The organism is Salinimicrobium oceani, from assembly GCF_012037645.1.
Genome location: NZ_JAAVJR010000007.1, coordinates 1 through 57,671, shown reverse-complemented (window position 1 = coordinate 57,671; position 57,671 = coordinate 1). Strand labels below are relative to the sequence as shown.

Annotated in this window: 53 protein-coding genes (1 of these 53 running past the window's edge); 22 read left to right on the top strand and 31 right to left on the bottom strand. The window is 40.9% G+C overall.

Annotated elements, in window-relative coordinates; genetic code table 11:
• A protein-coding gene (locus HC175_RS12325; protein ID WP_168138807.1) for a TIGR01777 family oxidoreductase crosses the window boundary here: on the top strand, positions 1-474 show its 3' portion. It extends 447 nt beyond the left edge of the window; the window shows 474 of its 921 coding nt (coding positions 448-921); its start codon lies off the left edge, out of view; the stop codon is at positions 472-474.
• Positions 475-502: 28 nt separating this feature from the next.
• Here HC175_RS12325 and HC175_RS12320 read toward each other — a convergent pair whose 3' ends face one another.
• Positions 503-1,183 (bottom strand): YceI family protein, encoded by a 681-nt coding sequence (locus HC175_RS12320; protein WP_168138806.1) that lies wholly within the window; start codon positions 1,181-1,183, stop codon positions 503-505.
• A gap of 154 nt (positions 1,184-1,337) precedes the next feature.
• Here HC175_RS12320 and HC175_RS12315 point away from each other — a divergent pair, with 154 nt between their 5' ends.
• The 6 genes from HC175_RS12315 to HC175_RS12290 all read left to right on the top strand — a co-directional run bounded on the left by HC175_RS12315 (position 1,338) and on the right by HC175_RS12290 (position 7,652).
• A complete protein-coding gene (locus HC175_RS12315) occupies positions 1,338-1,934 on the top strand; it encodes a nucleotide exchange factor GrpE (RefSeq protein WP_168138805.1) in 597 nt (198 codons plus the stop codon).
• Positions 1,935-1,966: 32 nt separating this feature from the next.
• Entirely contained in the window at positions 1,967-3,094 is a 1,128-nt protein-coding gene (gene dnaJ / locus HC175_RS12310) for a molecular chaperone DnaJ (protein WP_168138804.1), read from the top strand.
• Positions 3,095-3,314: 220 nt separating this feature from the next.
• The gene (locus HC175_RS12305) at positions 3,315-4,244 is read left to right on the top strand and encodes an ABC transporter ATP-binding protein (RefSeq protein WP_168138803.1); all 930 of its coding nucleotides are present in this window, start codon (positions 3,315-3,317) and stop codon (positions 4,242-4,244) included.
• The gene (locus HC175_RS12300) at positions 4,237-5,529 is read left to right on the top strand and encodes an ABC transporter permease (RefSeq protein ID WP_168138802.1); all 1,293 of its coding nucleotides are present in this window, start codon (positions 4,237-4,239) and stop codon (positions 5,527-5,529) included. The genes HC175_RS12305 and HC175_RS12300 overlap by 8 nt, the downstream gene beginning before the upstream one ends.
• Before the next feature lie 58 nt (positions 5,530-5,587).
• Complete coding sequence (locus HC175_RS12295; protein WP_168138801.1) at positions 5,588-6,484, top strand: DUF6268 family outer membrane beta-barrel protein; 897 nt, start codon at positions 5,588-5,590, stop codon at positions 6,482-6,484.
• A 4-nt stretch (positions 6,485-6,488) separates the two neighbouring features.
• Positions 6,489-7,652: a sigma-54-dependent transcriptional regulator gene (locus HC175_RS12290; RefSeq protein WP_168138800.1), complete on the top strand. Its 1,164-nt coding sequence runs from the start codon at positions 6,489-6,491 to the stop codon at positions 7,650-7,652.
• Positions 7,653-7,712: 60 nt separating this feature from the next.
• On the opposite strand, the gene HC175_RS12285 is transcribed toward HC175_RS12290, so the two are convergent.
• On the bottom strand, positions 7,713-8,297 hold the full coding sequence (locus HC175_RS12285) for a hypothetical protein (RefSeq protein ID WP_168138799.1): 585 nt from the start codon (positions 8,295-8,297) through the stop codon (positions 7,713-7,715).
• 162 nt (positions 8,298-8,459) lie between these two features.
• On the opposite strand from HC175_RS12285, the gene HC175_RS12280 reads away from it, so the two are divergent.
• The 4 genes from HC175_RS12280 to HC175_RS12265 all read left to right on the top strand — a co-directional run bounded on the left by HC175_RS12280 (position 8,460) and on the right by HC175_RS12265 (position 12,127).
• Positions 8,460-9,875 (top strand): M20/M25/M40 family metallo-hydrolase, encoded by a 1,416-nt coding sequence (locus HC175_RS12280; protein ID WP_168138798.1) that lies wholly within the window; start codon positions 8,460-8,462, stop codon positions 9,873-9,875.
• A 67-nt stretch (positions 9,876-9,942) separates the two neighbouring features.
• On the top strand, positions 9,943-11,310 hold the full coding sequence (locus HC175_RS12275; protein ID WP_168138797.1) for an MATE family efflux transporter: 1,368 nt from the start codon (positions 9,943-9,945) through the stop codon (positions 11,308-11,310).
• A gap of 10 nt (positions 11,311-11,320) precedes the next feature.
• Positions 11,321-11,548: a hypothetical protein gene (locus tag HC175_RS12270; protein WP_168138796.1), complete on the top strand. Its 228-nt coding sequence runs from the start codon at positions 11,321-11,323 to the stop codon at positions 11,546-11,548.
• Positions 11,549-11,551: 3 nt separating this feature from the next.
• Positions 11,552-12,127, top strand: coding sequence for a phosphatase PAP2 family protein (locus HC175_RS12265; protein ID WP_168138795.1), 576 nt, complete (start codon positions 11,552-11,554; stop codon positions 12,125-12,127).
• A 26-nt stretch (positions 12,128-12,153) separates the two neighbouring features.
• Here HC175_RS12265 and meaB read toward each other — a convergent pair whose 3' ends face one another.
• On the bottom strand, positions 12,154-13,227 hold the full coding sequence (meaB, locus tag HC175_RS12260; RefSeq protein WP_168138794.1) for a methylmalonyl Co-A mutase-associated GTPase MeaB: 1,074 nt from the start codon (positions 13,225-13,227) through the stop codon (positions 12,154-12,156).
• A 69-nt stretch (positions 13,228-13,296) separates the two neighbouring features.
• On the opposite strand from meaB, the gene HC175_RS12255 reads away from it, so the two are divergent.
• The 5 genes from HC175_RS12255 to HC175_RS12235 all read left to right on the top strand — a co-directional run bounded on the left by HC175_RS12255 (position 13,297) and on the right by HC175_RS12235 (position 17,233).
• Complete coding sequence (locus HC175_RS12255; RefSeq protein ID WP_168138793.1) at positions 13,297-13,728, top strand: organic hydroperoxide resistance protein; 432 nt, start codon at positions 13,297-13,299, stop codon at positions 13,726-13,728.
• Between the two features lie 275 nt (positions 13,729-14,003).
• Positions 14,004-14,549, top strand: coding sequence for an RNA polymerase sigma factor (locus tag HC175_RS12250; RefSeq protein ID WP_235942619.1), 546 nt, complete (start codon positions 14,004-14,006; stop codon positions 14,547-14,549).
• Positions 14,533-15,150 (top strand): hypothetical protein, encoded by a 618-nt coding sequence (locus HC175_RS12245; protein ID WP_168138791.1) that lies wholly within the window; start codon positions 14,533-14,535, stop codon positions 15,148-15,150. Before HC175_RS12250 ends, HC175_RS12245 begins: the two co-directional genes overlap by 17 nt.
• Positions 15,131-16,528: a YggN family protein gene (locus HC175_RS12240; protein WP_168138790.1), complete on the top strand. Its 1,398-nt coding sequence runs from the start codon at positions 15,131-15,133 to the stop codon at positions 16,526-16,528. Before HC175_RS12245 ends, HC175_RS12240 begins: the two co-directional genes overlap by 20 nt.
• Positions 16,529-16,546: 18 nt before the next feature.
• Positions 16,547-17,233 (top strand): peptidoglycan DD-metalloendopeptidase family protein, encoded by a 687-nt coding sequence (locus HC175_RS12235; protein ID WP_168138789.1) that lies wholly within the window; start codon positions 16,547-16,549, stop codon positions 17,231-17,233.
• A gap of 191 nt (positions 17,234-17,424) precedes the next feature.
• Here HC175_RS12235 and HC175_RS12230 read toward each other — a convergent pair whose 3' ends face one another.
• The 12 genes from HC175_RS12230 to HC175_RS12180 all read right to left on the bottom strand — a co-directional run bounded on the left by HC175_RS12230 (position 17,425) and on the right by HC175_RS12180 (position 31,241).
• Positions 17,425-18,009 (bottom strand): DUF2911 domain-containing protein, encoded by a 585-nt coding sequence (locus HC175_RS12230; RefSeq protein ID WP_168138788.1) that lies wholly within the window; start codon positions 18,007-18,009, stop codon positions 17,425-17,427.
• A 112-nt stretch (positions 18,010-18,121) separates the two neighbouring features.
• Positions 18,122-18,619, bottom strand: a complete 498-nt coding sequence (locus tag HC175_RS12225; protein ID WP_168138787.1) for a DUF2383 domain-containing protein — start codon at positions 18,617-18,619, stop codon at positions 18,122-18,124.
• A gap of 158 nt (positions 18,620-18,777) precedes the next feature.
• The gene (locus tag HC175_RS12220) at positions 18,778-19,500 is read right to left on the bottom strand and encodes a VIT1/CCC1 transporter family protein (protein ID WP_168138786.1); all 723 of its coding nucleotides are present in this window, start codon (positions 19,498-19,500) and stop codon (positions 18,778-18,780) included.
• A 71-nt stretch (positions 19,501-19,571) separates the two neighbouring features.
• On the bottom strand, positions 19,572-20,090 hold the full coding sequence (locus HC175_RS12215; protein ID WP_168138785.1) for a DUF4199 domain-containing protein: 519 nt from the start codon (positions 20,088-20,090) through the stop codon (positions 19,572-19,574).
• Positions 20,091-20,762: 672 nt separating this feature from the next.
• Positions 20,763-24,122: a preprotein translocase subunit SecA gene (gene secA / locus HC175_RS12210; protein WP_168138784.1), complete on the bottom strand. Its 3,360-nt coding sequence runs from the start codon at positions 24,120-24,122 to the stop codon at positions 20,763-20,765.
• A gap of 88 nt (positions 24,123-24,210) precedes the next feature.
• Entirely contained in the window at positions 24,211-24,432 is a 222-nt protein-coding gene (locus HC175_RS12205; RefSeq protein ID WP_008272287.1) for a DUF2795 domain-containing protein, read from the bottom strand.
• 152 nt (positions 24,433-24,584) lie between these two features.
• Positions 24,585-25,160: a cob(I)yrinic acid a,c-diamide adenosyltransferase gene (locus HC175_RS12200; RefSeq protein WP_168138783.1), complete on the bottom strand. Its 576-nt coding sequence runs from the start codon at positions 25,158-25,160 to the stop codon at positions 24,585-24,587.
• 517 nt (positions 25,161-25,677) lie between these two features.
• Positions 25,678-25,872 carry a hypothetical protein gene (locus HC175_RS23875; protein WP_209309982.1) on the bottom strand — a complete coding sequence of 65 codons (195 nt, stop codon included), beginning with the start codon at positions 25,870-25,872 and terminating at the stop codon, positions 25,678-25,680.
• Between the two features lie 420 nt (positions 25,873-26,292).
• Complete coding sequence (locus HC175_RS12195; RefSeq protein WP_168138782.1) at positions 26,293-27,000, bottom strand: ABC transporter ATP-binding protein; 708 nt, start codon at positions 26,998-27,000, stop codon at positions 26,293-26,295.
• Between the two features lie 688 nt (positions 27,001-27,688).
• Complete coding sequence (locus HC175_RS12190; RefSeq protein ID WP_168138781.1) at positions 27,689-28,630, bottom strand: O-methyltransferase; 942 nt, start codon at positions 28,628-28,630, stop codon at positions 27,689-27,691.
• Positions 28,631-28,645: 15 nt separating this feature from the next.
• Positions 28,646-29,287: a hypothetical protein gene (locus HC175_RS12185; RefSeq protein ID WP_235942612.1), complete on the bottom strand. Its 642-nt coding sequence runs from the start codon at positions 29,285-29,287 to the stop codon at positions 28,646-28,648.
• Positions 29,288-29,375: 88 nt separating this feature from the next.
• Positions 29,376-31,241 (bottom strand): ABC-F family ATP-binding cassette domain-containing protein, encoded by a 1,866-nt coding sequence (locus HC175_RS12180; RefSeq protein ID WP_168138780.1) that lies wholly within the window; start codon positions 31,239-31,241, stop codon positions 29,376-29,378.
• A 1,424-nt stretch (positions 31,242-32,665) separates the two neighbouring features.
• On the opposite strand from HC175_RS12180, the gene HC175_RS12175 reads away from it, so the two are divergent.
• From HC175_RS12175 to HC175_RS12155, 5 genes are all read left to right on the top strand, one after another.
• Positions 32,666-33,454 carry a polysaccharide biosynthesis/export family protein gene (locus HC175_RS12175; protein ID WP_168138779.1) on the top strand — a complete coding sequence of 263 codons (789 nt, stop codon included), beginning with the start codon at positions 32,666-32,668 and terminating at the stop codon, positions 33,452-33,454.
• Between the two features lie 3 nt (positions 33,455-33,457).
• A complete protein-coding gene (locus HC175_RS12170; protein WP_168138778.1) occupies positions 33,458-35,926 on the top strand; it encodes an exopolysaccharide transport family protein in 2,469 nt (822 codons plus the stop codon).
• Positions 35,927-36,110: 184 nt separating this feature from the next.
• Positions 36,111-36,482, top strand: a complete 372-nt coding sequence (locus tag HC175_RS12165) for a four helix bundle protein (protein ID WP_168138777.1) — start codon at positions 36,111-36,113, stop codon at positions 36,480-36,482.
• An 80-nt stretch (positions 36,483-36,562) separates the two neighbouring features.
• Complete coding sequence (gene gmd / locus HC175_RS12160) at positions 36,563-37,696, top strand: GDP-mannose 4,6-dehydratase (RefSeq protein WP_168138885.1); 1,134 nt, start codon at positions 36,563-36,565, stop codon at positions 37,694-37,696.
• 144 nt (positions 37,697-37,840) lie between these two features.
• Positions 37,841-38,764: a GDP-L-fucose synthase family protein gene (locus tag HC175_RS12155; RefSeq protein WP_168138776.1), complete on the top strand. Its 924-nt coding sequence runs from the start codon at positions 37,841-37,843 to the stop codon at positions 38,762-38,764.
• Between the two features lie 72 nt (positions 38,765-38,836).
• Here HC175_RS12155 and asnB read toward each other — a convergent pair whose 3' ends face one another.
• Together asnB and HC175_RS12145 are read right to left on the bottom strand one after the other, a co-directional pair.
• Positions 38,837-40,540 carry an asparagine synthase (glutamine-hydrolyzing) gene (gene asnB / locus HC175_RS12150; protein ID WP_168138775.1) on the bottom strand — a complete coding sequence of 568 codons (1,704 nt, stop codon included), beginning with the start codon at positions 40,538-40,540 and terminating at the stop codon, positions 38,837-38,839.
• 1,117 nt (positions 40,541-41,657) lie between these two features.
• Complete coding sequence (locus HC175_RS12145) at positions 41,658-42,356, bottom strand: acylneuraminate cytidylyltransferase family protein (RefSeq protein ID WP_168138774.1); 699 nt, start codon at positions 42,354-42,356, stop codon at positions 41,658-41,660.
• Between the two features lie 111 nt (positions 42,357-42,467).
• Between HC175_RS12145 and HC175_RS12140 the strand changes: the two genes are divergently transcribed.
• A complete protein-coding gene (locus tag HC175_RS12140; RefSeq protein ID WP_438865937.1) occupies positions 42,468-43,367 on the top strand; it encodes an ABC transporter permease in 900 nt (299 codons plus the stop codon).
• 31 nt (positions 43,368-43,398) lie between these two features.
• On the opposite strand, the gene neuC is transcribed toward HC175_RS12140, so the two are convergent.
• The 14 genes from neuC to HC175_RS12070 form a co-directional block, all read right to left on the bottom strand.
• Positions 43,399-44,556: a UDP-N-acetylglucosamine 2-epimerase gene (neuC, locus tag HC175_RS12135; protein ID WP_168138773.1), complete on the bottom strand. Its 1,158-nt coding sequence runs from the start codon at positions 44,554-44,556 to the stop codon at positions 43,399-43,401.
• 76 nt (positions 44,557-44,632) lie between these two features.
• A complete protein-coding gene (locus HC175_RS12130) occupies positions 44,633-45,544 on the bottom strand; it encodes a glycosyltransferase family 10 domain-containing protein (RefSeq protein WP_168138772.1) in 912 nt (303 codons plus the stop codon).
• Between the two features lie 93 nt (positions 45,545-45,637).
• The gene (locus HC175_RS12125) at positions 45,638-46,639 is read right to left on the bottom strand and encodes an N-acetylneuraminate synthase family protein (RefSeq protein WP_168138771.1); all 1,002 of its coding nucleotides are present in this window, start codon (positions 46,637-46,639) and stop codon (positions 45,638-45,640) included.
• Positions 46,640-46,684: 45 nt separating this feature from the next.
• Entirely contained in the window at positions 46,685-47,575 is an 891-nt protein-coding gene (locus tag HC175_RS12120; protein WP_168138770.1) for a glycosyltransferase family 2 protein, read from the bottom strand.
• A complete protein-coding gene (locus tag HC175_RS12115; protein WP_168138769.1) occupies positions 47,572-48,819 on the bottom strand; it encodes a glycosyltransferase family 4 protein in 1,248 nt (415 codons plus the stop codon). The genes HC175_RS12120 and HC175_RS12115 overlap by 4 nt, the downstream gene beginning before the upstream one ends.
• Positions 48,820-48,905: 86 nt before the next feature.
• Positions 48,906-50,006, bottom strand: a complete 1,101-nt coding sequence (gene wecB, locus HC175_RS12110; protein ID WP_262887231.1) for a non-hydrolyzing UDP-N-acetylglucosamine 2-epimerase — start codon at positions 50,004-50,006, stop codon at positions 48,906-48,908.
• Positions 50,007-50,015: 9 nt separating this feature from the next.
• Positions 50,016-50,996: a glycosyltransferase family A protein gene (locus HC175_RS12105; RefSeq protein WP_168138768.1), complete on the bottom strand. Its 981-nt coding sequence runs from the start codon at positions 50,994-50,996 to the stop codon at positions 50,016-50,018.
• The gene (locus HC175_RS12100; protein ID WP_168138767.1) at positions 50,980-51,891 is read right to left on the bottom strand and encodes a glycosyltransferase family 2 protein; all 912 of its coding nucleotides are present in this window, start codon (positions 51,889-51,891) and stop codon (positions 50,980-50,982) included. The genes HC175_RS12105 and HC175_RS12100 overlap by 17 nt, the downstream gene beginning before the upstream one ends.
• 2 nt (positions 51,892-51,893) lie before the next feature.
• A complete protein-coding gene (locus tag HC175_RS12095) occupies positions 51,894-52,841 on the bottom strand; it encodes a glycosyltransferase family 2 protein (RefSeq protein WP_168138766.1) in 948 nt (315 codons plus the stop codon).
• 6 nt (positions 52,842-52,847) lie between these two features.
• Positions 52,848-53,957, bottom strand: coding sequence for a glycosyltransferase family 2 protein (locus tag HC175_RS12090; RefSeq protein ID WP_235942610.1), 1,110 nt, complete (start codon positions 53,955-53,957; stop codon positions 52,848-52,850).
• Complete coding sequence (locus HC175_RS12085) at positions 53,863-54,759, bottom strand: beta-1,6-N-acetylglucosaminyltransferase (RefSeq protein ID WP_168138764.1); 897 nt, start codon at positions 54,757-54,759, stop codon at positions 53,863-53,865. Before HC175_RS12085 ends, HC175_RS12090 begins: the two co-directional genes overlap by 95 nt.
• 8 nt (positions 54,760-54,767) lie before the next feature.
• Complete coding sequence (locus HC175_RS12080; protein WP_168138763.1) at positions 54,768-55,625, bottom strand: glycosyltransferase; 858 nt, start codon at positions 55,623-55,625, stop codon at positions 54,768-54,770.
• Positions 55,625-56,599, bottom strand: a complete 975-nt coding sequence (locus tag HC175_RS12075; RefSeq protein ID WP_168138762.1) for a glycosyltransferase family 2 protein — start codon at positions 56,597-56,599, stop codon at positions 55,625-55,627. The genes HC175_RS12080 and HC175_RS12075 overlap by 1 nt, the downstream gene beginning before the upstream one ends.
• 9 nt (positions 56,600-56,608) lie before the next feature.
• A partial coding sequence (locus HC175_RS12070) for a glycosyltransferase (RefSeq protein ID WP_168138761.1) occupies positions 56,609-57,671 on the bottom strand: 1,063 nt, incomplete at its 5' end.

Here is a 57,671-nt window from a genome sequence, read left to right as displayed (position 1 = left end):
GCAGCTGACGAACTGAAGAGGTTAGGCTTGCTGGTCTCCAAAGTGCGGATTGGAATAGTCCTTTCTGCCGATGGTGGGGCTTTACCGCAAATTATAAGACCTGTAAAAATGAATTTTGGAGCTCCCCTTGGTTCGGGGCAGCAATGGCAATCGTGGATACATATTCAGGACCTGGCTCGCATTTTTATGTTCATCATTACGAATGGTCTTAGCGGAGTATACAATGGTGTAGCGCCAAATCCTGCAACCAATGAAGATCTTACTAAAGAAATTGCCCTGGCTCTGAATAAGAAACTTTGGCTTCCTAAGGTGCCGGGTTTTGCTTTAAAGCTGGCAATGGGCGAAATGTCCGGTGTAGTACTGGGCAGCCAACTGGTGAGCAGCCAGAAGATACAGGATGAGGGTTTTTCTTTTTACCATGTCAACCTGCGGCAGGCGATCCAGGATATAATGCACAAAAAAACCGGCGCTTAGGCCGGTTTTCTTCTGGATCAACATTTTATTACTGAGCTCTGTTGGCTTTAACCTTAATGGTTAATTCCATTTCATCGCTAATGAAATTGTCTCCCAGGTTGTCAAAGACAGATTTTGAGCCGTAGTTTACACCCCAATCGGTTCTGTCAATAGTAAAGGTTTCACTTTCTAGAGTCAGTTCGTTTTCACCTATAGTAGTACGTACCGGAAACTGAATGTTCTTTGTCGAATCCTTTAAAGTAAGATTTCCCTGAAGCAACTTTTGCCCGTTTTCTTCAGAGACACCGGTGATCTCGAAAGTGGCTGTCGGATACTGCTTTACATTAAAGAAATCAGTTTCTTTTCCTTCTACGGTACCTTTAAGATGATTCTCCAGGCTCGTACGTTGTTTATCTTCCATCCCTTCATCGGTAACCTTAATAGAGTTCATGTCAATAGTGACGCGTCCACTGGAAACCTTTTCGGTGGTAGCCATGATACTACCATTCTGGATACTTATAGTTCCCTTATGCTCTCCTGTTGGTTTGGTTCCTCTCCATTCAATAGTTGAGGCTGTAGTATCGATCTCGTAGGTGCGAGCTTCGTCGGCAGCTACTGCTGCTTCCTCTGCTTCACCCGGTTCCACTCGGTTTGATTTATCATCTTTACAGGCAACACTTCCAAGGGTGATTCCTGCTACTAGTACAAAATTTAAAACTCTTTTTTTCATTGTATATACAAATATGGTTTAAGCGTGTAAAATTATCATATTAAGCTTCCCTTTTTCCTAAATGTATATTAAAAATTTCTGGTGACATTTTGACATTTGAGATTTCTTGGCAGTACTTTTGCCTATTGATGTCACGGAATAAAAATACTATCAGATGAGTAAAAAAGAAGAGAAACAGGAGAATATATCAGCAGAGGAGAATATCAAGGACCAGGTAGAGGAAATTCTTGATGATGCCATTGAGGAAGCAGATAAAAAGGAAACTGGAGCCGGAGATGGGAACCAGGAGGCGCCTGAAACTTCTGAAAAAGAGCAGCTAAGAGCCGATCTGGAAAAGGAGAAAGATAAGTTTTTACGCCTTTTTGCAGAATTTGAGAATTACAAGCGTCGCACCAGTAAGGAACGGGTAGAGCTTTTTAAAACTGCAGGGCAGGATGTCATATCTTCCATGTTACCTGTGCTTGACGATTTTGACCGTGCAATGACCGAGATCAATAAAGCCCAGGATAAAGAGCTGCTGAAGGGAGTTGAACTTATTCACAATAAATTCAAGGAAACGCTACGTGCAAAGGGTCTTGAACAAATGGAAGTGAAGGAAGGAGATGCTTTTGACGCAGAGATTCATGAAGCTATTACTCAGATCCCTGCACCGTCAGATAAATTAAAGGGCAAGGTTGTTGACGTAGTAGAAAAAGGTTATAAACTAGGGGACCGTATCATTCGCTATCCAAAAGTAGTGACCGGAAAATAGTTTAACCTCTCATACCCACATACCATACAGCAATGAAACAGGATTATTACGAAATATTAGGCATTAGCAAGAACGCAACTACAGCCGAGATCAAGAAGGCATATAGGAAAAAAGCGATCGAATTTCACCCCGATAAAAATCCGGGAGATGCCAAGGCAGAAGAAATGTTCAAGAAAGCGGCCGAAGCGTACGAAATATTGAGCAATGATGACAAGCGGGCAAGATATGACAGATTCGGTCACCAGGCCTTCGAAAATGGAGGTTTCGGCGGTGGCGGCGGAATGAACATGGATGATATCTTTAGCCAGTTTGGAGATATATTTGGAGGTGCCTTTGGTGGCGGAGGTGGTTTCTCTGGCTTTGGCGGCTTTGGTGGCGGTGGAGGTCAGCGAAGAGTGAAAGGTAGTAACCTGCGTATTCGTGTGGCGCTTACGCTTGAGGAAATTGCCAACGGGGTTGAGAAGAAGATAAAGGTAAAACGAAAGATCCAGGCCAAGGATACTACATACAAAACCTGCTCAACCTGTAATGGAACCGGTCAAATTACCAGGATCACCAATACGATCTTAGGTAGAATGCAAACGGCTTCTCCTTGTACCACTTGTGGAGGTAGCGGACAAATGATCGATCATAAACCTGCCGATGCCGATGCTCAAGGCTTGGTTATGAGAGAAGAAACTGTTTCTATAAAAATTCCGGCGGGGGTAGTGGAAGGCATGCAGTTAAAGGTTTCAAACAAAGGGAATGATGCTCCTGGAAATGGAGTGCCCGGAGACCTTCTAGTGGCAATTGAAGAAAAGGAACATGAATTTCTTCAAAGAGAAGGGGATAACCTGCATTATGATCTGTATATAAGCCTTTCGGAAGCAGTGCTTGGAACTTCTCGGGAAATAGAAACCGTATCGGGAAAAGTACGAATTAAGATCGATGAAGGGGTCCAGTCTGGCAAGATATTAAGATTGCGTGGCAAAGGGATACCCAATATCAATGGATATGGAAAAGGAGACCTTCTAGTACATGTAAATGTCTGGACTCCAAAAACTCTGAGTCGCGAGCAGAGGGAATTTTTTGAGCGAATGGCGACAGACGAACACTTTCAACCTAAGCCGGAAAAATCGGATAAATCGTTTTTTGAAAAAGTTAAAGATATGTTTACATAATTTGTTTTTGTTAAAAATTTTTGCATATATTTGAACATCACTAATTCAGGTTAGTGGTAAATTTTTCTTTTTCATAGCAATTTTTTTCCCATCCTTAAGCAATTAAGGGTGGGTTTTGCTTTTAGCCTCCTAACGTTTTTGACATTTCGAAGATTCTTAATTTCTTCCTAATAAGAAGAAGGCCGATCTTCAAATCTCTATATTTACACAAAGCTCATTTATGGATCATATTTTAGTAGCAGAGAATATTTCAAAGAAATTTGGAGAATTTACTGCACTGAACAATATCTCTCTGGAAATTCCTCGGGGCAGCATTTTCGGCCTGCTGGGACCTAATGGAGCAGGAAAGACCACCTTTATTAGGATCATTAACCAAATTACCATGCCCGATAGTGGGAGAATGTTGCTGGATGGGCATCCTCTCCAGCCAAAGGACATACAGCACATTGGTTATTTGCCCGAGGAACGCGGGCTGTATAAATCTATGAAGGTGGGAGAGCAGGCTCTTTATCTGGCACAGCTAAAAGGGCTTTCAAAGCAGGAAGCTAAAGCACGTCTCCAATACTGGTTCGAGAGATTACAGATTCAGGACTGGTGGGGAAAGAAGATACAGGAGCTTTCTAAAGGAATGGCTCAGAAAGTTCAGTTTGTAGTGACGGTGCTACATCAGCCTAAATTGCTCATTTTCGATGAACCCTTTAGCGGCTTTGATCCTGTAAATGCAAATCTTATCAAAGAAGAAATTCTTCAACTTCGCGCGGAAGGCGCAACCATCCTTTTTTCAACCCACCGCATGGAAAGCGTGGAAGAAATGTGTGACAGTATGGCTCTCATTCACAGGGGAAATAAGCTTTTGGATGGGAAAGTGAACGAGATCAAGCGCAACTACAAATCAAATACCTTTGAAGTAGGCCTCCTTTCAAATGATCCCCAAAACTTACGAAAGGAACTTGAAGAGAAATTTCTTATTTCCAGCACAGAATTCAAGAGTATTAACGAAGACCTGAAACTAAAGATCCAGATAGACGAGCAGGCTTCTCCTAATGACCTTTTGATCTACCTCACCTCACGGGCACAGGTAAATCATTTTGTGGAGGTGATCCCCTCTGTCAATGATATCTTTATTAAAACAGTTACATCCAATGCGTAATCTGAAACTCATTATCAAAAGGGAATATCTGGCGAGGGTAAAAAACAAGGCCTTTATTGTGATGACCTTTGTGAGTCCGCTCATCCTGGTTGGGATGATCGTGCTTATCGCCTACTTGGTTAATCTAAATTCAGAAGCTCAACGCGTCGTGGCCATTAATGATGAGAGCGGACAATTTATTTCAGAATTTAAGGATTCAAAAGAGATAAAATACATAGATCTTTCAGCTGTGGAACTTGATGCAGCCAAGACGATTGTGAAAGAAAAGGAATATTACGGCCTTTTGTATATTCCGCAGTTGAAGCAAAATACGGTGCCCGACATAGAATTTTTTGGAAAGGAAGCACCTGCTTTTGGGTTTCTCACACAAATGGAGAAAATAATAGGAGATAAACTAACAAACAGACAGTTACTTTCCCAGGGAATAGATGTAGAGCTTATCGAAGCATCCCAGGCCAAAATAGATATAGGTATTCAGAATTTTTCAGGGGAAAAAACTTCAAAAATGTCGACCTACGTAAAAATGTTTTTCGGCGGGGCGGCAGGTTATCTTTTAATGATGTTTATCATCATTTATGGAAACATGGTGATGAGAAGTGTCATTGAGGAAAAGACAAATCGCATTGTCGAGATCATTATATCTTCTGTTAAGCCTATTCATCTCATGCTTGGAAAGATCCTTGGAACTTCCTTTGCCGGTATTACGCAATTCCTTATATGGGTGATCCTTGGAGGAATAATGCTTACTGTAATTTCTACTATTGCGGGAGTAGACATGGCGACTGTGCACGGGCCTCAACAACAGGCAATGGAACAGATCTCAGATAATGAATTACAACAACTGGTGATCGATATTGCCAGGCTTCCTATGTTGTTGTTACTTGTGAGCTTCTTGATCTATTTTATTGGAGGATATTTCCTTTACAGTGCTATCTATGCCGCAATAGGAGCGGCAGTAGATAGTGAAACCGATACGCAGCAGTTCATGCTTCCTGTGATCCTTCCACTTATGTTAGGGATCTATGTCGGATTTTTTGCGGTTATTGAAAATCCCCATGGGGTAGTTTCTACTGTTTTTTCTATGATCCCTCTAACCTCACCTATTGTTATGCTTATGCGGATTCCCTTTGGGGTGACTTGGTGGGAACTAGCCATCTCAATTAGCATTCTTATTCTTAGCATTGCAGGTGTTGTGTGGATCGCCGCAAAGATATACAGGGTAGGAATTTTAATGTACGGTAAAAAACCAAGTTATAAGGAATTATACAAATGGCTTAAATATTAAGAGTTTTTTTGGAGGATTCGGGAAAGACTATCCGTTACTTTATACTAAAATCGGAAAAATGCGAATTTACCCCTGTTTTCTCTTTTTCGTAGTCTTCTTTTGTACTGCAGAAAATTCCATCGCCCAGTCCACAGATCTGGCTCGCCTGGAGTATACTTATTTTCCTCAAACAGATTCAGATAATTCCTTTCGCAGATTCAAGAGCTTTGTGAATTTTCCAATCGCCCTGGGAAGTGAGGGCAGTTATCTGGTACCGGGAATCGAATACGAAAATGTAAACTTTAAGTATGAAGATGCGAGTCCGTTTTCAGGTATGGACGAACTAGATCGATTTCAGTCCTTTTCTGCCAGTCTGGGTTATACCTTCCCAATGAATAATGACTGGCGTTTTGCAGCAACTTTAGGTGGAATGCTGGCTTCAAACTTTGAAGAAGGTAAGGTCATCAAAGACGATCTTTTATATACAGGGTCTGTGTTTTTCATTAAGGACAGAGCTGGGGAAGGTGAAGCAGATAAACCCTGGAGACTCATCCTGGGATTGCACTATTCCACAACCTCAGGTTTTCCTTTTCCGCTGCCGGTGATCAATTACTACAGAGAATTCTCACCACAGTGGTCCTTCTCAGCAGGAGTGCCAAAGTCAAATTTAAAATATTCTTTTAATGAAAAACATCATCTCCAGGCTTTTGCCACTTTAGATGGTTTTTTTGCCAATCTTCAGAAGAACAGGAGCATGCCCCTTAGCGGGGAAGTTGCCGAAAATATTTCCATGACTATTGTTCTGGGAGGTTTGGGATACGAATATAATTTTACTAAACATTTAGTATATTACCTCTACGCCGGCCATACTTTAATGAATGACATACGTCTTCGCGACCACAACAGGGATGATGTCTATGTGATCAATGAAGTGAACACCTTTTACTGCCGCAGTGGATTAAAATTCAAAATTTAAGAGCATGCCAAGAATACTCATCATAGAAGACGAAGCAGCGATAAGAAGAGTCCTGGTCAAAATTTTAAGCGAGGAGAACAATACTTATGAAGTGGAGGAAGCTGCCGACGGGCTGGAAGGAATAGAAAAAATTAGAGAACAGGAATACGATCTCATCTTATGTGATATTAAGATGCCAAAAATGGACGGGGTGGAAGTGCTGGAAGCTGTAAAAAAGCTTAATTCTGAAGTACCTATTGTCATGATCTCCGGCCATGGAGATCTGGATACTGCAGTGAATACTATGAGACTTGGAGCCTTTGATTATATTTCCAAACCTCCAGATCTAAACAGGCTGCTCAACACGGTCCGCAATGCCTTAGATCGAAAGGAGCTTGTGGTGGAGAATACACGCCTCAAGAAACAGGTGAGTAAAAATTTAGAAATGATCGGGGAGTCGCAGGAAATCTCCCGAATTAAGGAGATCATCGAAAAAGTAGCTCCTACAGATGCCAGAGTTCTTATTACCGGACCCAACGGAACCGGGAAGGAGCTGGTAGCACACTGGCTACATCAAAAGAGCGATCGTTCTTCGGGGCCTATGATCGAGGTGAACTGCGCAGCTATACCTTCAGAATTGATCGAAAGCGAACTTTTTGGTCATGTCAAAGGAGCTTTTACTTCAGCAAATAAAGACAGGGCAGGTAAATTTGAGGCTGCCAATGGTGGAACCATTTTCCTTGATGAGGTAGGAGACATGAGTTTGTCGGCACAGGCAAAGGTCTTACGTGCCTTACAGGAAAGCAAGATCTCGAGAGTGGGGAGCGACAAAGATATTAAAGTGAATGTAAGGGTAATTGCTGCCACTAATAAGGATCTTAAAAAAGAGATCGAGGAAAACAAATTTCGGGAAGACCTCTATCACAGGCTGGCGGTAATTCTTATTAAAGTTCCGGCGCTTAATGAAAGGCGGGATGATATTCCCCTGCTCGTAAATTTCTTTGCTGAAAAGATCTCGGCTGAACAGGGAGTGAATCAGAAAACTTTTTCAGACAAGGCTTTAGATCTTCTGAAGGAATACAACTGGACGGGAAATATTCGTGAACTTAGAAACGTGGTGGAACGCCTCATCATTTTAGGAGGGCAGGAAGTAAGTGAAGAGGACGTAAGACTATTCGCAAGTAAATAAAAAAGTTCCTTCCTTAACAAATATCAGAAGTAAGAGATTCGATTCGGTCGGTAGTATAATCTATTTCGGCGGCGGGAAATATCTTAGAAAATACATCTTGTCTCCGCTAGGGTGATCCCATTCGTTAAAGAGCTCAAACCCATATCTCTGGTAAGCAATAGCAATACGCCGAATTCTGGTTTCTGCGTAAATAGGTAATTGCAGATCTTTGGAAATGGCATAGAATTTATTTTTCATCTCATACGCCGTTTTTGCATCATCACTTCCCCTGGCATCAGAAATTATTCCCCAAAACCAGCAATAGAGGTAATCTCCCTCCTTAGGGCGCTGAGATTTTACATAGCCCTGAGTTTTCATTGCCTTCAAACCTTTTTTAATGCCGGTGACATTTAAGGCAAGCTTGAGATCCATAATGGTATCTTTCCAGAAGTTCTTGTCCTTACTATTGGTGCGAAATAAAATTGCGATCCCTTTGCCATCTGGCGACACGATCAAAGCATCTTTTTCTAGAGCTTTTTCCACCATATAAGTAGCCAGGTAGTTAAAACGCTTTTCCCGTTTTGAATCATCCTTAACGATTTCCATGGAGGTTGGGATCTCCTGGAGTAAGGTCGAAACATTGTTGATGATCTCCTGTTTGTTCAAGGCCTGAAATTTTGCCGAAAGATAAAAAAATGAGTTCAGTTAAACTTCGGCGGCTTCAGAAATAATTCTTTTGCGCACATAGCTGATGGAAATCCTGTCTTTTTTCGTCATTTTTGAGAGGTATTGGAATGGTTTTATACATTTGCTCTAGAATCATGACTTATGAAAAAATTAATCGCTCTTCTTATAATTTTGTCTGCCTGGGTTACTCAGGCTCAGAATCAGCAGCAGGAGGATTCCCTGACTATTAGAAAACTCTATGATCTTTCTCTGCTTCAGGGACAAAGCTATCCCTGGCTGGAGCATTTATCCAACAAAATTGGCGGCAGGTTATCTGGTTCCTTAGAAGCCCAGCGTGCGGTAGAATATACTAAAGCAGAACTGGAGCAATTAGGTCTGGACCGGGTTTGGCTCCAACCGGTAATGGTTCCCAAATGGACAAGAGGAAATCCGGAGTACGCCTATGTGCAAACTCAGGAGGGGCCCAGTACAGTAGTAAATATCTTAGCTTTGGGTGGATCTGTGGCTACTCCCGAAACAGGGCTTAGAGCTAAAGTGATAGAAGTACAGGGATTAGAAGATCTTGCGCGATACGGTCGGCCTCAAATTGAAGGAAAGATCGTCTTTTTTAACAGACCTATGAGAGCAGATCTTATACATACTTTTAGTGCGTATGGAGGATGTGTAGATCAAAGGTATTCTGGCGCAGCCGAAGCAGCGAAATATGGTGCAGCCGGGGTCATTGTGAGATCGCTCTCGCACAAGATCGATGACCATCCGCATACGGGTGCCATGAGCTATGGGGATCTTCCAAACAACAAAAGGATTCCTGCAGCTGCCATCAGCACAAAAGATGCCGACTATTTAAGCGGTATGCTTAAACTGAATAAAGACCTGGACTTTTATTACAAGATGAGCTGCCGGAACTTTGAAGATGTGGAATCTTACAATGTTATTGGAGAGATCAAAGGAACCGAGCGTCCCGATGAATATATTGTAGTTGGTGGCCATCTTGATTCCTGGGATGTTGGAGATGGGGCACATGACGATGGGGCAGGTGTTGTTCAATCCATGGAGGTGCTGCGGTTATTCAGGGAAGCGGGTATTCGACCAAAAAGAACCATTAGAGTAGTGCTGTTCATGAATGAGGAAAATGGATTAAGAGGAGGGAACAAATATGCAGAGGAGGCAAAAATGAGAAAAGAAAATCACATTTTTGCCTTAGAAAGTGATGCGGGAGGTTTCACTCCCCGCGGTTTTTCAATTGACGCGAGAGATTCTCAACATGAAAAAATTCAAAGCTGGAAACCTCTATTCAAACCTTACCTTATTCATTATTTTGAAAAAGGAGGAAGTGGTGCAGACATTTCCCCATTAAAAAACGGAAGTACAGTACTTGCCGGACTTCGCCCCGATTCTCAGCGATATTTCGATCACCACCATGCCGCGACAGATACTTTTGAGGCCGTAAATAAGCGTGAACTTGAATTGGGAGCTGCCACAATGGCTTCCTTCATTTACCTGGTCGATAAGTATGGCTTTGATGATATCCAGAACGAGGAAGAGATCCTTAAGTAAAAGTTTAAGGGGCATTTTCTACTGCCGGGCGGGAAACTTTTTATCTTTGCCCGCTTAAAACAACAGGGTGCGATTATCTGCCTATACCAAAGAATTCGGAAAGAACCTGAACATCGCATATCCAGTGATGCTGGGCCAGCTGGGCCATGTTATGGTTGCACTTGCCGATAATATTATGGTGGGACAGCTTGGAGCCGCACCTCTTGCTGCTGTCTCTTTAGGAAATAGTCTTGTCTTTATTGCGCTTTCGCTGGGAATTGGTTTTTCTTTTGCCATTACCCCCTTGATCGCCGAGGCAGATGGAGCGGGTGACATTGAAACGGGGAATAGCTATTTTCATCATGGTATCATTATGTGTGGTATCAACGGGATCATGCTCTTTATAATGCTGCTGCTGGCCAAACCCGTGTTATACCATCTCAATCAACCTCCCGAAGTTGTGGAACTGGCAATTCCCTATTTGGAGATCGTGGCCTTTTCCATGATTCCCCTAATGCTGTTCCAGGCATACAAGCAATTCGCCGACGGTCTTTCGCAGACGCGGTATGCAATGTATGCAACTTTGATAGCCAACGTCGTCAACGTAGTCTTCAATTATCTTTTGATCTATGGTATCTGGATCTTCCCACGGCTCGAGCTCGAAGGGGCAGCTTATGGAACGCTTATCTCGAGGTTTTTTATGTTATGGTTTCTATGGGAGATCTTAAGAAGGAAGAAAAAATTCAGGCAGTACTTTGTTTGGTCTAGAAAAGAACTGCTCAAAATTCCCATTTTTAAGAGGTTATTCTCATTGGGCTTCCCCACAGCATTACAAATGCTTTTTGAAGTAGCCATATTCACTGCCACGGTGTTTCTTGCAGGAACCCTTGGCACCAATCCACAGGCAGCAAACCAGATAGCCCTTAACCTGGCGTCCATGACCTTTATGGTTGCGGTAGGCCTTGGAGTTACTGCAACCATACGTGTTGGAAATCAAAAGGGAAGATCTAATTTCAGGGATCTTAGAAGAATTGCACTTTCTACCTTTCTCCTTGTTTTTCTTATCGAGGCAGTTTTTGCTGTAGGCTTTATTATTTTAAAAGACTGGTTGCCAACGCTTTACATCGATAACATGGAAGTGATCATACTTGCGGCACAGCTGCTTATTGTCGCAGCACTTTTTCAGCTTAGTGATGGCCTGCAGGTGGTAATACTCGGGGCTTTACGAGGGCTGCAGGATGTGAAATTTCCAACACTCATTTGCTTTATAGCCTACTGGATCATTGGATTCCCCGTTTCCTATTTCCTCGGAAAAGAGGAAGCGCTGGGCAGTATGGGAATCTGGTACGGCTTACTGGCCGGGCTCAGTGCATCTGCGCTAATGTTGTATATTCGATTTAATTATTTGAGTAAAAAGCTGCTGCTTTCTTCTGAAACTGCAGCGAAAATAACCTAACAAGATCATTATGGACTTTCCAAAATTCCTCCTGGGAGACAACACAGATTATCCAGACGCAATATTTATTATCCATACAGAATTTCCACGATTCATCTTAAATCTCGAAAATGACGAAGTAGAGTGGCTGGAAGATTTTGAAGCGGCAGATGAAAAAGAACTGGAATCGGAAGCTGAAGGGCTCATCCAGCAGGCGACAGATTTCTATGATCGGGAAATTTCACGGTACGAAGATTAAGATATGGAGCAATTCGTAGAGCTGGACAAGGAAATATTTCTTTTTTTGAACAATCTAGGGAATCCTGCGTGGGATGACTTCTGGAATTTTGTTACCAACAAGTTCGCGTCCATTCCATTTTACGCTTTGCTGCTCTTTTTTCTCTATAAAGCTCTAGGCTTAAAAAAGACATTTTTGGCCCTGGTCCTGGTTGCCGTACTTATCACCTGCACAGATCAGCTGGCCAATCTTTTTAAGCATTATTTCGAAAGACCGAGACCCTGCCGGCAGGAAGGGGTAATGGAATATGCCCGCTTTGTTGCAGTGCGATGCGGCCGTTTTGGTTATTTTTCGGCTCATGCCGCAAGTTCTGCAGCCCTCACAGTCTTTTTAGGATCAATTCTGAAGAACTACTGGAAACACATTTTTCCTGTGTTGATCTTTTGGGCCCTGCTGGTCTCTTACAGCCGTATTTATATAGGGGTTCACTATCCGGCAGATATATTTACGGGCTGGATTCTGGGGATATTGATCGGCTATCTGCTCTTTCTTTTTTTTCGATTTCTGCTGAAAAGATACTTCTCCAATCCCGCTTCTTAAAAAGGTCTGAAAATTCTGTAGTAAGCTTATTTCTCGTAGGCTTTTAAAAGCAAGGCTGCAGCTTCAAAGGCTGTGGTTTCATTCTTTTCTAATGCCGTTAATTGCAGCGGAAGAAGTTCCTTGATCTTCGGGTGCTGATAAAACCTCCTTTTTAAGTGCTCATTGATGGTCTGTAACAGCCAGAATTTATTCTGTTCCTGTCTCTTTGAGCTGAAGTGTCCTGACGCCTTTGTTTGCTCCTGAAATTCTGAAATAAGATTCCATACTTCTTCAATTCCTGTATTTTCGTAGGCACTGCACAAAAGGACCTTTGGTGTCCACCCGCTTGCTTTTGCAGGGTAGAGGTGAAGAGCCCTTCTAAATTCTGACCTCGCTTTTTCAGCAGGCTTGATATTATCACCATCTGCTTTGTTGATGACAATAGCATCTGCCATTTCCATAATGCCACGTTTTATTCCCTGCAGCTCATCACCTGCTCCAGCCAGTTTTAAAAGGAGAAAGAAATCTGTCATACTGTGCACTGTAGTCTCACTTTGTCCTACACCCACAGTTTCAATGAGCAAAGTATCAAATCCTGCAGCTTCGCATAAAATTATTGTCTCTCTTGTCTTTTTTGCCACCCCGCCCAGTGCATCTCCAGAAGGGCTGGGCCTGATAAAGGCATTTTTGTGATTTACAAGGGTCTCCATTCTTGTTTTATCACCAAGAATGCTGCCTCCAGACACAGAACTGGTGGGATCAACAGCGAGCACTCCTACTTTTTTTCCACTGTTGGCCAGATAACTTCCGAAGGCCTCAATAAAAGTGCTTTTCCCCACTCCCGGAACACCTGTGATCCCTATGCGCAGAGATTTATTAGCAAAAGGAAGGCTTTTTTCTATGATCCTTGCCGCCTTTTCCTGGTGTTTTGGTTGATTGCTTTCCACCAAAGTAATGGCCTGGCCCAGTGCGGTTTTACTACCTTTAAGAATGCCATTTACAAGTTCTTCCACCACAAGTTCTTTCCGCCTGGAATCTCTTATCCTTTTTGCAGCTCCAGGGTTGATTCCAGATTCAGGGCGGGTGCCTTCAGCTTCACTTAGTGCCGACTTTGTAGACAAATCAAAATTATTTTTAAGTGGGGATTATTTGTATATTGAAGTACTAAAATAGTCAAAAAAAACATCATTATGAAGACATTGTATACCGGCACAGCAACAACAACCGGAGGTAGAGAAGGACATGTAAGTTCAGATGACGGCATTCTGGACCTCGAGCTTAGTCAGCCAAAATCCATGGGTGGCAAGGGAGAGGACAAGACTAATCCCGAACAGCTGTTTGCAGCCGGATATTCTGCCTGTTATGGAAGTGCCCTGCAGGTAGTTGCCAAGAAGCATAAAGTAGATCTGGGAGATTTCAGCGTTACAGCTTCCGTAGAATTGGGAAAGACAGAAGAAGGCGAACTTCAACTTTCTGTAATTTTGGATTCATATATTCCCGGAGTGGATGTGGAAATGGGTGAAACCCTTGTCAATGAAGCGCACGAAATTTGTCCGTATTCAAGGGCTACCAGAGATAACATTGATGTGACCCTCAATCTAATGTTAGATGAGGATGAGTAAAAGGCATATTAAATATCTCGATTTAAAATTGTTCAAAAGAAAAAGGCTTCGAAAGAAGCCTTTTTTGATGGTTTATATTCAAGCCAGATCAGCTTATTACCTCACTATTTCTCATGATCTTCTGTGATCATAATGTCCAATTTCTCATCTATCAACTCCGAAATTCCTCTTCATAAATTTTCAGGTAAATTTATTTCAGAAAATAAATGTCTTTTTTGCAACGCAGCAAAAAAGCTGTCGTCTTTAAAGTGAAACCCAACCAAACTGAAGTTATTTTGATACAACATCAATTAATAGAGGCTTGCAAACATAATGACCGCCGGGCACAGCTCAAGCTTTACAACAAGTATTGCGATGGCATGTATTACGTAGCGCAGCGGTTCATTAGTGATCCATTTGAAGCTGAAGATGCCATGCAGGAAGCTTTTATCAAAGCCTTTGAAAAGCTGGCTCAATTCACCGGAGAAGTATCCTTTGGTGCATGGTTGAAGAGGATCGTGATCAACAAGTGCCTCGACAAATTAAAAGCGCGAAGATTAGAACTCGTCGCTATGAATGAACAGGTACTTGGAACTGTTGAAGAAGAAGAGGATTGGAATGTTGATGATGAAATTGGAATAGATGAAGTGAAGCAGAGCATGGAGCAGCTACCTGAGAAATACAGATACCCACTTATGCTTTACCTGCTGGAGGGATACGATCATGAAGAAATTTCAGAAATATTGAATATTAGTCAAGTAGCATCAAGAACTCTGGTGCATCGCGGAAAAAAGAAATTACAGGACGAACTAAAATTAAAAAGACATGGCACAGGATATTAGAAAGATGTTTCAGGAGGAAAAAAAGCTGCCGGCGAGACCTCCTCAGGGACATCAAAAACGTTTTGCAAAGCGCCTTGATGAGGCACTTCCGCAGGAAGACGGGGAGAAAAAAGCCAACAGGAAGTTCTTTTTTATGAGAATTGCCGCAGTGCTTGTAGTATTGTTCGGGATCTCCTTTTTCTTTTTAGACCAAAGAAGGGAGTTTGTCGGTAACGAACTTACTAACACTCCAGTAGAACAGGAGGGGAAAGGGCAGGAGGATATCCCGGTAACAAAGGAGTATCAGCTAAGTGATGTCTCTCCGGAATTCAAAAAGATCGAAAATTTTTACCTCGCCAGCCTTAACCTGGAACTTGCAAAGCTGGAGGTAAATGATTCTAACAAGGCATTAGTGGATTCCTTTATGCAGCAACTGGCAGGGCTGGATCAGGAATATAAGAAGCTCAATGCCGAAATTAATGAATCGGGACTTACAGAAAGCAGCGTAGAGGCGATGATCTCGAACCTGCAGCTAAGACTGGAGTTGCTTTATAAACTGAAGAATAAAATAAAAGATATCAATCAATCAAAAATAGAGAAAAATGAAAATTATCAGGCTTAAATATTTGATCCTGGCGTTGTTTTGCACGACCGCGAGTATCGCGCAGACCAAGAAACTGGATAAGACCTATAAAACTAACAAGGACGTCACTGTTAACATTGATGCCCGGCACACCTTGGTAAGCATTGAATACTGGGATCGAAATGAAGTGCAGGTTTCAGCCTATTTAGAGGGAGCTGAGGAGAATAAGAACAAGGCTCTTGAAAGCTGGAAGCTCGATGTAAATGCCACGGCTCAGGAAGTCAGGATCAACTCCTCTGGGCTGCCTGGAGGCCCGGGAGATTTCAACATGGCAGGGTTACAGGCTCCCCTGGCAAAATTACCCGAAATGATAGGACCACTCACAGAAATGATGGGGCCAATGCTGGAGGGATTATCTGGTCATCCACTTCCCCCGCAGTTCTACGCCAGCATGGGAGAGATCCATTTCGATTATGAAAAATACCAAAAGGATGGAGAGAAGTACATGGCCGAATTCGAAAAGAAGATTGAAAAGAATTTTGGAAAGGATTTCGAAAAAGCCATGGAAGAATGGGCTGCAAATTTTGAAAAAGACTCTGCCCTTTGGAAGAGCAGAGAGGTGAAAATGGAGGCCTGGAGTAAAGACTTTGAAAAAAAGATGGAAGCCTGGGGTGAAAGCTTTGGAAAAGATATGGAAAAATGGGGCGAGGAATTTGGAAAGGAAATGGAGGTCTGGGCTGCAGGGATTGAAAAAGAAGCTCGTGCTCAAGAAGGGAAGTCAAAATCAAAGGTGATCATCTTAAAAGATCTCAATTCTGCCAAAAAGGTTCTAAAAATAAAAATGCCTCATAATGGACAAGTCAGACTGAATGTGCGTCATGGAGAGGTGAAATTAGCTGGTACCACAAACAATTTAAGAGGAGAAATAAGTCATTCCCAGCTAAACGCCAATGTGATTGCAGGGAAGAACACAAATATCAAGGTTTCATATTCGCCTGTGCAGATCAAGACGTGGAATTATGGCGTACTTAATGCTGCCTACGTACAGGAGCTAAAAATTGAAAAGGCTCAGAGTCTAAAGCTCGATTCGAATTCCAGTAGTGTTTATCTAAAGGAGTTGGGAGAGACAGGTATTCTTACCGGTACTTTTGGGGAATTAAGGATAGATAAGCTTGCTTCTGGTTTTAAAAACCTGGATGTCACTCTCGAAAACAGCGACCTGGTACTCGACTTGCCCGAGACCGCTTTCAATTTTTCATATAACGGAACTAACAGTGAAGTAAAGTATCCTGCCAGCTTAAAGCTCACCTCCAGCAATTCCTATGATAACCAGAGATTAAAAGGATACCATGGAAATCAAAATGCTGCAGCAACTGTAAATATTCATGCAAAGTTTAGCGATGTTGTTCTAAAGTAAATTATTTTTGACCTAAAAATGTCAGAATATAAATTCTTAACCGGCCTCACTTCTGGGTTTACACCAGTAATTGATGCCGGTTTTTCTTTGGAAGATTATCGCCACATTGATCTTTCTGTGCAAAATGAAATTTTATCTCAGGCTCAACTAGATGCTCCGGAAGCTTTTCAGAAATACCTTGACAATTTTCTTCTAGCGCAGGGCGGACAAATACCCTGGGGTGGTTACAACGAGCATCGCGGACTCTACAGACGTAGCGGATTATTTTCTGCAGCCACCGAAGAGGATCTTATCCGGAATATTCATATAGGACTTGACGTTTGGGCACCTGTAGGCACAGGAGTTCTGGCTGTTCTGGACGGAAGGATCCACAGCTTTAAAGACAACAATAACTTTGGCGATTATGGACCAACGATAATTCTGGAGCATGAATTTGAAGCCGGAAAATTCTACACCTTATATGGGCACCTTCAACGGGAGTCATTAAAAGATCTACAAGCAGGTGAGAAGGTAAAGCAGGGTGAGAGAATCGCTGCACTCGGGGATGCATCAGAAAATGGGAATTACGCACCACATTTACATTTCCAGATCATACATGACCTACAGGGAAAGGAAGGGGATTACCCGGGAGTAGCCAACCGGAAAGAGCTGGAGTTTTATCTAAGCAACTGTCCCGATCCTAATTTGTTGCTGAAGATGAATTAGTTCTACTTCGAGGAGAATTTTTTGACAAAAGCCTATGGGAAGATATCTTCCTGTTCCACCAACTGAAAATGAGATGATTCACAATTGAAATGAATGGCCTCTTGCTTTAGCCGGAGGGTAAAAATGAATATAAAAGAAGGGCTTTAGCCCAATTCTGAGGCAGATAAATAAAGTAATGCAAAAAATTCTCTTTATGAAGCCCTCACCCTCTCGACCGATTGTGAATCTTTCATTGAAACCCGAATAAGCGTTTGATCCCACACCAGATTAAAATTGATCAGGCCCTGCTTTTCTTCGAAGTAAATTGTGAATTGTTCTACGGGATTTTTCAGCTTTCTCACCGGCAGCTCAATAGTTAAAACATCGTATTCCGGAATACGGGAAGGGAGCTTATCGGCGGTAATGCCCCAGGGATACATTTCAGAATTAAAGATCACCTTCCATGACTCAGGCCCCGGAATGGTCCATAATGTGTAGGTACCAGCAGGGAGTGGGGAACCATCTACTAAAATATCTTCGGATGTATAAAAGGTAGTTGCTTCGTTAGCACCAGTACGCCAGACTTCATTATACGGAACGAGGCCGCCAAAGATCTCTCTGCCTTTTTTGTAGGGACGGTTGTAAAATACTTCCAGCTCCAAATTTCCACTACTAAATTCTACAGTAGCTTCCGGGCTAAAAGATTTGGTGTTGTTCTTATAGATAATATAAGTGGTCATGATCACCACTCCTAAAATGACCAAACCGAAAAACGTTCTCTTTAGCGTACTCATCATCAACTAAAGTAAACAATTTCCGCGCCGAATCCTTACCTTCCAAAAAAAGCATTTTTGAGGCATTAATAAGAAAAGCCCCTTTTGGGGCTTTTAGTTGGTTAGTTTTTGAAGATTACATTGCCTTGAGTTTTCTAACTCTAGGCCTGTTCTGAGGATCTAATGCCTGTTCCCCAGATTCGAACTTCAGGCATTTTTCAACGGCCTGTGATATGGTTTCCTTTTGTTTTTTCAGAAGCTTGAGTACCTCTTTCGGTAAGGACTTTTGCTCTAGCAGTTCATTGTAAAGCTCAAGGTTTTCCTCATCTTTTTTTCTACATTTCTTAAGTAGCTTTAAAGGTTTGCTTCGCGTAAGAGCTTTTTTCTCTTCCCTCCAGTCGCGATCGAGGTTCCCTTTTTGGACCCATTCTTTAGCCGGTTCTATTCCGGCCTGTACAAGTTGTTCGGAAATTTCATAGCTAAACCGGTTGCGGTTCACAGTTTCATGGTTGAAAAACCGCTTCAACTCAACCTGCTGTACATCTTCGCCCGCATTATAATAAATACGCTCTGCTTCAAAACTTTCAGAAAGCAGCCAGTTCAACTTTTTAAATTTAGAGTAACGATCTTCCATAGACATGCGTTTTAGAGTATGATTCGAAGATACTCACAGAAGAGGATTTCTCTTTGCTAACCAATTGTTAAATCGTTGATTTTTAATAGAATATTCAGTAAAATTTAAGAATTGAAATCTAAACCTTAAGAGTTGAAGGCAATAGAAAATTCCTACTGCTACAGAAGAATTTTTTCAAGCACATCTCCCACAAAAAAAGCGAGGAACGCTGCCAACCCACCAAGAGTAAGAGTTTCTAAAATGCCAAAAAATAAGTTCTTTCCTGTGACCATACTTTTAAAGCTGCCAACAATACCTAGTGCTAGAGCCGTAAGAAGACAGGAGATAAGGAAGAGATCCTGCTGGATATAATTTGTGTTGGCAAATAAATAGGAGAGCAGGGGGACAGATCCTACAACGATAAAACTTAGAAAGGTCATTCCTGCTGTTTTATATGGAGTTTTGTCACTCCTCACCATCTCAAGCTCCTCTTTCATCATGGTATCTACCCAAACATCTTCATTAGAAGTAATGACCTCTACCACCTGCTCCAGGAGCGCGCCCTTAAAGCCTTTGGCAGCATAGATATCCCTGATCTCCTGAATTTCCTTTTCCCGTAGATGCTGTACCTCCCAGTACTCCACCTGCCGGTGTCGTTCAAAGGAATCCATTTCGGCCTTGGTAGAAAAAAAATTACCTACAGACATGGAAAAGCCGTCGGCTATAAGATTTGCCAGGCCCAGAATGATCACTATGGAAAGGTCCAGGCCGGCGCCTTCGGCCCCTGCAACCACGGCGAAGGTGGTTATTGCACCATCAATTCCGCCGTAAACAAATTCAGAAATATATTCTTTATTAAAGAAGAGGATTTTTTCGCGGGAATGAAGTCTTGTTTCCTGCATGAGCTTTATCTGAATCTATTCAGAAAGATTGTGATCCATTCTGAGTATTGGTTAGTAATAACCTGTTGCCTCTACCTGTATGGAGCGGTGCCTTTTACCTGATGTGGGTTGGGAACCTTTCTTCGCAGAATAAGTGCTGCAATGGCTGCTGTGATCAAACCTGTTATTGCGGCCCATACCATACTTTGAATTATATAATTCTTGACATTAAAATAGGCCTCTGCTTCCTCCTGGGTCATTTCTCCTGCCACTACGGAATAGGATCGGATATTGGCAAAATAATCTGGAGCAATAAACTCACTTATGATTAATTGCACTAAGGGAGAAAGTAAAACTATGACCGCAGTTAGAATAGCGCCAGACTTGAAGCCTTCTTTCCAGGTCATAAACCCGTTGTGGTAATTTTTTCTCTTATCGTAAAGTGCGAGCAGGTAAATTCCAATAGCTACAATTGCGAAGAAACTGGAGTAAAAAGCATGTTCTTCAATCAGGTCGTCATGAAGGCCTGCTAATTTTTCTCCCAGCATCCATAACAGCATGCTTACTGAAAAGATAAGCGCCCATTTGATCTCAATTCGATATTTGCTCATAAGAAGTCAGGGTTGGTTACTTAAAAATACGAAAAAAAGCACCTTTTAGAGCGGAAACAGCTGAAATAGGATGAATATTTCCAATATGGCCGAAAAAATAGATGCTGAAATGAATTCAGCATGACGAAAGATTCGAGGGTCATCTGTCCCAAGGCTTCGGAAGTTTGTGGTTCTATTTTTTTCAGGTCCGATTTAAAATAGATGCTGAAATGAATTCAGCATGACGAAAGATTCGAAGGTCATCTGTCCCAAGGCTTCGGAAGTTTGCACTTCTACTTTTTTCAGGTCCGATTTAAAATAGATGCTGAAATGAACTCAGCATGACGTAAGATTTGAAGGTCATTCTATCCCAAGGCTTCAGAAGTTTGCAGTTCTACTTTTTTCAGGTCCGATTTAAAATAGATGCTGAAATGAATTCAGCATGACGTAAGATTCGAAGGTCATTCTGTTCCAAGGCTTCGGAAGTTTGCGGATCTATTTTCTCCAGATTGGATTTAAGATTGATGCTGAAATGAATTCAACATGATGCTACTTCTATTAAATGAAAAAGCCTGAAAAACATTTTTGCTTTTCAGGCCTTTTTGGAGTTAAAAGTTAGTAGTTATTGGTGAATAGTAATAAAAGCGCAATCTAGTAGCTACTTACCATTAACTATTAACCATTAACTACGTCCTATTCATCAACAAGAACCCAATCTCCTTTGTCAAGAAGCGGAATGGCTTGTTTGAATTTCATGCTCTTGTTCTCACCCGTCATCACATTTTTAATGGTCACTTTATCATTTCGACCGATTTTTGGACGTTCCCGGGTTATGGTTTCAGTCACCTGAGGGCGACGCTGCTGTGACTGTCCCGCAGCCCTGCTTTGTGCAGCTCTTTCATCCATATTGGGTATTTCTTCTTTCGAAGTTTCTACCTGTTCTCTCTTGCTAGTTTGTCTTGCTTCCCTTATCTGATCTGGGTTTGGTGCCGGAAGTTCTCCTTTGAACAAGAAGGAGATCACATCCTTATTCACCTGGTCAAGCATTACTTTAAATAACTCAAAAGCCTCAAATTTATAGATCAAGAGAGGATCTTTTTGTTCGTGAACAGCTAGTTGCACACTTTGCTTTAATTCATCCATTTTTCGAAGATGCGTTTTCCATGCATCATCAATTATGGCTAAACTGATATTCTTTTCGAAATCTGTAATAAGCTGTTTCCCTTCGGTTTCATAAGCTTTCTGAAGGTTGGTAACCACCTGCAGGGATTTAACACCATCTGTGAACGGTACAGCAATTCTCTCAAAATTATTGCCTTTGTCTTCCCAAACCTTTTTAATTACCGGATAGGCAGCTTCGGCATTGTGCTTCATCTTTTCCCGATAGTGCTCGTAAGCGGCCTTGTAGATGACCTGCGCTATCTTTTGGAAATCCATTTTATCGAACTCTTCTTCAGTAATTGGAGAGCTCATAGAGAAATAGCGGATCAATTCAAACTCAAAGTTCTTAAAATCACTCGCCAGTTTATTGGTTTCAGCAATGTTTTCAGAAGTATCGTAGATCATATTTGCAATGTCTACACGCAATCTGTCCCCAAAAAGGGCATGATATCGACGCTTGTAAACCACCTCACGTTGAGCGTTCATCACATCATCATACTCCAACAGGCGCTTACGTACTCCAAAGTTATTCTCTTCTACTTTTTTCTGAGCTCGCTCAATGGATTTTGAGATCATGGAATGTTGAATCACTTCCCCTTCTTCAAGACCCATTCGGTCCATAAGTTTTGCAATCTTTTCTGAACCAAAAAGACGCATCAAATTATCTTCGAGAGATACGTAGAACTGCGAACTTCCGGGATCTCCCTGTCGTCCTGCACGACCTCTTAGCTGCCTGTCTACGCGACGGGAATCGTGCCGTTCTGTACCTACAATGGCAAGACCCCCGGCTTTCTTGACCTCGGAACTTAACTTGATATCTGTACCACGACCGGCCATATTGGTCGCGATGGTCACAACGCCTGAGTTACCAGCTTCAGCAACAATATCTGCCTCCTTCTTGTGAAGTTTTGCATTTAGTACGTTGTGAGGCACATTCCGCAGCTTGAGCATACGGCTTAAAAGTTCTGAAATTTCTACAGAAGTAGTACCAATCAGCACTGGCCTTCCAGCTCGCGAAAGTTCAGTTACATGATCAATAACGGCGTTATATTTTTCACGTTTGGTCTTGTAAACCAGGTCTTCTTTATCTTTTCTGGCGATTGGGCGGTTTGTTGGTATCTCTACCACATCCAGTTTATAGATCTCCCAGAATTCACCTGCTTCGGTTACAGCAGTACCAGTCATTCCCGATAGTTTGCTGTACATCCTAAAGTAATTCTGAAGCGTTACCGTAGCAAAGGTTTGTGTAGCATCTTCGATCTTTACATTTTCCTTTGCTTCTATCGCCTGGTGGAGTCCGTCACTGTAACGTCGGCCTTCCATGATACGGCCTGTTTGCTCGTCTACGATCTTCACCTTATTGTCCATTACCACATACTCTGTGTCTTTTTCGAACAGGGTGAAGGCTTTTAACAGCTGACGCATCGTATGGATTCGCTCGCTTTTTATACTATAATCGCGGAAAAGTTCTTCTTTCTTTTCGGCTTCTTCTTCTTTAGAAAGTCCTTCCTGTTCAATTTTTGCAATTTCCATCCCAATTTCGGGCATCACAAAAAAGTCAGGATCATCTTTTCCAGAAAGGAATTCAATTCCCTTATCGGTAAGGTCGATCTGGTTGTTCTTTTCCTCGATCACGAAGTACAATTCGGCATCAACTTTCGGCATTTCCCGGTTGTTGTCGGCCATGTACTTATTTTCGGTCTTTTGCAGTAAACTCTTTACGCCCTCTTCACTCAGAAATTTAATAAGGGCTTTGTTTTTTGGTAATCCGCGGTAAACGCGCAGCAACTGGAATCCGCCTTCTTCTGTATTTCCGGCCGCGATCAGTTTTTTTGCTTCCGCCAGTACGCCGGTAAGGTATTTTCTTTGTACGTCGACAATATTGGCAACAGCAGGTTTTAACTGGTCAAATTCGTGTACGTCTCCCTTTGGAATTGGTCCCGAAATGATAAGCGGCGTTCTCGCATCATCAATAAGTACAGAATCCACCTCATCCACAATTGCATAATTGTGCGGGCGCTGCACCAGGTCATCTGGCGAGTGAGACATATTGTCTCTTAGGTAATCAAAACCAAATTCATTATTTGTTCCGTAGGTGATATCGGCATTATAAGCTTTTCTTCTCGCTGCCGAATTTGGCCTGTGGTAATCAATACAGTCAATACTAAGACCATGAAACTGGAAAAGCGGGGCCATCCACGCGCTGTCACGCTTGGCCAGGTAATCATTCACGGTTACCAGGTGAACCCCATTCCCGGTAAGGGCGTTGAGGTACATAGGCAGGGTAGCAACGAGCGTTTTACCCTCACCGGTTTGCATCTCTGCGATCTTGCCCTGGTGCATGGCAACACCACCAATAAGCTGCACATCGTAATGAACCATGTCCCAGGTTATAGGCTTTCCTGCTGCATCCCATGAATTCTTCCAAATGGCGTGATCGCCATCAAGAGCTACATAATCTTTTTCGGCAGAAAGTTCTCTGTCGTAAGCAGAGGCAGTAACTTTTAACTCTGTATTATCTTTGAAACGCTTTGCAGTTTCCTTCACGGTGGCAAAGGCTTCGGGCAGGATGTCGTTAAGTACGGCTTCAGAAATCTCGTACGATTGTTCCTTTAAAGCATCAATTTCGGCATAGATGTCCTCCTTTCGGGTAATGTCTTCAGAGGCATCGGCTTCAGCATTAAGAGCGGTGATCTTTTCATTCACTTCTCTTAAGGCTTCGCGTATTTTTTCCTTGAAAGTAGTGGTCTTGGCGCGAAGCTCGTCGAGGGAAAGAGCCTCGAATTCCTTTTCTAAAGCAAGTATCTGGTTGACGATAGGCTGAATTTCCTTGATGTCTTTTTTAGACTTGTCGCCGACAAAAACTTTCAATACGGTATCTAAAAAACTCATATGTTTTTGTGGATTTTAATATGTCAAAGTTAAACAAAAAAAAAGCCTCAAATCTGAGACTTTTTTCTGCGGTTATTGTAGTATGCTATTAGTATTCATCTTCATTCCAGAGATAATCCTCGTCTGTAGGATAATCTGGCCAAATCTCCTCGATTGAATCATAGGAATCACCCTCATCTTCAATCGCCTGAAGGTTTTCAACAACCTCCAGCGGGGCACCCGTCCTGATGGCGTAATCAATTAACTCATCTTTTGTTGCGGGCCACGGCGCATCACTAAGGTAAGATGCTAATTCTAATGTCCAATACATTGGTTAATCGGTTTATAATTTGTGCAAAAATAATTTTTTTGACGAGATAGTCAAGAAAAAAATCACTTTTTTATCATTAATTTTAAGAACGTGTATTTTGCTTCAAAACCCTATTAAATAGAGGTGTTACGGCAAAATGCAGGGAGAGCTTTTTATGATTCCTTTTGCGGGATCCATTTCACCTCTTCAGCCTTGACATCATAAGTCAACTTTCGTGCCAGCACAAAAAGGTAGTCGCTTAAGCGATTAAGGTATTGAAGAATGAGCTCTTCAAAGGGTTCAATTTCGTATAAGGCAGTAGCCAGACGCTCCGATCGACGGCACACACAGCGGGCTACGTGACAAACTGACACGGTTTGATGGCCGCCCGGGAGTACGAAATGTGTCATGGGGGGTAGATGCTCATTCATCTTATCCATTTCCTGTTCCAGAAGTTCAATATCTTCTCTGCTTATCTTCGGAATATCCAGCCTTTGTTTTCCGCTTTTAAGCACCGCTTTTTCAGGATCTGTAGCCAGGGTGGAACCAATAGTAAATAACCGGTCCTGAATTCTTATGAGGATCTTCCTGCTGTGTTCATCAACCTGCTGATCTCTAAGCAGGCCGAGGTGAGAATTGAGCTCGTCTACAGTTCCATAACTCTCGATCCTTATGTGGTGTTTTGGAACTCGTGTTCCCCCAAAAAGTGCTGTAGTTCCTTTATCTCCGGTCTTCGTATAAATTTTCATGATCAATCTTTTAAGCTCCCGCTTCGGGAGGCTGCCTAAAGTAACAAATTTCAGAAGGCAATCAAAAACAGCATTTTTAGGAGAACTGGAGTTAGAAGTTGCGGAAAATAGTTATTTCAGTTTCGACTGTAAGATCTTAAGGATTCGAAGTTGGAGCTCGGAAAAACGCCTTGAATAACCTTTTGAAAACATTTTCTTTCTGAAGTTCAATGCTCCGCAGCATACTGGAGATGAATTTAAAAAATCTTTAAAAAAAGGAGACCAACTATGGCTTGTTCGGGAGGAATTTTTTGCGATGGGGATAACTTAAGTTGCAGAGTAAATGGGGTGTCAAAAATGTCATTTTTGAAAGGTTATTCCATGATAATTTCGATCTTTATCTTTTAGGTGTTTTATTCTACCACGATTTCAGCAACACGCGTAAAGTGTAAGAATAGAAGGGAAGTTGAAGCTTTATTCGCCACTCAAAAATGTCATTTTTAGAGTTGCTTCCGAAAAGAGTGCGTTGGGAATAGTGTTATTCGAAATTTACCTGCGGCGTGTTTTCTTTCCGGTTCCTTTTGAATTTTTTCCTGAATTTATCGCTTAAGGAACGACGCCATTCCAGCTCTTTTTTTCTTCTTTTAATACTGCGCAACCAATAAAAAAAGGAGACACCAACACAGAAGAGTGCCAGATATAAAAAGAGCTCATTGGTCAAAAACTCCATCATGACGTTGTCAATTTGATGTAGTTAAGTTACCAAAAATGCTGAAAAACTGAAAGTTGTGTTGTGTTAAAACGAGGCCAAAAATCTAAGCATCCCTTTTCTTTTTCTCTGTATATCGATGTTTGAAACTCCTTTTCCTGTGTGTATTCCGTTTCTTTTTCGACTGATTGCTGTTCCAGAGCAAAAATGCCAGGAAGACCACAATTAAGACAATGTAAAGGAGTGAATCCCTGTCGAAAAAAGACATTTGAATTTAGATTGTAGAAGTTAGAATTTAGAAGCTCCCGGTTGCAGGTTGCAGGTTCCCAGTTGCCGGTTGCCGGTTGCCGGTTGCCGGTTGCCAGTTGAAATTTTATCAGGTTCTAAAATATAACTTTTTGAAAAAATTAGAATTGGCGGTGAATTCCTTCTAACTTCGTATTTCTAACTTCGTACTTCCAGATTCACTTCCTTCCGTTCATCACTTTCGATCATTCCGTCGCGCAGCCTGATGATGCGATTTGCGTGGCGGGCAATTTCCTCTTCGTGGGTCACTAAGATCACAGTATTTCCTGAAGCATGGATCTCATCAAAAAGGTTCATGATCTCTACAGAAGTTTTAGAATCGAGATTTCCCGTGGGTTCATCGGCAAGAATAATGGAAGGATTGTTCACCAAAGCTCTTCCCACTGCAACCCTTTGTCGCTGCCCACCCGAGAGCTGATTGGGTTTATGATCCATTCTGTCAGAAAGGCCTACATCGAAAAGTACCTTCTCTGCACGTTCCTTGCGCTGAGCTTTTGATGCTCCGGCGTAGATCATGGGTAAAGCAACATTGTCAAGTGCAGTAGTACGGGGAAGCAGGTTGAACGTCTGAAAAACAAACCCGATCTCCTTATTCCTGATCTCCGCCAGCTCGTCGTCGGTCATTTTACTTACGTCCTTTCCATTGAGGACATATTGTCCCGAAGTAGGTGTGTCAAGACATCCCAGGAGATTCATCAAGGTGGATTTCCCAGATCCCGAAGGCCCCATAAAGGCAACATATTCTCCTTTTTCGATGTCGAGATCTATGCCTTTTAAAACTTTTACTACTTCCTGCCCCAGGTAGAAATCCCGGGTGATTTGCCTGATCTTTATTACGTTGCTCATATAAATTCTGAATTCACAAAGTTAGACGCAAGGTAGGGGAGTTTGTTACAATCTGTTCAATTAAGAATTAGCAATTATCAATTAACAATGAACATATCAAATTGAAGATTTGTTCGTGCTCATGCGATGTTCACACATTGTCAGGCTGAGCTATTTCTACAGCCGATAGGCTGCAGAAATATGGTCGAAGCCTTTGTCTATTCAGGCCTCTCTTGGAAAAGCTAAATTTTGCACCAAAACCCTTCGACCGCCGCTCCTTCGTCGCGAGCTCAGGGTGACATTCATGGATTTATAATTATATAGAAACGTATGAAAGGATTTTCCCATTGTCAGGCTGAGCTATTTCTACAGCCGATAGGCTGCAGAAATATGGTCGAAGCCTTTGTCCGTAAAGGTCTCTCTGTGGAAAACAGAATTTTTACACCAAAACCCTTCGACCGTCGCTCCATCGTCGCGAGCTCAGGGTGACATTCTTGGATTCATAATTATATAGAAACGTATGAAAAGATTTTCACATTGTCAGGCTGAGCTATTTCTACAGCCGATAGGCTGCAGAAATATGGTCGAAGCCTTTGTCTATTCAGGCCTCTCTTGGAAAAGCTAAATTTCGCACCAAAGCCCTTCAACCATGGCTCCTCCGTCGCGAGCTCAGGGTGACATTTGATGTTTTTTCAACCATCGCGCCGCTTTAGACCCGCATCACAAAATGCTCCTTCTCCTGTTCTCTTCGGAAAAAGACCAGCCCCCATTGAAAAGTGTCTATTGTTACCCTTACTTCGGGATGGGCTTTTATCTCTTCCCAGGCTTCCTCCATTCCTGCCGACCAGTGGATGTCATCGAAGATCATCACAGAATCATTATGAACAGTAGGCAGAAGCTTTTCGAAATAGGAAAGAGTAGCTTCCTTTTGGTGGTTGCCGTCGATATATAGTAGTGAGTATTTAGTATTGAGTATTGAGAGGTTGCCGGTTGCCGGTTGCCCGTTGCCAGTTGTCGGTTGTGAGTTGTCAGTTGTCAGTTGCTTGCCCTCCGGAGCTTTAGCGGAGGCGGACCGGTTGTCGGTTTGGGTAAAATTGGAATTTGGAATTTGGGATTTGGAATTTGTGCTTTCCACTTTCCACTTTCCTCCCTCCTCTAAAAAATCTTCAAATTTCCCAACCTTCAGCCGAATATTTTTAAAAGCAAATTCCTGAAATTTCTCCCCTGCTACCGCAGCTGTTTCCGGGCATCCTTCAACGGTGGTGATCTTCACTTCATTTCCTGCTGCCATGGCTGCAGTTCCCTGTCCGAGGTGGGTACCGAGTTCTAAAGCCTGGTCCACTTTCAGGTAGCGCACCAGCCGATTCAGAAGTCGGGCGCGCTTTGGAGAAATACCAGCAGTTTTTGCCATTTTTGACACCTCTCTTGCATCCGATTTAAAGACTCTGCTGCCGACACCGAAATCCTTTACCTCAATTTCCCGATTATCTTTCAGCAGGGATCTCCGGTAATTCTTTAAAGTATCGTAGGAGGCATATTGCTTCCGATCATAAAAGCACCTGGTCACCATGTTATATATAAATGGCGAATGCACTCCATGTTGATTGGTGGAGCGGAGGAGGAACTTTATGTAAGCCAGGAGTATGTGCATCTTTCTTCAACCCTTTCAGGGTTCCAAATCCTGAAAGGGTTCGATTGTATGTTCTTTTTGATGATAATGTTTAAAGTTTTCCAGGTCGTCAAATAATTCAAGAACCTCTTTCTTCTTAACTATATTCTCTTCTTGTCTTAAAAATTCATGATAGGATGTCCATGGATAAGAGGAAATATTTTTAGCAATTGAATGATGAACAGGATTATTATGGATGTAGGAAATTAGCTTTTTGAGGTAATCTTCAGAGGTGATTCTTTTTCGCTCAAACGGTTTTTCTAACAAACTTCCTGTACGGGAATATTTTTTATTAATGGCTTGGGTATAAGCGTTGAAAAAATGACTGAATTGACGTGAAGGATCAACACTGGAAACTTCAGATCGTGTAGAATATTTAAAGTCCGTTCGATTTATTTCAGACTCTTCTTTTAAATAAACCAAAAAATGAAAATGATTCCGCATGAGGCACCAGGCGAGAGTATTGGCGACAGGTGAAATATATTTTTGATAAAGCCGGAGAAAATAAGCATAATTTTCCTCCTCGAAAAAGATATTTGAGCCATTGTTTCCACGGTTGTAGATGTGGTAGTAATTGCCAAGTTCTAAAGTTTCGATTTTCATGTTCTTTTTCTTCTTTGAAGAGATCAACCCTTTCATTCGTCTCCGATTAACCCTTTCAGGGTTCCAAACCCTGAAAGGGTTCTCAACTACGCGAGAGAGTTCTCCAAACCCTGAAAGGGTTGTACTACTCCATCTTAGCCCCCAACTCAAACCACCGCTCTGTCTTTTGCTCTATCTCGTCTTCGATCTTGCTCAACTCCTTAGAAGCTTTTTCAATCTCCTCCGGCTTTAGATCCTGGAGGAATTTTTTCTGCACTTCTTCCTTTTTCTTTTCAAGGTTGTGGATTTCCTTTTCCAGTTTATTGTATTCCTTCTGCTCGTTATAGGTGAGTCCGGCAGAGGTGTTGCTTTCTTTCTTCCAGGACTTCTTATCGGTTGGAGTTTCGGTTTTTTCAGCAGGTTCAGAAACAGCACTGGCTTCATACTCACGGTAGTCGGTGTAATTTCCGGGGAAATCTTCGATCTCTGCCCCGCCTTTGAAGACGAACAGATGATCCACGATCTTATCCATGAAGTACCTGTCGTGAGAAACAACAACTAAACATCCGGGGAAATCAAGCAGGAAGTTCTCTAAAACATTTAGGGTGACAATATCCAGATCGTTTGTCGGCTCATCCAGAATAAGGAAATTTGGATTCTGGATCAAAACTGTACACAGGTAAAGTCGTTTTTTCTCGCCTCCGCTTAACTTCTCCACAAAATCATATTGCTTCTTACGGTCGAAGAGGAATCGTTCCAGGAGCTGTTGAGCGGAGATCTGCCGACCTTTCTTCAGCGGAATATAATCCCCGAACTCTCTAATAACATCGATTACCTTCTGACCTTCCTTAACTTCAATTCCACGCTGAGTGTAATAGCCGAATTTGATAGTTTCACCAATGGTGATCTTTCCGGAATCTGGCTCTAGTCCGCCAGTAAGAATGTTCAAAAATGTGGATTTCCCGGTTCCGTTTCTTCCAATGATCCCAATGCGATCTCCCGGCTGAAAATTATAGTTGAACTTCTCGAGCAGGGTAAGATCTCCGAAGCTCTTGGAGACATTATGGAACTCCACAATTTTATTTCCCAGGCGCTCCATATTGATCTCCAGCTGCACCTGGTGATCGTTACGGCGTTTGGAGGCACGATCTTTTATCTCGAAAAAATCATCAATGCGGGATTTGGATTTGGTGGTACGGGCCTTTGGCTGCCGGCGCATCCAGTCCAGTTCCTTTTTAAAAAGCTGTTTTGCTTTGTCGGTATTTGTTTGTTCCAAAGCAATGCGTTCATCTTTTTTGCTGAGGTAGTAGGAGTAATTTCCTTTATAGGTGTAGAGATTTCCATCTTCTAATTCCACAATCTCGTTACATACTCGTTCCAGAAAATAACGGTCGTGAGTAACCATGAAAATGGTGAAATTCTCTTTGCGGAAGAATTCCTCCAGCCATTCGATCATATCAAGGTCGAGGTGGTTGGTAGGTTCGTCCATGATGATGAGATCGGGCTTATTGAGGATCATGGAAGCAAGGGCCAGACGTTTCTTTTGTCCTCCACTCAGGCTACCGACCATTGCGTGCAGGTCTTCAAGTTTCAGCTTAAAGAGGATCTGCTTATAAGTAGTTTCGAAATCCCAGGCTTGATGCGCGTCCATCTGTTCGAATGCTTTTTGGTAGGCATCGGCATCCTCAGGATTTTCCAGGGCTTTCTCGTAGCGTTCGATCACTTTCAGGATCTCGTTATCTGAAGCGAAAATTGTTTGCTCAACAGTGAGCTTCGGATCCAAATTCGGTTCCTGCGGAAGAAAGGCAACAGTGATATCCTTGCGATACACTACATTTCCCGCATCGGGTTTATCGGCGCCGGAAAGGATGTTCAGCAGGGAGGTTTTTCCAGTTCCGTTCTTTGCTACAAAACCGACCTTATCACCTTCATTGATCCCAAAGGAAAGATTTGAGAACAACTCCCGTTCGCCATAGGCTTTGGCTACATTTTCAACAGATAAATAATTCACGCAGTTATTTTTGGCAAAAGTAGGTATTTCAATGATCAATTAACAATTCACAATTAGCAACCGTGATTTGATGATTTGAGAATGTTATGATTTGAAGATGTAAGGCTTTTAGCTCCTGAGTTTTGATCCGGAGTTTTATTGTCAGGCTGAGCTATTTCTACAGCCGGTAGGATGTAGAAACTTGGTCGAAGCCTTTGTCTTATGTAGAAAAACAAAATTTTTAGGCCAAAGCCCTTCGACCATCGCTCCTTCGTCGAGAGCTCAGGGTAACATTTTTGAAAGAGAATCTTGGTAAGAAGAAGCCCCTTCTTCGGAGGGAGCCTGTCCCGAACTTGTTGCGGGATAGCCTTCTGAATCCCAAGGGTCGGGGGAAATCGTCGCTACTCATCCCACACCCCCGCCTCTCCCTGAGGGAGAGGAGCTATAAATGTTTTGCTCCCTCTCCTTTGGAGAGGGTTGGGGAGAGGATGCGCACAAAATTAGCTCCGGAGGAGCGCAATATTTATAGGTCTGTTATTCCGTTGACCCAGGAGCTCCGGAGGAGCGGTATACTATCGGTTCAGGATTTTAAATTTTCAATTCATCCCACACCCCCGCCTCTCCCTAAGGGTGAGGAGCTATGAATGTTTTGCTCCCTCTCCTTTGGAGAGGGTTGGGGAGAGGATGAGGTGTAAAGCTTAGCTCCGGAGGAGCGCAATATTTATAGGTCTGTTATTCCGTTGACCCAGGAGCTCCGGAGGAGCGGTATACTATCGGTTCAGGATTTTAAATTTTCAATTCCATCCCACACCCCCGCCTCTCCCTGAGGGAGAGGAGCTATGAATGTTTTGCTCCCTCTCCTTTGGATAGGGTTGGGGAGAGGATGAGGTGTAAAGCTTAGCTCCGGAGGAGCGCAATATTTATAGGTCTGTTATTCCGTTGACCCAGGAGCTACGGAGGAGCGGTATACTATCTGTTCAGGATTTTAAATTTCGACGCATCCCACACCCCCGCCTCTCCCTGAGGGAGATGAGCTATGAATGTTTTGCTCCCTCTCCTTTGGAGAGGGTTGGGGAGAGGATGAGCGCAATCTTAGCTCCGGAGGAGCGCAATATTTATAGATCGATTATTCCGTTGACCCAGGAGCTCCGGAGGAGCGGTATATTATCGGTTCATGATTTTTGGTTTTTGACTCATCCCACACCCCCGCCTCTCCCTGAGGGAGAGAAGCTTTGAATTGTTTTGCTCCCTCTCCTTTGGAGAGGGTTGGGGAGAGGATGAGCACAATCTTAGCTCCGGGATAGCGGCGGCATATTTACATGTACGATCACATGACTCCGCTTCTAAGCTCGTACTCCAATTTAACTGCCTTTATCAAAGTAGTACTGCATTTATTTTATTATTAACATTCAAAACCTATATTTGTCTTTACCTATAAGTCCCAAATGAGTATCAGGCAATTAATTGTTGTTGTTAGTATTTTGCTTTTCGTTTCTTCCTGTGTCCCCACAAAGAGGTTAATGTACCTGCAGGAAGACGGTACGGCAGCAGATAGCATCATTTCTGTGGAGCGAATTCAGAAGCCTTATCGAGTACAGGTGAATGACCTTTTAAGCATTAGAGTAAAAGCCATAGATCAGGATGCCGTAGGTATGTTTAATCCAATTGGAGAGGAAAATCCTAATGCCACTGGCGAGGAACGTATGTATTATGACGGATTTCTCGTTGATGCTCATGGGAATATACGTGTACCTACATTGGGAGAAGTGAACGTCCTGGGGTTTACAGTTGATGAGATTAGAGAGAAGATCGAAAAAGCCCTTTTAGAGACCTATTTTCGAGAGCAGGCAAATATTTTTGTTACAGTCAAATTAGCCGGGATAAGGTATACGACCATTGGAGAAATAGGGTCGGGAAGTCAGGTGATCTATAAGGAGCAGGTGACGATCATGGAAGCCATTGCTAATGCCGGCGACATTTCAGAATTTGGAGACAGGACAGATGTGGTAATTGTTCGGCAGTATCCGGGAGGAGAAAAGCGACATCACATAGATCTTACTAAGATCGATGCCATGCGTTCGCCTTATTACTACATACAGCCCAATGATCTCATTATAGTAAACCCGCTTCCGCAGAAAGCCTGGGGATTAGGAACGACAGGACTATCAAATTTTCAAACTGCAACATCAGTATTAGCCCTTGTAATAAGTAGTATTTTAATATTTACCCGTTGATGTATGGCACATGAAGATGATCATATTAGCGATGTAGGTTCCACCTTTGATTTTAAGGGTTTTGTACTTAAAGTTTTTAGTTACTGGCAGCTTATCTTGCTTTCTATTGCTATTAGCGTGGGGGTGGCTTATTATAACAATGTTAGAAAACTTCCGGTTTACAGACTTGGCAATTCCATTTCCATAAAGGACGATCAAAATCCCTTTTTTACCAGTAATACCAGTCTCACCTTTAACTGGGGTGGCACTTCCGACAAGGTGAATACCGCTATGACCATTCTCAATTCGCGGTCTCATAACGAGGAAGTGGTGGAGCGCCTGCAATATTATATAGGTTATCAGCAGGATGGGGAGTATCAGCGAGTGAATGCCTATGGTTTTACTCCTTTCAAATTGATTGCCGATACTGCAGCATTTCAGGCACAGGGGAAAACCTTTACCGTGCGGTTTAAAGATCCGGAGACTTTTACCTTAACTACCAGCTTTTCAGGAGGCAGTGCATCTGTTTTTAATTATAAAACTAAGGAGTATGCTTCAGTAGTAGTGGAGGACGGAGAATTCAGTCGGGAATATCGCTTTAATGAACCTATTGATCTGCCATTCTTTAGTGGCCGATTCGTTCCCACTAATATGCCTGCGCAAATTGACAAGCCTTTTTACATACAGTTCAGGCATTTCGACGGAACAGTAGGTCGGTTCCGCGGAGTTTCGGTGAGTCCCCAGTCCCAGGGCGCTTCAGTTTTAAATCTTTCACTTACAGGAGATAATAAAGCTGAAATTGTCGATTATCTTAATGGTACAGTACAGGTGCTGAGCCAAAACATGCTGGAGCGTAAGAACCTTTTTGCTACCAAGACCATCAGGTTTATTGATAGCTCTCTCAATGTAAAGGCTATGGAGCTGAAGGTGGTGGAAGACGAGTTGAATAATTTCAGGAATACAAATTCGATATTGGATATTTCCGCGGAAAGCAGTCAACTCAACTCAAAACTTACCGCTCTTGATGTTCGGAAGGAAAATATTGACAGGCAGCTGGCCTATTATGAAACTTTAGAAGATTATTTAAAAACGCGCAGCGACTATTCTGATGTTCCGGCACCTTCAGTCGCTGGGATAGCCGAAGGAAGTATTGTAAGTGGGGTAGGAAGAATTCTGGCTTTGGCCGAAGAACGTCGAAAATATGAGTATTCCCTGCAAGAGAATTCCCCGGTTTTCAACGATATCGATCGACAGATCAATGCGGTGAAAGATGTATTGCTTGAGAATATGAGCTCCTCGCAGCGCCTTTTGCGAACCGAATTAAAGGATATCAACCGCGATATCGCTTTAGCTGAAAGTGAAATTAGAAAACTTCCGCAGGAAGAACAGGATCTACTCAAGATCCAGCGGAAATATTCGATTAGCGAACGTACTTACAACCTGTTCCTGGAAAAGCGCAGCGAAGCCGGATTAATAAAGGCTGCCAATGTGAGTGATGTGATGGTAATAGACACGGCAAAAGATACCGGCGGCGGACAAATAGGCCCAAATACTCAGCTAAATTATGTGATGGCCTTAATGGTGGGCGGCATGATCCCGCTTACTTTCGTATTCCTGCTCGTTTTTCTTAACACAAATGTGCACAACGCCCAGGAGGTGACCCGGCTTTCTCCTATTCCCATTTTAGGTATGATTGGCAAAAGCAGGATGGATACGAATCTTGCTGTTTTCAATAAGCCGAAATCGGCCATTGCTGAAGGTTTCCGGGGCTTGAGATCGAGTTTGCAATTTATGTATAAGAAACAAGGGGTCACCGGCTCTAAAACGGTGCTTATTACCTCCTCAGTTTCCGGGGAAGGAAAGACCTTTTGCGCTATGAACCTGGCCACCGTTTTTGCATTGAGTGAAAAGAAAACTGTGCTAGTCGGTGCCGACTTACGGAAGCCCAAGATCTTTGATGATTTTAAGATCAACAATGACGTGGGGGTAGTGAATTATCTAATTGGTCAGGAGTCACTCGAAAATATCATTCAGCCAAGTATGGTGCCGCATCTGGATGTGATCACCGCGGGGCCTATTCCTCCTAACCCTTCCGAGCTGCTTATGAATGAGCAGATGGAGATCCTCATGAACGAACTCAAGGAGCGCTATGACTACATTATTATGGATACTCCGCCGGTTGGAGTAGTTGCCGATGCACTCAACCTCATCAAATACGCCGATGCTACGCTCTACCTTATCCGCCAGGATTACACCAAGCGCGGTATGCTGGAAGTGATCAATGAGAAATACAACAAAGGGGAAGTAAAGAACATTTCTTTTGTCCTGAACCACTTTGTCCATCGCGCGAAATATGGGTATGGCTATGGCTACGGTTATGGTTACGGTTATGGTTATGGTTACGGCCAATACGGGAAAGGCTACGGGCAGCAGGAAACGAGAAAGAGTAAACTGAAGAAGAAGTGGAGGGAGGTTATGCGTAATTTTGAGTAGTTCTCGCTTTGCTTACATAGGGGAGAGAGGGGAGAGGAGAGTGGAAAGTCCATACTCAGAGGAATTATTCTCGCGTTGCTCAAAAAGTGTAGAGAGGACAGAGGAGAGAGGAAAGTCTATACTCTAAAAATTAATCTCGTTGTGGTTTGGATTTATTGAAAAAGGAAGTGTAAAAAAAGATCTAATGGAAGAAGTTAAATTTAATTTTGAAGATCTTAAGGTATATCAAAAAGCTCTGGACTTTATTGACTTTACGTATAGCCTCACTGCAAAATTTCCGAAGGAGGAGTTGTATGGTTTAACTTCACAATTTAACCGTGCTGCTGTCTCTATAGCTTTGAATACTTCCGAAGGTTCTGGAGATACAGATGCCCAATTTCACCGTTTTGTTCAGACAGCAGCTGATTCAATAAGGGAATGTGTCACCTGTTCCACTATTGCATCCAGGAGATGCTTTATTACCGCTGAGGAAAATAATAAGGCCAGACTCATGCTTTTGGAGTTATTGAAGATGGTAAGTAGTTTACAGCGTTACCTTAAATCTAAGAAGAAGTGAATGTATTCAAAGACTATCCTCTTCCCTCTCTCCACTTTCAACCGTACTTGGTAAAAATTCAATCATAAAAACAGGCTATCATCAGAAACGATAAACTACAAAAAACAGCCCTCATCACCGGCATCACCGGCCAGGATGGAGCTTATCTTGCAGAACTTTTGCTTGAGAAAGGCTATATCGTGCATGGCATCAAGAGGAGGTCCAGTCTTTTCAATACTGAAAGAGTGGATCATCTTTACCAGGATCCACATGAGGAGGATATCAGGTTTAAGTTGCATTACGGGGATCTGAGTGATTCCATGAATCTTACGAGAATTATCCAGGAAGTGCAACCCGATGAGATCTATAATTTAGGAGCCATGTCTCATGTCAAAGTGAGTTTTGATACTCCTGAATACACAGCCAATGTGGACGGCTTAGGAACCTTGCGTATTCTGGAGGCGGTTAGATTATTAGGACTTACTAAAAAGACCAGGATCTATCAGGCATCAACTTCAGAACTTTACGGATTGGTGCAGCAGGTCCCGCAGACAGAGAAAACACCATTTTATCCCCGAAGCCCTTATGGCGTGGCCAAATTATATGCTTATTGGATCACCGTGAATTACAGAGAAGCATATGATATGTTCGCCTGTAACGGAATTTTGTTTAACCATGAATCGCCCTTGCGTGGAGAGACCTTCGTTACCCGCAAGATCACTCGGGCCGTTGCGCGAATAGCTCTTGGAATGCAGGTGAATTTTTTCCTGGGAAATCTTGATGCACAGAGGGACTGGGGGCATGCAAAAGATTATGTGGAAGCCATGTGGCTTATGTTGCAGCAGGAAAAGGCGGAAGACTACGTAATAGCTACAGGAAAGACTACCTCTGTTAGAGACCTGGTGAAAATGGCTTTTGCCTGTGTGGGTATTAGTGTCGAGTTTTCAGGAAATGGTATTGACGAGATTGCCAGGGTGGTGAATTGTGCTGACGATGACTTCCAGGTGGAGACCGGAAAAATTGTTCTGAAAGTGGACCCGAAGTACCACCGGCCTACCGAGGTAGACCTACTTATTGGAGATGCGTCAAAATGCAAAGAAAAACTGAGCTGGGAGCCAAAGCATAGTCTGCAGGACCTGGTAGAGGAAATGGTGGCAGCAGATGTGGACCTGTTTCGCAAAGAGAAATACCTGAGAGAGGGCGGACACAGGACGTTGGACTACAGGGGAGAGTAAAAAGAAGTGATCAGTGTTCGGTGTTCCGTGATCCCATGTTTAGGATCGAAATCAGCGGCTCCTTAACGCCAACGGCTAAAGGCTAAAGGCCAAAGGCTAACAGCTTTATTTTAAATTTAATAATTATAGGAAGCAGTATCAACAGTGAATAACGATTCAAAGATATATATCGGGGGACATACCGGCATGGTAGGTTCAGCCTTAGTGCGCAAGTTGAAAAATGAGGGTTTTAAAAATGTTATTTTTCGCACCTCTTCTGAACTGGACCTAACGAAACAACAGGCTGTAAAAGCCTTTTTTGAAACGGAAAAACCTGATTACGTTTTTCTTGCCGCTGCAAAAGTGGGAGGGATACTTGCCAACAATACTTATAGAGGTCAATTTCTATACGAGAACCTCATGATCCAGAACAATGTGATTCACCAGAGCTACGTGCATGGGGTTAAAAAGTTACTTTTCCTGGCTTCTTCCTGTATTTATCCCAAAATGGCTCCACAGCCCATAAGAGAAGAATACCTGCTCACCGGGAAGTTGGAACATACGAATGAGCCTTATGCCATAGCCAAGATCGCCGGACTCAAAATGTGCGAAAATTACAATTTGCAGTATGGCTGTGACTTTATATCGGTGATGCCTACAAATCTTTATGGTCCCAACGATAATTACGACCCCGAAACCTCCCACGTTTTACCGGCACTGCTGCGGAAATTCCACGACGCAAAGAACGATCAAACAGAAACAGTAGAGGTCTGGGGCACAGGAGCTCCAAAAAGGGAGTTTTTACATGTTGATGATTTGGCTGAAGCCTGTCTGCATCTGATGAAGACCTACAGCGGAAATGTCAGCGTGAATATTGGGACAGGAGAGGATATCTCAATTAGAGATCTTGCCGAATCGATCAAGACCATTACCGGTTACAAAGGAAAGATCACCTGGGACACCTCGAAACCTGATGGTACACCCCGAAAGCTGCTGGATGTTTCTCTAATTCATAGCCTTGGCTGGAAACATTCTATCTCTTTGGAAAAAGGAATCAGGAAAGTTTATGAGGAGAAATTTCTAAGGTAGAGGAGAGAGGAAAGAGAAAAGTGGAGAGTGGAGAATGATGCGTTAGCTGAACTTCCCTCTTTCCTTTTTCCGCTAGCTGAGCAAAAGCGAAGCATTCACCCACTGCCAGATATGAAAACTACTGCTGGCATCTCCCGCTAAATACCGTTTCCATTCCGTTTCCAGTTCCTCATGATCGAACCAATCGGCGGCAGGAGAGGTTTTAAGTTGCTGAAGCTGCTCTTCTACAAATGATCTCAGTTCGTTTCCTAACCACTCCCGCTGCGGTGTCTGCAGGGGGCGTTTGGGAGCGCAGGATAACTCCTTTGGCACTATTTCAGACAGCAGTTCCCGGAGCAGGTATTTACCTTGTCCGTTGCAGATCTTATAAGCCTCAGGTGGTGCGAATGCAAATTCTACGAGTCGGTGGTCGAGGAAAGGCTCCCGCAATTCGGTACTGTAAGCCATCGAGATCCTGTCGTTAAACCTGAGTGCCCGGGGAATTTTTGTATAGAAGAGATCCCGGTACTGCAAATTTTGCAGCTTGTTGTCAAAGGGTTCTGGATATATCGGTTTTTTAGCCAGGGACTTTTTATTCTTCTGTAAAACATTCGGGCGGAAAGGAGACCTGTCTCCTGTTCCCTGGATGGTGCTTCCGGAGTTTTGGTAATAATCATACCCCGCCCATTGCTCATCCATGCCCTGTCCGTCCAGTAATACCTTCACTCCGTCAGCTTGAGCTTGTTTAAAAATGGCGGAGTAGGCGAGGGTAGGAATACCGCCGAAGGGTTCATCCTGTAAGCTACGAATATGTCGCGTTGTTTCCTCCACTTCAGAAGCTGAAAAAAATATTTTTTGCAATGGGTTTCGGGTGGTGGCGATCATCTGTTCCACCCATGGCAATTCGTCGTAGCGCTCGTCTCCTGTGTAAAAAGTGTAGGCATTGATCTGTTTCTTATCTTCAAACATATTCACCAGGGCAAGCAATAGCGAACTGTCGACTCCGCCGCTAATGTTAAAAGCCACCGGCACATCGGCCCGAAAGCGAAGCTTGATGCTGTCCTTTAAAAGTTCAAGATATTGCGCCTTTACCTCTTCAAAAGGTAAATTTTCAGCTACTTTTTTAACTGCAGATTCAAAGTCATACCATTTGCTGATCTTCAAATTTCCTTCGGAAAATTCCATGCAATGTCCGGCGGGCAGTTGGTATATTTCTTCGTAAAAGGTTTCATTTGGCATTCCATATGAGCCGTAACTGAAATAATTCGCCCAAACCTTGAGATTGGGAGAGGTGTCAAAAATGACATTTTTGAGTGCCTTTATTTCGCTGCTGAAATAGAGGTTGTTATTAGCTTCAGAATAATAAAAAGGCTTTACCCCAAATCTGTCCCGGGCTGCAAAAAGTTTCTTTTCCTGTGTGTCCCAAATGGAAAAGGCAAACATCCCATTGAACCTTTGCAGGCATTCTTTTCCCCAGCGAAGGAATGCGGCCAACAGCACTTCGGTATCGGAAAAGGTCTTGAAACTGTAAAAAAATTTCAGCTCCTCTTTCAGCTCTTCATAATTATAAATCTCCCCGTTAAAGCTGAGGTAATACCTACCGGAATTATCTACAAAAGGCTCATTAGCCTGGGGAGAAAGATCTATTATAGAAAGCCGGTTATGACCGAGAGCTGCATATCCAGGATCTATGTAAGAACCGGTATGATCGGGACCACGATGTTTCTGTGCCCGGAGCATTTTGTCGAGCTCTTCTTCAGATGGATTTGGACCGATGATACCTGCTATACCACACATTTCTTATTGTATAATGTATATTGAAAGTTGTATAATGTAATTTTCAAATCTATTGAAAATTTTGAACTAACGGGTGAAAACACTATGCCTGTCAGATGAGCCTCCTTTTAGGCCCGGGGAGGGCAGAGAAGGAGAGGTCGAAGACAGGAGTTACTATAACCGTTTTTGGTTTTGCCCCTGACCCTAAAGGGAGCCCAAAAACGGTAGCAGAAATCAAAAACAACATACAATAAACCAGAAACTACAAACCACTACCGACTACTGTCTAAAGACTTTTCCTAAAACGGTAAACAGTAAACGGATAAAAAAGCACCAATCCACAAGTCCATAATTTTGCCCGCCGAAACTTTCAACGTAGGTGGGCCAATAAAAAACAAGGAACTATGAACAACAATCTAAAAATCACTACCGACTCCCGTCATAACTTTCCCGAAAACGGTAAACTGTAAACAAAAAACGTCCTAACTTCCCTCTCTCCACTTTCCACTTTCCACTAAAAAAAAAGCACCAATTTCCAAGCACCAAATTCCATTTTTTTACCAAAAACTTACCGACTTCCGGCTACCGTCTAAAGACTGTTTAAAAAAACCGTTTTTGGTTTTACCCCTCCCCCTAAAGGGAGCCCAAAAACGGGAGCAGAAACGTTAAAAACAACAAACTATCTTTCCTCTCTCCACTTCCCACTCTCCACTTCAAAAAAGCACCAATTTCCAAGCACCAAATTCCATTTTTTTACAACTCTTTTTTAATCTATTTCGATTCCAAAGAAAGAAAAGCCAAAGGCCAAGAGTCAATGGCTAATAGCTCTGAAACAACAACAAATAGCTTCCCTATTTCCACTCATACTCAGGTTCAGCTCCGGAGGAGCGCAATATTTATAGCTGAATATGTATTTTTTGAAGAGGAGCTCCAGCGGAGCGGCATACGATAAAAAAGCAACAATGAACAAGGGCCAAATTTCAGTTTAGTGTTGTACTTAGGATAACCACAAGAAATAAACACAACCGTTTTTGGTTTTGCCCCTGACCCTAAAGGGAGTCCAAAAACGGGATTAGAAAAGTAAAAACAACAAACGAATAGTAAACAGCAAACAGTAAACAAAAAACCTGATAATTGTTTATTGTTCCCTGATCATTGCCAAAAGCCTTTCGGCTTCTTCCCAATCCTCCGGCGTATCAATATTCACATAAGGATCTCCCGTAGTGTCAATAAATCCAATATTTTTTCCGTAGAGCGAATTCTGCTCCAGTAGCACTTCTGTTTTGGTAAGGTAGATAGCACCATCGCGATGAAAGGCTTTTGGCAGTTCCTGTCTTCTGGTAATGATATCCTTTTCCCCTGTAGCGATCTTGAGGTTTCCGTTTACTTCCTCGAAAACCCAGTGCGGATTATACTCTGCAGGGACCTCCCGTACCGACACCAGAGAATCAAAATTGCCGCTGCTAAATTTCTCTATGGCTTCGTCGATTAACCCTTTTCTCCTAAATGGAGTAGTGGGTTGCAGCAGACAAAACGCATCAAATTTTTCCCCTTTTTGAGCAAAGAAGTTCAGTGCATGTTTTATGACTTCCAGGGAAGAAGTATCATCGGCTGCCATGGCTGCAGGTCTTACAAACGGCACTTCCAGACCCATTCTTTCGGCCACTTTTATGATTTCCGGATCTTCTGAACTCAGCAAAAGCTTTGAAAGTAAAATTGCATCTTTAGCTGCTTCAAAAGTATATTGAAATAAAGGTTTTCCTTGAAGCGGTTTGATGTTCTTTTTAGGTATGCCTTTGCTGCCGCCACGGGCGGGGATGAGTCCGAGGATTTTCATAACACATGCTTGTCACCTCGAGCGGAGTCGAGAGGTTGCCTGCTTCAAATATAGTTTTTTTGAGGAAGTTTCAATTCGAAGTCTATCCTCTTTCGGTTTAATGAACTTCTTTTGTATTTTCACCCACAGAATTATACCTCCATCTTTAAGTTGAGCGAGAATAACGAAACTTGGTTATACGAAATTACGCCGAAGCGCAAACTGATCGATCTTAATTTTAAGGAGATCTGGCGCTATAGGGATCTGCTTATTCTTTTTGTAAAGAGAAATATTGTAACAGTATATAAACAGACCATCCTCGGCCCACTATGGTATTTCATACAGCCGATGTTCACAGCTATTACCTTCACCCTAGTCTTCAATAACATAGCTAATATCCCCACAGGTGAGGTGCCTTCATTTTTATTCAATCTTACCGGGATAACTGCCTGGAACTATTTTGCGCAATGCCTCACTGGTACCTCAGATACTTTTAGGAGCAATGCCGGATTATTTGGGAAGGTATATTTTCCAAGGGTTATTATGCCGCTGTCCAATGTTATTACTAACCTTTTCAAGTTTGGTATTCAAATTGGAGTCCTGCTGGTGGCTTATCTTTGGGTGGTTTTTAGTGGTATAGACTTAAGTCCTAATTCGAACCTACTACTTTTTCCCGTGTACATCTTAATGATGGCTTTAATGGGACTCGGGCTGGGAATGATCATTTCTGCCTTTACAACAAAGTACCGGGACCTTACGGTCCTTGTAGGATTTGCCACCTCTCTTTTATTATACATTTCCGCAGTGCCTTATCCTTTGGCTGAAGTGGAAAAGGAGATGCCAGAATATGCCTGGGTAGTACAGTACAATCCATTAACGCATATCATCGAAGGTTTTAGATATATGATCCTGGACTCCGGAACCTTTAGCTGGTTTGGCTTTTCTTATACCCTTGCAATATCACTTTTTCTCTTCCTTATAGGCCTGATCGTTTTCAACAGGACAGAGAAAAATTTTATTGATACCGTGTAGAAAATCACCTCAATTTTTTGGGAAGTTGAGATTAATACATGATGGTTTTGCTGTATGTCAAATCGACTACAGCCAGAATATCCGCCATTCTTTTACCAGCATCACCTTTCCCATAGAGATCTGAAGAAGGTAAATGCTCTCTGGCAATTGCATTCTTTGTTGCTTGCAAGATCTCTTGTTGGTTATAACCGACATCAGATACATTCTCCGCACGACTCCTTCTGTGCTGCCTGTTTCCGATATTAACTACCGGAACTCCCAAGTATGAACATTCCCGTAATCCGGCACTTGAATTTCCAATTAGTGCCTTCGAATACTTCAGGAGTTTTAGGAAATCCATGGGATTCATGTTCTTGAAAAAATGTATGTTCTGAGGCTTTTCCATTTCCCGGAAAGAGCGGATTCCATTAGAGGTTCCATCGGAACCGGCATCCACATTCGGCCAGAACCAAAAGGTTGGATAATCCAGCTCTTTAATGGCTTGAAGTGTTTCCAGAACATGAGCTTTGGATTGTTTGTATTCTGTGGTTACGGGATGCTGCATGACAACGATGTAGCCATCTTTCCAGCTTATTGGTAATCCTACTCCACCATACTTTTCTATAGGGTTAAAATCTAATCTGCCATTCAATTTAATCTCCTTTGCAAGGTCGATAGAAGGACAGCCGGTGTTGATCACTTTCTCAGGATCCTCACCCAGCTTGATGACCCGTTCCCTGGCATCATCAGTGCACACCAGGTGCAGATCGGCCAGTTTAGTGTTTGCATGCCTTACTTTTTCATCAATGCTGCCGGTTACCTCTCCGCCCTGTATGTGTACCAGCGGAATATTTTGATAGGAAGCCGCAATAGAAGTAGCTATCGTTTCAAACCGGTCTGCTATGGTGATCACTGCATCAGGTTGCAGGTTGTAAAAAACATTTGTGAGTTCCATTACTCCAAGTCCTGTGGTCTTTGCCATAGTAGTAGGATTCTCTCCCTCCAGTACCATAAAGACCTTTGCAGCGATCGGGAAGCCATCTTTTTCAATAAAATCAACTGCGTTCCCGTACCGGTCCAACAAAGCTGAACCTGCTATTACCAGTTGTAATTCCAGGTCAGGGTGACTTTGAATAGCAGTTAGTGCAGTTTTGATCCTACTGTAAGAGGGGCGTGCCGTTACAACAACACAGATTTTTCGCGTGTTCATAAATAATAAATCTAAAATTTTAATTAGTGTTTTATGTAATCGACTAACTAAGCTTGCTTTAAAATTAAATGTTTTTTCAGACCTTTAACTTTACCCTCAAATTCCTCTTAAACTTTTCAAATTCTTTTTCTAGCTTAACTTTTATAGGATAGTTGTCGAAATAAGAATCACCTCCTTTGAACTGGTGTAGCTTTGGTTCTTTTCCATTGACACCTTTTGCCGCCTGCATAGACGAAATTTGATCGTATAAAAATGGAAAGAGCTGATATTTAAAAAGAACTCGTTCTCTCGCTTCACGAATTGCTTCTATACTTTTTTCCCACTTGTTTGACTCCAGTAATTCTTTGAAAAATAAATCGATATGCTTATCCTTTGGGTCTATTTGAATGTAGGAGTTTTCCGGGAAGTAATTGGATATTTCTGTACATCCGAAATAAAGAGGTAAAGTGTAACTCAGGAAACAATCTGATATTTTTTCGGTCCAGTAATATTGGTTGTTAAAGTTCTCATAGGCAATTCCATATTTAGAATTGCTTAGAACCTCCCACTTATCATTAATAGGGTTTATTCCTCTTCCGTACAGGCTGATATTAGGTAATTCTCTAATAGTATCTAAAAATTTCATCCTTGAATGATGTCCTTTAGATGATCTTTGATCACTAGTTATCCAAACAACCTGATTCTTTTTTTTCAATGAACCGGGCTGTAGCGTATTAAGAAAATCAAAATCCTGATCGATATGCCATGGAAGGGCACCATGGGACAAAATGGTATTTTTTCCGGTTGGTATTTGTGCGCAAATAAGGCTAGCCTGCTTATTGGCGTACTGTCGGTATTTCGAAACCTCATTAGGTGGTTCCAAACATAGGTGAATAATATTATCAGGACTAACCTTTATTTCGAAGTCTTTTTTAGGATAGTCTAGAATCACCAGGTAATCACATTCCTCTACATCATCTTCGGTAAAGGTAAAATCGTTCCATACCAAATTCTGGCCCGGCGTCTGCCTCTTTATATCAGGATAAGAATAGTATCGGACTATTTTTATTAACATTGAGCATCAAAAAATTTTATTTCACTACTATTCATCGTAAAGATCAGAGTTCTTTAAAAAATCCCATTTCTTTTGATTTTGTTTGGTTCTTTTACCAATTACATTTCTGAAATTAGAAGCTTCGATTCCAAAGCCTTTTGGTTTTTTAGATTCGAGATCTTGAAAAGAGATGATATGTCCAGCAGGCAAGTCCTTATTTACTGCGAGTGACTTTTCAAAAATGTTTTTTAGCTCTTTAAAGTCAGAGTTGTTTTGCTTATCGACTGGATGTGCTTGTGCGGTTGCGATATTTTTTACGGCAGAAACCAGTTGCTTTATTTCCTGAATTTCCAAAGAAGAAGTTGCATCGGGGCCGAACATCTTGCGATCAAAAACAGCATGAAATTCTAAAATCTTAGCTCCTAATGCAGTGGCGGCGATGCAGGTTTCAATTCTTGCAGAATGATCAGAATAACCCACTGTAACTCCATACCGCTCTTTCAATTCCTGGATCACATTCAGCCCATAATTTTCAGGATGTGTAGGATAGGAGGTGGTGCATTGCAGAATGGAAAAATAAGTGTTGTGTTTCTTTAGGAATGAAACAGTTTCATCCAGCTCTGCAAAAGAGCTCATTCCTGAGGACAGGATCACCGGTTTTCCGGTTTGGGCTATTTTTTCAAGTAACAGCAAATTGTTCACCTCGCCCGATCCAATTTTATACCGTTTTACACTTAATTGCTCCAGCAGATCTACGGCCGCATTGCTAAACGGAGAAGCCATAAATTCCACTCCTGCTTCTTCGCAATGAAATTTCAGTTCCTGCCATTGTTCTGGACTAAATTCCATACGTTTCCAGTAGTCATACCTTGTTTCATCCTGAGTCGAGAATTTCACACGGAAAGGCTCATGTACACTACTCTCTGCCTCAGCTATATGCACCTGGAATTTTACTGCGTCCACGCCTGTTTCTGCCAGCGCATCAATATAGGAATGGGCGATACCAATACTTCCTTCATGGGCCTGAGCTACTTCTGCAATTAAAAACATTAGGGTGAAATTTGAATTTGAAGCAAGTTAGGTTATTCTAATCTTTTAATAGTCTGGATTAGGAAGTTGGGAAAACTTCTTTAATTCTTTTTCATTAATTGGCTTTCTATACCTCAGAATATCTTTTATGCCTAATGCCGAAATAACAGTGGCAGAAAGAAAAGATCTGAAATAAGCGGGATTCCTTACTGCATATTTTGTGAAGTTGTGAAGGTATAATTTCAGTAACTTTTTAAACATTAAGGGTAAAGGATAATATACAAGATAAAAGAAAAAAGTGTTTTTTAGTTGTTTCTCAAACCTGAATAAATTTGCTCCTGAGTCTTTTCTTGATTGCATATCCTTTCGATGATGCACCATTACTTCATGAGTGAACATTATATCATATCCCGCGCTAAGTGCTTCTAAGGCAAGGCAGATTTCTTCGCCGTAAATATCAATCCACTCGGGAAAACCTCTTGTACTGTCATAAACAGACTTTTTTATTGCAAAACCGCAACCTAGAAAATCTTTTACCAGTAAATTTTGCTTTTTAGCAGTAACATTTTCTTTCGAAAATGACCTGCTTTGTAGTTGCCCCTTTATTTCCTTATAACCTATGATTCCTACTCCGGGATTTTGATTAAAAAGTTCTTCCGTAATTTCTATAAAATTTTCCTGCAGTGGATGTGCATCATCATCAAATCCATAAAGTATCTTTCCCAAGGCTTTCTTGTACAAAATACTTCGAGACTTAGAAGCGCCTAAAGGAATTTCTGATGTCTCCCATTTTATTCGAGGCATTAACCCCATAAGTTCATGAGAAGTATCCGTACAACCGTCTAAAAAGACTCGTATTTCATGAAGTGCAGGATCTAAGGATGCATGAAGAATATTCAGAGTTTTTAAAAGCTCCTCTCTTCGATTTCTGGAAACTATTAAAACAGAAGCTCTCATGATCTTATTTTATTCAAAACTGATCTTAAGTGACCATAAGAAAGATATTTTTGTAGATCCTTCCTGTCAAGACGAAGAGAGTTGGGATTGTCTTTCCATTGTAGAAATAATTTTTCAATGTATTCACTTATTTTGACGATATTGTCAACTTCCGCCCAATAAAGATATTTTTCACCCAATAAACGGCGGGATTCGCTTTTTTCTGGTCCTAATAATAAGATGGGTTTGTTTGCTTCCACACAGTGTGGAAATTTACCAGGAAGAAAGGGACTTATTTCCGCTTTGGATTCCAGGATCACATTCACGTTTGCCTTTCTTTGTAAAAATCTCACCTCCCTATAAGGCACATTGCCCTGACTGAATATTAATTGAGGGATTTGGCTATTAAACTCGTTCAATTCTTTGCTGTAATTATCCCCACTACCCAGTAGCACCAGCCGTGCCAGATTTTGGGCCTCCTTATTTTTTTTTAGAAATTGATTAAATCCTTCAATTAAACCAAAGGGTGGACGCTGTAGCATCAGATTACCTGCATGCAGTACAGTAAATTTTTCAGGATCATAAAATTGAGATTCTGACTGTTCATCGTTTTCATTAATTTGATGAGGTATGATAACCGACTTCCCTTTTAATGCGGGAAATTTCTCCTCCATCCACTCGGACAAATATAGAGATGGAAATCCCGCCCATTTGCATTTTAAAGACAGGTCATAAAAGAATTTTATCTTTTGCTCATAACCCGGTTCGGACCACTTATAAGGCTCGGGGTAGAAGTGAAAGGGATAAGGATCATGAATGTAGGCCATCCACTTTTCCTGAAGCTTAGGAAGTGCTAAAAGTGCATAATGAGGACGGTAACTCGCGCCTTTACTTAAAGTCAATACAAGGTCGGGTTCGAAATTATTTTCTGACATTAAAGCCTTAGCTATACTGGCGGTATCGTTAAAAAAAGTAAATGAAAATCCGGAAATAGGCTCTAGGAACCTGGCAAGATTAATGTTCAGACCATGCTGCAGCTTTCTTTGCAGTCGACTAAGGAAGTAATGCCTGGAAGTTTTTATTTCTTTTATCGAAACAGATTGAATTCCCTGTATTTTTATGTCTCTGCGTGTAAAATGATAAACTTTCAGTTCAAAACCAGCCTTGTCTAAGTTTTGGATCAGGGCGACGTTTGCTTTTGAACCACTGCTGTCTTCAACATTTATGGATTCTGCTACGACTAAAATTTTTTTAATCCTTGACAACTGCTATTGTTATTAATGAATAGTAAAACTAATAAATAAACAGAGACACCGGGGCTGTATCATCATGGGAAAGGAAAAGGGATCTTTTAGCTGGAAGTGATTAGACGAACAATTTTCTCTGCGGCCTTTCCATCTCCGTACGGATTTTTTTTGTTAGAATAATCTGGTGGCATTTTTAGTAGTTCAAAAGCTTTGGATATTAGCTTGTTTTTATTTGTACCCACCATGAAGGAAAAACCTGCATCTACTCCCTCCATTCTTTCTGTAGTTTTTCGTGTCACCAGTACAGGTTTTAGGAAGGTCGGAGCTTCTTCCTGAATTCCCCCGGAATCCGAAATAATGAGATGGGACTGCTGCATTAGCCATAACATGGCCGGGTAGGGTAAAGGATTGATCAAATGAATATTTTCCTGACCTGAAAGAAGTTCATGGACTGTATCCTTGACTATCGGGTTCAAATGCACGGGAAAAATTAGTTGTATGCTTTCTTTCTGGGAGATCTCAAGGAGACCCTGGCAAATTTCTTTTAAGCCTGTGCCAAAATTTTCCCTTCTGTGACCGGTGACAAGGACGATTTTTTTGGAAGGATCAATTATTTTTTCTAATTCATTTATTTCTTTGCAGGAAATACTTTCGTTAACCTTTTTTATACCCCAAAGTAAGGCATCTACAACTGTATTGCCGGTAAGAAAGATTTTATTCTCGGGAATACCTTCGGAAATTAAATTTTTTGCTGCAGCCGGAGTTGGTACAAAATGATAATCTGTTATTCGGGCAATAATTTGGCGGTTTATTTCTTCAGGAAAAGGAGCAGAAGCATCATAAGTGCGAAGCCCTGCTTCTACATGACCAACTTTTATTTTACGGTGAAAGGCAGCCATTGATGCAATTGCAGCAGTTGTTGTATCTCCCTGAAGAAGTATGAGTTCTGGTTTTTCTTTTTCCAGTACCAAATCTATTTCTTCAAAGATTTTGGAACTTAACAGATTTAATGATTGACCTTTTGACATTATATTCAGATCGTAATCTGGAATAATTTTGAAGAATTCTAAGACCTGGTCCAACATTTCCCGGTGCTGTGCAGTCACGCATATACAGTGGAGTATATTTTTGTCTTTTAGCTCATGAAGTATTGGGGCCATTTTAATGGCTTCAGGTCGGGTGCCAAAACAGAGGAGAATTTTCAAGAGTAAAATTTAAAGATTCATAACTTTTTTAAGGGCTCTAAAATAGAAATTTCTAAGGCAGTACGGGATTTTCGATTTTTGGGGAGTTGGAATCTGTGAAATAAAATCCACCTCTAATTTTTTCTCTTCCTCATATTTATGGTTTTTGACAATTTCGTCAATTTTATTCCCAATATGGTAAGCGTAATGTTCAGCGGTGGATAAGCGGTACCACCCGAGACGATCAGCAGGTTCGTCAAAATAAATATTTTCAAAACCATTTTTAAATTTCCAGTCTGGAAAAGGATTTTCAGCTTTAAAAATTTCTCTTCTATAAGTAGCTACAAAATGTCCAGCTCCTATTATTGCCGGAACTTGATCTTCAATATAATATTGTTTTTCTCTCCATGAATACTTGTTTTTATTTCTCCACATCAAAGCGGGGTTTCCCATGCCCTTTATAAATAGATCGCAATCCTCGTCCGAAACTTTTTTGTCATACTTAATTCGCCGTAGCAAAAAGTTATCAAAAAACACTGAAGAATTATTATTAAAGGCTAAATTCTGCAGTGGAAGTGGAGAGACTACTCCAGCTTTAGGAAAAGTTTCGAAAATTTTAAAAACAGCTTTTTCCCAACCACTAAAAAATAAGACGTCAGCATCAGAAATAGTAATAAAAGGTTCAAATGAAGCTTTTGCTTCACTTAAAGATGCATTAACTTTTCCTCTATTTTCTTTGAATTGAACATGCTTATCGACTGCCCCGGCTTTTAAATAGTCGTTAATTAAATTTGTGACTTCAGGAATAGAATTGTTATTTAAAACTGTTATAGCAGAAGTTTCATAATTAATTGTTCTACATAGGGAAGCCAGACAGAATTCGAAGATTCTAAGGTTTTCCTTATAATACTCCTCAGTTAAGTTTGGGATGTAAACAGGTATAATAATACGATGGAACTTTCGTAAATTTTTTTCGAGTTTTAATTTTTCTGGATTAATGCCTGTCCGCATATAATGTGCTCAATAAAAGGCTGTTTAAAAAGCTAAAGTAGCTATATAATTTCAGGTCTCTTAGATAAGTTATAGAAAGCTGGAAAAACAGAGATAAATTTTTCTTGTCATTGAGAACTGTCTTTTCGCACTTTTTATAAAAAATTTCTTTCTGTTGATTTGTAAAGCGCTCTCCATGTTTCGTCAAAAGATAGTTGTAGAACTTAAATGACCCTTTATTTTTCAACCTAAGAAGTTTCTTTTGTCCAGAAATATTTACATCACTCAAACGAACTGAGACAATGGAAGAGTTTATTGTGAAAATACTTTTGAAATCCGATATTTCCAATAGAGCTAAATCGTCTGAGTGCCAACCTACTGGGAAATCTTTAAATTTTTTTTGAACTTCGGTCCTCCTGAAAATATATTCACTTAAAGAACTTCTTGTCTTTCCACTAACCTTACGAAATAAAAAAGAAACTGAATTCTCTATTTCGGGATGTGTGTATATTATTGAAAGAGGATTGTCTTCACTATCTATGACTAAGCTAGCATAACGTATGACATTAATCTTTCTTTTTTCAACTTCTTCAACATGACTGTAGAAATCTGAAATACAGTTCCTGTCCAATACATCGTCATCACCCAGTATCATTACCCATTCTACTTGATCTACTTTGTTTAGGCATCTGTGCCATTGTTCAGTTAGGGACCGGCATCCTACATTGTTCTCAAACTTAAAATAATTTATATCGAGTTTTTCTGTAAATTCATTGATAACCTCCATAGGATCCTCTGGACTAGCATCATTTCCTATATAAACAGAGAAATTTTGATTTGTCTGACTTTCCAGGGAAATTAGAGTTTTTCGAAAGAAGTGGATTTTAAAATATGGGATAACAACCGCTAACTTCACTTTTAGAAATTTGTCATTTTCAATAAAATTTTTCGGAAGTAAAAATGAAATAAAATTGTGGTGTTTAGCCGTATTCTGTCAAAAATATTAAATAGATGGTGAGATCTTATAACATTTTTGATAATTCCGATTTTATTCGAATCATACGAGTAAATAAGAAAATAGCGAGTAAAAAATGATAATGTCTTACGGGTATGAATCTTTCTTTTTGTCAGAAAATTGAAAACTTTGATCTGTACGATTGCACGCGTTTTTGTAATAATGAAATTTTCGTCATTACCTTCTGTTACTGAAGCTTTATGTTTTCTTCGGTAAAAAAGAACTTCTTTAACAACTTCAAAATCTGGTTTGTCTAGTAGAAAATGCATTGAAAAAAGAGCCCATTCTTCTGCATAAAATAAATCCTCATCAAATTTAAAATCAATAGCATAATCATATCTAAAGAGGGGAACCTGTGCCACGAATTTTATATCTCCTATTAAAAAAGATTCACCCAAAGTCAAGTTTCTTTTAATTTTGACCTCTCCAATTTGATTCCAATTAATTTCTCTGTATTCTTTAAAGTTACTCCATCCACAAATTGAAAATTTCGATTGTGGATTTTTGTATAAGCTTGATATTTGTAATTCTAACTTCCTTGGGTGCATTAAATCATCATCATCAAAGAATTGTATATAATTCGATGGTCTCTGTTTTGCAAGGCTCAAACCATAGTTCCTACTGGCAGAAAGTCCCTTATTGTAGTTTGAAGGCTTTTGATAATAGGAAAATCGTGGATCTTTTGTTAAAAATTGATTAACAATTTCAGAGGTATTATCGGTAGAAAAATCGTCTATTATTAGGCACTCCCAGTTAGGGTATGTTTGAGCAAGAATAGAGTTCAGGGTTTCCCCAATTAAATGCGCCCTATTATGAGTAGCCAACAAAATGATGACTTTAGAATGTTGCATAGGTTATTATTTTTTCAAACATTTAAAGATAAGTTGCAGGCTCCTTCGCCTATCATAACCTGTTAATAAAGTTGGCCTTTTTAGGAGTATTTGAAGAAGAGTCTTTAGATTCTGGTTCTCCTCTTGCCTGTGCATACTACTTCTTAATTTGAGGTCGACATTTTTGAATAGGGAAGGAGGATTAAAAGAATATAACTTTTTATCTAAAATAGAGATGTCTCTTTTAAAGTCTTCATATTTTTTTAAAAAGTTATAGACACTAATTTTTTCGTGGCGGTGCAGGGAAGTAAACAGCTCAGCATAATCCTTTTTGGAAAGTAAGAACTGTTGGAAAAAGCTTAAATATGAAAACTTTAGTACTGTTCTGAAATTTTTGTTTTCATGGGTTTCTTCCTCATCAATGCGAGAAGAAAGACTATTTTCATGACTCCTGTAATTATAAAGATCCTCAGAAATGTGCTGAAATTTACTATGGACAAGGCTCCTTAACCAAAAATCATAATCCTCAACCGTATGGAGATTTTCATTATATCCTCCGTTTCGTTTAAAAACTTCTTGTTTATATAAAAAACAAGCTCCTACAGTATTCTCAAGAAGAAGATGTGAATTCTCAGTATGAACTACTTTTCTCCGGAATTTACCGTCATCCTCTATTATGTTGTAATCTGTATACACGATATCTGTCCCGGTTGTTTCTATTGTTGTCACCATTTTTTGAATCGCCTTCAAATTATAGGAGTTATCGTGAGAAGTCCAGGTTAAAAGATTTCCCCGCGCCATCTTATGTCCAGTGTTTAAACTTGCTGGTAATTTTTGATTTGTTTTGTTACTATATACAGTTACTCTATCATCTTGTTGTGCAAATTTTTCGGCTATCTCCAGGGTTTTGTCGGTTGATGCATCATTAATAATGATCAATTCTATTTTTCTGTAGGTCTGAGCAAGGCAACTGCCAATAGATTCTGCCAAATGCTTTTCTCCATTATAAACAGGTAAAATTATGGAGACTAATTTGTTATGATTATTTATCTCTTTCGTCACCCAGTATATCCTTTTTAACCATTTCCAGAAGTGCAGTTGAAGTCGGATAGTCAAATTTTCTGGCAAAATATGCATTCGACTTTTTTAGATCTGCTAGATCGGATAAATCTAAAACTGCGGGGTTATTCCCGTTTCTGGCCACCCAGTCAATATGGCGTAAATTATCATTTTTGATTCTCTTTGAAAAGGGAGAATTGAGAAGAACAGTTTGAAAAAAGAATTCTTCTGCACATAAGGTATGTTTAAACCTGTTTAATAAAATTTTATTTTGTTTTGTGTAGTTCACCACGTGATTCAACGAAGGGCGACTTAGGCTCCACCATGTGGAACCTGCGTACAGTTTAGGCATGTTAGAAGATAATTTTCTCTTGTAACCGATCCATTTTTGAAATCGAACTATTCTTCGAATCCATCCATTCTGTTCGAGGTTTTTGGCATTTAAATAATCGTAAAGATTAAAATATTCTAATCTATCCATGCCGTTATTATCTGCCCATCCCTTTTTAGGAACAGAAAAATAGTCCAGAAAGTCCGAGTCTTTATTTTGATTTAAAAATGGGACAAAATCTTCTAAAGATTTTATAGGAAAATCATGACCACTAATAAGATGAAAGTAAAGGTTGGTTGGATTATTTAGGGCCTCTTGAGAGAGGTGCAGAATGGCCCGAAGGTGATTTAGACCGCCCCAGTTAACTTTGTACCTTTGAGATACAAGACTTACAATAGGATTTGATTTTAAATCCAGTAATTGCTTTTTAGGCACCTTTACCTTTTTGTCGATATGGATATAAACCCGGAAATTGTGATCGAAAAAATCAATTATTTCCTTAAGATGATCGAAATTTTTATAAGCCGTTATCAAAATTGCTTGCCTCATAAAGCAAATTAGGTTCTTATGCCCCAGTTGAGAAATTCCTTAATTATACGCAAATCCTTACGGGAGAGATTTCTAAAATACAAATATTTGAAAAAGGCTTTTGCAGCATTTTTTTTGTCTCCAAAACCTCTATAATTACTGTATAATCTGAAGTATGTATATCCTCTTTCGTCTTTAGTTATTTTTCTGCCGTTGAGAGCCTGTGGGAGATCGTCATGATAAAGCGCAGAAAACTGTTCATTTGATTTGAGCCAGGACTGGTCTTTGGTACCAATAGAATAATGTTCAAGTAAAATTTCATTCGTAACAAAATTTTTGTATCCTGCCTTTCTACTCCTTAGAGAAATACTTTGATCATAATTATGAAATCCCGCCAAACGTTCATCAAAGCTTATGTCAGTTTTCCTCATTGCCATGAAGACCCCATCAATTAAGACCACTTCGGATAAAGGTTTTTCTGTGAACCCGAACAAAATCTTTTCTTTTTTCCCATTGGGGTAATGTTGGATAATGTTCATTACTTGATTTTCCCTTTCATGTTCCCACCAGCTTGATGGAATTTTGGTCTTTATTCTTGATCCTGCTAAGCCTATCAGTCCTATCTCTTCATTATTTTTAAAATAATCGAGTAAAATTTCCCCGAATTTAGGGGTATGAATTAGCACATCTTCATGAATAAACAACAGGTAAGAAAATTTTGATTTTCTAATTCCCAAATTGTAAGCTTCAAAAATATTATATCGGTTTGTCGAATTGTCGATAGTAATTATTTCGTGCACAGATCCTACTGTAGCTTCAATATTCTTCCTAAAATTCTTTTCGAGTATCCCTTTTTTGGAACAAATAATTATAGAAATTCCTTGCACTAATTGAAAAGTTTTTCTTTGTAAAACCTTGATAATCTTTTTAAAAGGAACGGATATTTACGCACCAAGAGAAAACCGCGAATCGTTTCCCCTCGCTGGATGAATCCTTTTGCAGTCAAATATCTTAATTGCCGAGAACCAATTTCTGACTGCTGACGAATTGTGTCTAAATTGGATGGTTTACATTTTTGCAGATAATGCAGCATTTTTTCTCTTCCTCTTAATTCCATTTTAAAGATTTCCAGCCATCCACTTTTTTTTTCGGCCATTCCGATTACACTTTTATCATGGTGTCTAAAGTAGTTTAAAGAATCTGATATAAAACCAATTTTTGAATTGCAAAGCAGCTGAATATAATAAAACCAGTCAGCATAATACTTCATATAAGGTTCAAAAATTAAGGGGGTAATTTTAAGAAGATCATCTCTCTTAAAAAGAACTCCGCTCACATTAGGAATGACATTTTTGTGTATAAGGTAGCTTTCAATGAATTTATTGCCATCCATTATGAAATCTTCAGTAAAAAAGTTTCCAAATTGTAAAGTGTGAGTTATCCAGTTTCCGGTAATCTCTCCACTAGAATTAATTCTATGTGACTGGCAGTAAACTAAAGCAACCTCTGGATGCTTTAAATGGACGTCGACCAGTTTCTCCAAGAAATTTAATTCACAAGAATCATCAGACTCTGCTATCCAAATGAAGTCTCCAGTTGCGAGAGAGATCCCCTTGTCCCATTGAGCGAAAGTACTGCCGGAATTTTTTTCATTTAAGACAACCTGACTAACCTTGGGATGAGTGGCATATTTTGAAAGAATTTCCCGGCTGTTGTCTGTGCTGCAGTCGTCGAGGAGAATTAATTCAAAATCTTGAAAAGTTTGATGGAGTATGCTTTCTATCCGCTGTTCCAGAAAATAAGAATGATTATAGTTTGGAATAATAACAGAGACAAAAGTTTCGTCACGCTTTATTAACACAGCTTTTTATTATTTGGAAAACAGTGAATAGGTTTTTTTTATGATTTTTTTAGGAGATAAGGAATTCTTTCTAAGAAAAGATAGAGTTCGGAATAAAAAGAAGCTTACCTTAAATAAATAACTGTTTTCAAATTTACTCTTATTTTTTGACAATTTGACATACTTCTTTTGGGCAGAAAGTGCACTATTTTTATAGAATAACATCTTATTTTGAAGACTTAAAACATCATTTGCTTGCCCAATAGAATGTTGTCTATACTCTAAATTTGTCTTTGCGGCTTTTTTAGCACTCCAACCTTTTTCGATTATTCTTAAGAACAGATTATAATCCTCAGGTAGATCCGTCTTAAGATATCCCCCCACTTCCGCAAATGATTTTTTCTTGAACATGGATGATCCATGGATGAAATTGCTCTTTTTGAGAGAATTTAATAATTCAGATTTGGTATTATACTCCCCAAAGTTTACCTGGAAGTAAGTCCCATCAACAATCCCTCCTTTTCTGTCTTCAGTAAGTGTTTCGTACTTCAGCCTTGCCCTTGCTCCAAAAAAAGCATAATCTGTATAGGCAATTGCAATATTTTTATTACTATCTAAAATTTTGGATGTTTCTTCTATATAATTACTTAGGATTCTATTATCTGCACCTAAGAAAAAAATATATTCGGAGGAGACTAATGAAATAGCTTTATTAAAATGATCGACTACACCCATGTTCTCCGAATTTCTGTTGTACGAAATTAAGTCGGGATGATTCGCCATGTAAAATTCCGCAATTTCCTGAGTTTCGTCATCTGAACAATCATCGGTGATCAAAATTTCATTGGGTAAAATTGTTTGCCTTAAAACTGATTCTATAGCTTCAATTAGATATCTTCCATAGTTATATGAAGCTATAATACAAGCAATTTTGTCCTGTCTTAACGAAGTAGAGTTTACTACTGTCAGCCTATTTAATAAATGAGGGTCAAAATTGTTTCCTTGATGGCACGAGACTGCACCATTAAATCGTTTCTTAACTTCTTCCACAACAGTAGCGTTGTACTCCCCATGCGGATAGGCAAACCAATTA

What these genes read in the sequence shown, in the direction of transcription:
- HC175_RS12320 (WP_168138806.1), bottom strand. Translation starts at nt 1,183, where the DNA reads ATGAAAAAAAGAGTTTTAAATTTTGTACTAGTAGCAGGAATCACCCTT.
- HC175_RS12315 (WP_168138805.1), top strand. Translation starts at nt 1,338, where the DNA reads ATGAGTAAAAAAGAAGAGAAACAGGAGAATATATCAGCAGAGGAGAAT.
- dnaJ (WP_168138804.1), top strand. Translation starts at nt 1,967, where the DNA reads ATGAAACAGGATTATTACGAAATATTAGGCATTAGCAAGAACGCAACT.
- HC175_RS12305 (WP_168138803.1), top strand. Translation starts at nt 3,315, where the DNA reads ATGGATCATATTTTAGTAGCAGAGAATATTTCAAAGAAATTTGGAGAA.
- HC175_RS12300 (WP_168138802.1), top strand. Translation starts at nt 4,237, where the DNA reads ATGCGTAATCTGAAACTCATTATCAAAAGGGAATATCTGGCGAGGGTA.
- HC175_RS12295 (WP_168138801.1), top strand. Translation starts at nt 5,588, where the DNA reads ATGCGAATTTACCCCTGTTTTCTCTTTTTCGTAGTCTTCTTTTGTACT.
- HC175_RS12290 (WP_168138800.1), top strand. Translation starts at nt 6,489, where the DNA reads ATGCCAAGAATACTCATCATAGAAGACGAAGCAGCGATAAGAAGAGTC.
- HC175_RS12280 (WP_168138798.1), top strand. Translation starts at nt 8,460, where the DNA reads ATGAAAAAATTAATCGCTCTTCTTATAATTTTGTCTGCCTGGGTTACT.
- HC175_RS12270 (WP_168138796.1), top strand. Translation starts at nt 11,321, where the DNA reads ATGGACTTTCCAAAATTCCTCCTGGGAGACAACACAGATTATCCAGAC.
- HC175_RS12265 (WP_168138795.1), top strand. Translation starts at nt 11,552, where the DNA reads ATGGAGCAATTCGTAGAGCTGGACAAGGAAATATTTCTTTTTTTGAAC.
- HC175_RS12255 (WP_168138793.1), top strand. Translation starts at nt 13,297, where the DNA reads ATGAAGACATTGTATACCGGCACAGCAACAACAACCGGAGGTAGAGAA.
- HC175_RS12245 (WP_168138791.1), top strand. Translation starts at nt 14,533, where the DNA reads ATGGCACAGGATATTAGAAAGATGTTTCAGGAGGAAAAAAAGCTGCCG.
- HC175_RS12240 (WP_168138790.1), top strand. Translation starts at nt 15,131, where the DNA reads ATGAAAATTATCAGGCTTAAATATTTGATCCTGGCGTTGTTTTGCACG.
- HC175_RS12235 (WP_168138789.1), top strand. Translation starts at nt 16,547, where the DNA reads ATGTCAGAATATAAATTCTTAACCGGCCTCACTTCTGGGTTTACACCA.
- HC175_RS12230 (WP_168138788.1), bottom strand. Translation starts at nt 18,009, where the DNA reads ATGATGAGTACGCTAAAGAGAACGTTTTTCGGTTTGGTCATTTTAGGA.
- HC175_RS12225 (WP_168138787.1), bottom strand. Translation starts at nt 18,619, where the DNA reads ATGGAAGATCGTTACTCTAAATTTAAAAAGTTGAACTGGCTGCTTTCT.
- HC175_RS12220 (WP_168138786.1), bottom strand. Translation starts at nt 19,500, where the DNA reads ATGCAGGAAACAAGACTTCATTCCCGCGAAAAAATCCTCTTCTTTAAT.
- HC175_RS12215 (WP_168138785.1), bottom strand. Translation starts at nt 20,090, where the DNA reads ATGAGCAAATATCGAATTGAGATCAAATGGGCGCTTATCTTTTCAGTA.
- secA (WP_168138784.1), bottom strand. Translation starts at nt 24,122, where the DNA reads ATGAGTTTTTTAGATACCGTATTGAAAGTTTTTGTCGGCGACAAGTCT.
- HC175_RS12205 (WP_008272287.1), bottom strand. Translation starts at nt 24,432, where the DNA reads ATGTATTGGACATTAGAATTAGCATCTTACCTTAGTGATGCGCCGTGG.
- HC175_RS12200 (WP_168138783.1), bottom strand. Translation starts at nt 25,160, where the DNA reads ATGAAAATTTATACGAAGACCGGAGATAAAGGAACTACAGCACTTTTT.
- HC175_RS23875 (WP_209309982.1), bottom strand. Translation starts at nt 25,872, where the DNA reads ATGATGGAGTTTTTGACCAATGAGCTCTTTTTATATCTGGCACTCTTC.
- HC175_RS12195 (WP_168138782.1), bottom strand. Translation starts at nt 27,000, where the DNA reads ATGAGCAACGTAATAAAGATCAGGCAAATCACCCGGGATTTCTACCTG.
- HC175_RS12190 (WP_168138781.1), bottom strand. Translation starts at nt 28,630, where the DNA reads ATGCACATACTCCTGGCTTACATAAAGTTCCTCCTCCGCTCCACCAAT.
- HC175_RS12185 (WP_235942612.1), bottom strand. Translation starts at nt 29,287, where the DNA reads ATGAAAGGGTTGATCTCTTCAAAGAAGAAAAAGAACATGAAAATCGAA.
- HC175_RS12175 (WP_168138779.1), top strand. Translation starts at nt 32,666, where the DNA reads ATGAGTATCAGGCAATTAATTGTTGTTGTTAGTATTTTGCTTTTCGTT.
- HC175_RS12170 (WP_168138778.1), top strand. Translation starts at nt 33,458, where the DNA reads ATGGCACATGAAGATGATCATATTAGCGATGTAGGTTCCACCTTTGAT.
- HC175_RS12165 (WP_168138777.1), top strand. Translation starts at nt 36,111, where the DNA reads ATGGAAGAAGTTAAATTTAATTTTGAAGATCTTAAGGTATATCAAAAA.
- asnB (WP_168138775.1), bottom strand. Translation starts at nt 40,540, where the DNA reads ATGTGTGGTATAGCAGGTATCATCGGTCCAAATCCATCTGAAGAAGAG.
- HC175_RS12145 (WP_168138774.1), bottom strand. Translation starts at nt 42,356, where the DNA reads ATGAAAATCCTCGGACTCATCCCCGCCCGTGGCGGCAGCAAAGGCATA.
- neuC (WP_168138773.1), bottom strand. Translation starts at nt 44,556, where the DNA reads ATGAACACGCGAAAAATCTGTGTTGTTGTAACGGCACGCCCCTCTTAC.
- HC175_RS12125 (WP_168138771.1), bottom strand. Translation starts at nt 46,639, where the DNA reads ATGTTTTTAATTGCAGAAGTAGCTCAGGCCCATGAAGGAAGTATTGGT.
- HC175_RS12120 (WP_168138770.1), bottom strand. Translation starts at nt 47,575, where the DNA reads ATGAGAGCTTCTGTTTTAATAGTTTCCAGAAATCGAAGAGAGGAGCTT.
- HC175_RS12105 (WP_168138768.1), bottom strand. Translation starts at nt 50,996, where the DNA reads ATGCGGACAGGCATTAATCCAGAAAAATTAAAACTCGAAAAAAATTTA.
- HC175_RS12095 (WP_168138766.1), bottom strand. Translation starts at nt 52,841, where the DNA reads ATGCAACATTCTAAAGTCATCATTTTGTTGGCTACTCATAATAGGGCG.
- HC175_RS12090 (WP_235942610.1), bottom strand. Translation starts at nt 53,957, where the DNA reads ATGCATATTTTGCCAGAAAATTTGACTATCCGACTTCAACTGCACTTC.
- HC175_RS12085 (WP_168138764.1), bottom strand. Translation starts at nt 54,759, where the DNA reads ATGAGGCAAGCAATTTTGATAACGGCTTATAAAAATTTCGATCATCTT.